The organism is Streptomyces sp. NPDC001153 (assembly GCF_053598315.1).
Genome location: NZ_JBSFJZ010000009.1, coordinates 112946 through 170616 on the forward strand (window position 1 = coordinate 112946; position 57671 = coordinate 170616).

Here is a 57671-nt window from a genome sequence, read left to right on the forward strand (position 1 = left end):
CGTCGACTTGGTGACGTTGTCGTTCGCGTCATACTCAGGCGCCGGTGTCGTGATGTACACGCCCGCCGCCTGGTCCTTGGGTACCGTGTTGATCAGCGGACGCCCGTAGGCGTCGTACGTCTGCGTGGTCTTCTTGCCCAGCGCGTCGGTCACGGAGGTGACCTGGCCGCGCTCGTCGTACACGTACGACGTGGACTTGTTCAGCGCGTCAGTGATCGTCGCCGGGTAGCCGGTCGGGCCGAAGTCGCTGTACGACGTCGGGTTGCCGTTGGCGTCCGTCGCCTTGGTCAGCTCACCGTAGGAGTCGTAGGCGTACGACGTGGTGTAGTCACCCGCCGTCGACGTCGCGACGCCGTCCGGGTCAGTGACCGAGGTCAGGTTGCCGAAGCTGTCGTAGCCGAACTGCCAGGTGCGGCCCTCCGGAGAGGTCTTGGTGTACAGGTCGGCCGCGTAGCCGTCCGACCGCGTCTGGTACGCGTAGGCCGAGCCGTTGGCCGGGTAGCTGGACGCGTTGCAGTAGTCGGTCGGGTTGAACGACGTCCACGACTTCGTGGTCTCCGCATCCCACTGTCGCAGCGGGTAGCCCGTCTTGGGGTCGTAGCAGTAGGCGGTCTTGGCGCCGTTGGCCTCCTCCAGGTAGGTGACGTTGTTGTCCGCGTCCCACGACATCTTGGTCGTCTCGGACTTGGCGTTGGTCGTCTGGACCGGGCGGGCGAAGTCGTCGGTGACGTACTGCGTGGTGTGGGACTCGGCGTCCGTGACGGTGGTGTCGGTGAACCTCGTGTTCGCGGTGTCGGCCGCGTACGCGAAGTCCGTGGTGTCGTTCAGGCGGTCGGTGATCGTCTTCGTCCACCAGTGGTACGCCGGGTTGTCGCCGCTCTGCGGGGCGTAGTACGCCAGCTGGGTGTCGTGACCGCGCGGGTCGGTGATCTTGACCAGCTTGACGTTCTTGTTGCCCTGGGTGGCGTCGTAGGTGAACTTGAAGACCTTGGGCTGGCTGGAGCCGTCACCGTCGGTGAACTGACCGAGCAGGCCCTTCGTGGTGTAGTAGAAGGAGATCTTGCGGCCCGAGATGTCCGTGATGGACTTCACGTGGTCGTAGATCTGGGAGTTGGTCAGGTTGCTGCCGGTGACCTTGGCGCCGGTGTCGTCGATGTAGTCGTACGACGCGTCGCCCTTCTTGTAGTAATCGACCGTCAGAGACTGCCTGCCGGCTGGGTCGGTGACGTAGGTGAGGAACTTGGTCGGCTTGTTGTTGGACTTGCGCTCCTCGTACGTGTACGTCTGCGTGTTGCCGTTCTTGTCGACCACCGAAGTCAGGTAGCCGTCGCAGCCGAAGAGGAAGCGGGTGCCGTCCGGGCGCAGCAGGGTCCAGGCGTCCGGGACCGGGTCCTTGTCCGGGGTGCAGTCCAGGTTCGCCTTCATCGTAAGCTGGTAGTGGACGCCCGCCGGGGCCTTCCACGTGCCGTCCGACTGCTTGGTGAAGACGTGCGTGGTGCCGTCACCGTCCGGGAGGCGGATCTCCGTCGGGTTGGGGTTCGGATGGAAGTCCAGTGGCGCTCCCAGCCGGATGGGGCCGGCCAGCTGCATTGACCATCCCGCACCGGAGACCGTGTCGGAGGTGTCGAGCGAGTTGTACGCGAACCGCGCGAACGTCGTCAGGCCGCGGCCCGGGTTGGAGAACGCGTTGTACGACCAGACGGTGTTGCCGGAGGCCAGGTTGTTCATCACCGTGGAGCCGGCGCCGGTGTTCTTGCCGGTGTAGGAGTAGAACTTCTCCAGGCCCAGGGTGTCGGAGGTCGGGTCCTCCACCGCCACGTACTGTTTCAGCGGCTGGATCGAGGTGTTCGTCGCCGACAGCCAGGAGCCGTCGGAGACCTTCTTGACGTCCCAGCCCAGCACGTAGTCCGTACGCTTGTTGCCCGAGTCGGAGTTGATCGGCGTGGCCACCTGGGCCTGGATCGTCGCCGACTGGCCCGGGTTCAGGGCCGGGATCGTGGTGGACAGCTGGTTGCCGCCCGTCGTGACGTCCGTGCCGTCCGGCAGCTTCCACGTGTACGACAGCACCCGCTCCCCCGACGCCCAGGCGCTGTTGGTCGTGTTGGTGACCGTGAAGTCCACCGTGTACGTGGAGTTCGGGGTCATGCGGGAGGGGGTCGTCGGCGCGTAGTACGTGTCGGACGTCGTCGAGTCGACGTAGATCACGCGCAGGAGCGGGCCGAGCTGCGGGTCGGACGCCTCCGAGGACTGGAACAGGGTGCGCTCCTGGGGCCCCGTCGACGACTCGTCCTTCAGTTTGACCAGCGCGCCGTGGTTGGAGGACGGGGTCGTGATCCAGCCCTGGGTCAGGCCGGTGGCGTCCCACCAGTGCCGGCCCACGTCGGAGACGGAGCCGACCGTGTCCGACACCGTGCCCGAGTAGTCGCCTCCGGCCGTCGTCCACGCGGTGGTGGACGTGGCGTTGTTCCAGGTGGCCTGGGTCTCGTTGAAGTCCTTCGTCAGGCCGTGCAGTTCGTAGATGGCACCGTTGGTGTCGGTCGTGGTCTCCGCGCCCCACATGAACAGGCGCGACTCCAGCACCGTCGCCGTGCTCGGGATTGAGCTGGTGTCGAACTTCAGACCGGCCCGGGCCTTGCCGTAGGTGGTGGAGTTGTTGCCGACCTCCAGCCAGTTCTGGCCCACCCCGTAGGAGGTGATGGCGTCCTCGTTGGTGGTCGGCTGTCCCGAAGCCAGGGTCGTGTCCGTGACCCCGGAGGTGCCCTGGATCAGGCGCATCGTGCGGCCCGCCTTCGGCACGCCCACGATCCGCGTCGGCGAGCCGAGCAGCTGACCGTTCTTCGTCCGCACGGCGATCTGGTAGTAGTACGACCGCCCGATCTCATCCGAGGACGAGTCCGGCGTCGGGGTCGCGGTGGTGTCCGTGTACGCGGTGGTCGACTTGTCGATCGGTGCCACCAGGGTCGCCGCGGACGGCGTGAACGCCTGCTGCGTCGAGCGGTACAGCTCGTACTGTGCGATGTCCAGCCCCGAGTCGCCGCTGCTGTTCTGGTACGCGGGCCAGGACAGCTCCGGACCCGTGGAGTGGATCACCGTCGGCGAGTTCAGCGTGGTGCCGACCGCCCCGTAGGTGACCGTCAGCCGCGGGATGGTCGAGGTCTCACCGCCGTAGTCGCCGTCGCCCGACTCGTAGCGCGGGCCGCCGGTCGGGGCGGTGGAGGACTCGTCCGTGGCCTTGAGGACGAAGCCGTTGTTGGCCGAGGTGCCGTCCAGCCACTGCTGCACGGTGTCGGTCACCGGGAACCTGTGCCACAGGTTGTAGTCGCCGGCCTTCTTCACGATCGCCGCCGGGTTCACCCAGCGCACCGCGTCCGCGATCACCGAGGTGGTCGTGGAGGCCGGTCCGTCGCCCAGGACGACCTTGCCGGCCGTGCCCTGCGCGAAGGTGATCTTGTTGCCGCCGTTCAGCGACGTCCACACACCGTTGGTACCCGACTGCTGGTTCACCGTGTACGTCGTGGACCCGCCGCTGCCCGTCACCGTGTACGGCGCGTTCGTCGCACGGTCCGAGGCCGCCACGTAGTGCACGTCGACCCGGTAGGAGTCGGTCTCCGGAAGACGCGGCTGCCAGGTGTAGGTGTCCCCGGCGACGGAGTCCTTGTTGTAGTGGTAGTCGCCGCCGATCGCGTACTGCGTCAGCGACGACGTGGACGCCGGCCAGCTGCCGGTCGCCGCCGTGGTACCCGTGTCGCCGTCGTCCACCTGGACAGTGGTGCCGGACTGCTCGCCCACCAGCGAGCTGGTGTTGGCCCAGGTCGCCGTCGACTCGTCCCACGCCCCCGTTGCCCGGTAGGCGCCGACGGTGACGTCATTGGCGTTGGTGGTGTGTGCCTGGTCGTAGTACATCTCCAGGCGCGCCGAGTCGATCTTCGTGCCCGACGGGATCTCGCTCAGCGGGAACTTGATCAGCGAGCGGGCGATACCGGTGTCCGTCTTGCCGACCGCCAGCTTCCAGCTGGTGTTGAAGTTCGTCGACGACTGGTCCGACAGGACCATGACATCCTGGGAGTCCGTGGGGCTCGGCGCGATCGTGATCGTCGGGTCGATCACCACCGGATACTGGCGGTCCTTGGCGGCCAGCCACTTCGCGTCCGGGGAGACCGTCACCTTCCAGGACTTGCCGGAACGGGTCAGCTTCTGGGTGACCTTGGTGCTGTACGTCTCACCGAAGACGGACTCGTCAGCCTTCTTCGCGTCCGTCATGAACGGCGCCGGGATCACCATCACCGGCGTGTGGGGCAACTCCCCGTACAGCGCGATCGAGCCGTCCTTGCGCGCCTTCGGCGTGAGCCCGGCCGTGTCCAGTGTGAAGGTGAACTTCAGCGGGCCGTCCGGACGCCTGGCAAGAGTGATGTTCTCCTTCACCCGGCCGCGCCCGACGCCGTAGGACAGCTCGGCCCCGTGCGCCTTGTCCTCGTAACGGACCGTCGAGCCCTTGGCTTTCGGCGTCAGATGCTTGCCCGCGCCTTCGAGGCCCAGGGTGACCGACCGGCCGTCCGGCGACTGGAAGCGCACCAGACGACGGGTATCGGAGCCGAACCAGCTCTGGCCGTCGTTCGTCGTGTTGGCGTAGGCGAAGCCGTTCGCCTGCGAGGCGCGCAGCGACGTGTCGATGGCCTTCCAGGACTGGGACTTCCCGTCCCGGTAGGAGGTCGGCTGCGCGGACAGCTCGGCCTGGACACGACCGTCGGACAGCTGCCAGAAACGCGCGGTCGGCGTCCGGCGTCTCGTCAGTTCCCGGACGCGCCAGGCTTTCGGCTGCTTCTTCCCCTTCGGAAGCTTCTGCCGGTCCGCCATCCCGAGTTCGTTGTGGGAGGGCGGCTTGTCCAGCTTCGGACTGTCATTGCCGTCGTCGCCCGAAAACCATCCCTTGAAGGTGTCGACAATTCCTTTGCCGTCACCACCGGATGCGGGCGCCGCATACGCGACTTGGGGCAGCGCGGCACTCGTGACCGCGGCTACCACCAGGCAGGACAACAGCCTGCCTGCTCTCGGCATCACCGAATCGTTTCCTTGTCTCTCGTGACCTAAACACGCCGCCGAAAATCCGTGCGACCTGCACAAATGGCAGGGCACGGAAAGCGGCGCCGTGGTTCTAGTCACCTCGAGCACCTGAAGTCAAGTGATGAGACATAGCAAGCAGTTGACGCCAAATCAGGTCAGACACGGAGCGCATAGAGCAGCTTGAATGTCCGATATTTCCCCCCGCTGGAAATCGTTGGCGGGAATCATGTATAACCACCCGGTTCCAAATGCGAGCACCCACACATCTTGATTTCGAGGGGGGACATTCATGGCTGATGAAACGGCAGCAGCCGAAAAGATGGAATCGCAGTCGAGGCCGGAAGAGCCGGACGCTTCGGGCGAGCCGAGCCAGACGGCGCGCCCCGACCGCCTCGGCCTCCTCATCGGCGGCACGTTGCTGGCGGCGTGCGGCGGACTCGTGCTGTACGGGATCCTCAACAGCCACACCGGCGGCGACGGCGCTTCACATCACCCGGTTCCCAGCGCGGCCGTCACCTACGAGGTGACCGGCACCGGCACCGCAGACCTCACCTACCAGGCACGCAGCACCTCCGGCAAGGCCGTCGTCGTCAAAGCGGCCGCGTTGCCGTGGCACAAGACGGTGGACGTCCCACTCGGCAAGGAACCGATCGTCAGCATCGTCCTCGGCGCACAGGGCGGTCAGGCCCGCTGCACCCTCGCCATCCGCGGCCATCACGTCCAAAGCGCCACCGCCACCGGCGCCTTCGGCCGCGCCACCTGCTCCGGCCCAGCCCCTGCCGCACAGGCCACCCAGAACTGAGCCGGCGCACCACACCGCTCGTCGTTGCGCACCGGCAGGCCGAAACATCTCCGGGCTCGCACTCCGCGCAGATCTCCTCGCACCACCGGCCCCGACCGTAGGACAGTCCCAACGCGGCACCCCCCTCCGTGCCGGCCGGCCGCTTTTCCTGCTGCCGGCCCAAACAGTTGAAAGGTTCCTTGACGCTCCGCCCGCTCCTGCCGGCCTCGCCCCGCTTCCGCGACACCGGACACCACTCCGAACCAAAGCGCCCGGCCCGTACCCGAAGACTCATGACCGTGACCGCCGTCGGCGGCGAACTCCTGCTCGTCTCCGGCTGCGGCAAGGAGAAGAGCAAGACCGGCGATGCCGAACAGGTGGCAACGGACGGGATCAGTGTCTCCGCCACGCCGAGCACGTCCGCAAGCCCTTCCGCCTCCCGTCGGTGAGTCGGCGCAGGATCTCCGCGTAACCATCGCTGAAGTGAAGGCACATCACTGGCACGAAGCAGACCACCGCGCCGGCCGGCAGACAGGCACACCGGCGCTCCTCCCATCGCCCACACGAGCGAACAGCTTCCTCCACCGTCCGTCGAGACCGTCTGCGGGGAGAGACTCGTCCAGCGCTTCCAGCCGGACCCCGGCCGCCACCCGCGCAGCCGCGATCCGCTGCCCGGCCCTGGAATGCGTCCTCCGCTGTCCGACCTGCCAGGGACCTCGACGGCCGTCAACCCCCTTACCTCCAAGAAGCACGATGTTGGGGCCATGAGCTGTGAGGCTCGCGCCAAACGAAGTGCGGTCACCTCGCGGGTCATGCGGTGTGCCCCCTCCGGCGATCCGTGCGCGGATCGCAGAGGGGGAACATCCACAGGGCCGCCTTGCCCAGCCTTGCCGGCCCTGCTCAAGACGTCGGCTGTGTCCTCGCTGTGGTGGCGGTCAGCTCGGTGCGCTCGGTCCTGTCCCGGCCCGGCTGGCGCAGCAGCAGGGCGATCGCCGCCGCCACCATCGAGACCCCGCCGGCCAGGGCGTAGGCGCCGTTGTAGCCCCAGGCGCCGACCACCATGGAGCCGAGGCCGCCCCCGAACAGGCCGCTGACCAGCTTGCCGCTGTAGACGAGCACTTCGCGGTACAAGCGGTTCGCCGCACCGGGATCGGCCGGCGTGTTCCGTGTCGTGGGATCAGCCGTCATGTCAGGCCATCTCCTCGCCGAGGGGGTGGGGATTGGGGACGATGCGCCGGACGCTGAGCCTGCCCGGCGCTCTGAGGAACAGCGCCACTGCGGCGCAGGCGAGCCCGGTGCAGCCCGCCAGGAGAAACGCGGCGTGCGGGTGCCGGGCGGCGTACCCCCCGTGCCGCAGCCGGCGGCGACCGGCAGGAGCCAGACGCCGGTGAGCAGTGCGTGGACGCTCGCGTGGTGGTTCTCACCGAACAGGTCCGCGGCCCGCGCGGTGACCAGCGCCCAGGCCGTGGCGCCCACGGCCCCGGTGGCCGCCGCACAGCCGAGGAGCAGCGCACCGCTGCCTGTGCGGGCCGCGATCAGCACGCCGAACTGTGCCGTGCCCAGCAGCAGACGGGCCGCGACCAGGGCGGTGCGCCGCCCCGAGCGGTCCGACAGCGCACCGGCCACGGCCGCCGTGGCGCCGCCCGCGACGGTCACCGGCCGCAGCAACTCGGGGGCGGGCGGGGCCCAGCTGTTGGGCGTAGCGCACCTGCAGGACGACGCCCAGCACGGTGACTCCGGCCGCGCCCAGCAGGCAGAGCCACATCAGCCACAACTCCGGTCTCCGGGCGGCCTGCCGGAGGGCGTGGTGGCGTACGGCGGGCGGGTTCTTCTCGCGTGCCCGGCGGGCGGCGGGATCGGCCGGCGCGGACAGCGGGTCGGGTCGCGGCGGCCACTAGTTCCGCGGCGGGTCCCGTAAGAGACGGCCGGCGCCGGCCACGGCCAGGGACCCTCCGGCGCCCGCGACCGCGAGCAGCACCCGCGGGTCCGCGTCCACGACCGGAGGGAGGAGAAACGGTACGGCCCCGAAGGCGAGCCCGCTCGCCACCACTCCCATGGGGTCGCCCCGCCGCTCCGACCACCACCTGCCCGGCAGCGTCAGACAGGTGGCGTGCACCAGTCCGGCAGGTCCTGCAGGGAGCCCCTCTTGTGCTGGCTGAGCGCGCCCTGGCCGCCGATCAGCAGCATCGGGGACTCCGCGCGGAAGGCGTTGGCGACCCCGGTGACGGCGTCGGTGGTGCCGGGCCCGGCGGTGACGACCGCGCAGCCCGGCTTGCCGGTGATGCGGGCGTAGCCGTCGGCGGCGTGCGCGGCGACCTGCTCGTGGCGGACGTCGACGACTTCTATGCCCTCGTCGACACAGCCGTCGTAGATGTCGATGATGTGGCCGCCGCACAACGTGTAGATGCGGTCGACCCCTTCGGCCTTCAGCGCCTTGGCAACGAGATGACCAGGGTGGTGTCCCGGGGGCGTACACACTTTTCGGTCATCGGAGTCCGGCCCATTTCGCTGGCCGGAGTCCGCGTAGGCCGCACCCCGACGGAGACGGCGCGACTGGTCCTGGACACCCTGGAAGGCCTGGACGCACTGGGGGCCAGGTGAGTCGGCCAGGCCTCGCGGGAGAGTCGGGTCCGTCGGAGGCGAGCGTGCCTGGAGATGGCGGCCGCGCCAGAGACGGCGGTGTGGCCCAGGGCTGTGAGCGGGCTCAGGTGGTCGGCGGCCGCGCCCGAGAGAGGCAAGGGAGCCCAAGACGGCCGGCGAGCCGAAGCTGCGGAGGGTCGGCAGAGCCGCCCCCGGCCCCAGGCGACCCCATTCCCTTCCCACCCATTCCCTTCTCACCCCATCGCCTCATCCTCAAGTTCGGCCCCCGCCCGAACCACCACCCCACCTCTTGCCCGCGCAGCTGCGCCCGCCCCGATCCCCCACTCCTCGCCTGAGGCACCCTGCCGCCCCGACCGTGCACCGAGAGCGGAGCCGACGTATGACACTCACCCTCACCCCGAACCCGCCGCCCCCGAACCCCGGCGCGCGCCAGGCCGGCCCGACCCCCGCGCTCCTGAAACCCGGCACGGCCTACGCCGACGCCTGGCGGCGCTGTCTCGCTGCTGCGCCCGAGGCCTTCCGGGAGGACCGTGTCCTCAATCTCTGGGGCGCGGCCTGGCGGCCCGACGGGCGGACGTTCCCGGCGACCACCCCGGTCGACGGCACCCCGATCGCCGGAGCCCCGCGGCTCTACGGCGCCGCAGCTCAGCGGGCCGTACGAGCGGTCCTCGACCAGCACCGCGCCTGGCGGCACATCCCGCTGCCCGAACGGCGGGCGCGGATCGTCGCCACGCTGGACGCGCTCACCGCACACCGTGAGCTGCTCGCACTGCTGCTCGTCTGGGAGATCGGCAAGCCCTGGCGGCTCGCCCTCGCGGATGTGGACCGGGCGATCGACGGCGTGCGCTGGTACGCCGACGGCATCGAGCCCATGCTCGCCGGCCGTACCCCGCTGGAGGGGCCGGTCTCCAACATCGCCAGCTGGAACCATCCGATGAGCGTGCTCGTGCACGCCGCCCTCGTGCAGGCCCTGGCGGGCAACGCCGTGATCGCCAAGGCCCCGGCCGACGGCGGTGTGGCATGCCTGACCCTGGCCATGGCGCTGGCCGCCCGCGAGGGGGTGCCGGTCACCCTGGTCGGCGGCAGCGGTCGCGAGCTGAACCGGGCGCTGGGGTGGGCACCCGAGATCGGCTGCGTGTCCTTCGTCGGCGGACGCGACACCGGAGCCGACGTCGTCATGGCGGTCGCCGGCCTAGGCACACAGCACATCCTGGAACAGGAGGGCCTGAACTGAACGCTTGGGGTATCTGGGACTTCTGCGGCTGGGAGCGGCTCACCGCCGTGATCCCCAGGCTCTTCGACCACGGAAAACAGCGCTGCACCGCTTACGCGCGCTTCGTCGTGCAGCGGTCCCTGTTCGGCGCGTTCCTGGCCGCCTACCTCCCCGCGGTCCGCTCCGTCCGAGTCGGCCACCCCCTGGCGGTCGCAGACCCGGCCGACCCGCTCCCCGAGCTGGACTTCGGCCCGCTGATCAACGCGGCCAAGGCCAGGGAACTCACCGACCAGGTGGCCGAGGCAGTCGACCGGGGCGCCGTACCGCTGTACCGGGGCTGGCCGGACGAGACACGCTTCCTGCCTGGCCAGGACACCTCCGCCTACGTCCACCCGATGACCCTCCTCAACCCTCCGCCGTCCTCCCCCCTGCACCACGCGGAGCCCTTCGGCCCCGTCGACACGATCGTCCTGGTCGACACCGAGGCCGAACTGCTGGCCGCCATGAACGCGTCCAACGGCGCGCTGGTCGCCACCCTCGCCACGGACGACCGGGCCACCTACGACCGTCTGGCCCCGCAGATCCGCGCCCTCAAGACGGGGCACGGTACCCCGCGCTCCCGGAGCGACCGGGACGAACTGTTCGGCGGTCTCGGCGCCTCCTGGCGGGGTGCGTTCGTCGGCGGCGATCTTCTGGTGCGGGCCGTCACCCGGGGCCCGGTGGGGGAGCGGCTGCCCGGGAACTTCCCGGAGTACCAGCTCATGCCGTGACCCTCACACGACGTACACGGAATCATGCAATCCGTACACCGTCGCCGACCCGGCGGCCCGACTCGGCCCGGGCCGCCCCCACGCGACGGATACGCAGGTGAAACGCACTCCGAAACCTTGGTATTGTTGTCCCTGTCGCCGCGGGGAACACCCCCCGCAAGGCGGCAGACACCTAGTCCGGGTGGCGGAATGGCAGACGCGCTAGCTTGAGGTGCTAGTGCCCTTTATCGGGCGTGGGGGTTCAAGTCCCCCCTCGGACACTCCTTTACTCCTTATAGCGATACGGAATCGAGGGCCTCGACCTAACGGTTGCGGTCCTCGTTGCGTTGTCGTAGGTGATCGTGATGCCCAGGGCGTCGTAGAGGGGCTCTTTCTTTTCGGCGTCGGCGGCTTGGATGCGTTGTGCGATGTCTCCGAGTCTGTCAGTGATCCCTCGGATCTGGTCTGCCGTGAGGGGCGGTTCCTTCTTCTGAGCGACGGTGGGCAGTGCGTCGAGCTTCTTCTGTGCCGCTTCCCTGTCACGTTGGGCGTCGTTGATCCACTGGGTGACGACGGCTGGGTCGGCTCCGGAGTCGAGTGCTGCCTGGTAGCGGGCGAGGCGCCGCTCGCATTCCTTGATCGCCTGGCGGGCTTGAGCCTGCTCGGGGGTCTGGGGCTGTGCCGCGCTTGCCGCGATGCTGGCCTGGCTGAGTGCGGTGATGGTGGCGGTGAGCCGGTCGGGGGTGAAGGCGCGGGCGATCCATGCGTCCAGTGCCCGGCAGATGATGTCTTCGCGCAGGTTGATGGTGCGCGGATGATCGAGCCCGGGGTAGAGGGCTGCTTCCTGTTCCTTGTACTCGCGTCGGTAGTAGACACGGTCGCGGATCGCAGAGGGCTGCATCTTGCGTCCACACAGAGTGCACCTCACCCGTCCTCGCAGGACGTAGGCTCGCTGACTGCTTCGGCGGTTGGGGCGTTCCTGCCGCTGGTAGACGCGGGCGCGTTGCCTGCGGGCCCGCTGGGCGGCCTCGAAGAGCGCCTTGGTGATGAGCGGGGTGTGTGCGGGTTCGTTGGACCAGATCCACTCGTCACTAGGGTTGTGGGTCATGGTGGTGCGGTGACCGAGGGTGACGTCATCGATGTCGAGGAGGCGTTCTTCCTTCCGCTGTTTGTTCCACACCTCGTGGCCGGTGTAGCGGGGATTGTGGAGGATCGCCCTGACCGCACCGGCCTGCCATGCCTTCTTCGTCCGGTGCGGGTTGCGGGCGGCGTCGTGGGTGGAGGGGCAGGGGATGCCGTCGTGGTTGAGGTGGAGGGCGATGGCCTCGTCGCTCATGCCGTCGACGTACAGGGTGAAGATGCGCAGGACGACGGGCGCGGTGGCGGGGTCGGGTTCGAGTTTGTGCAGTCGTTGTCCGGCGGCTGCCTTGGCGGGGTTGGGGTGAGTGCCGGCGTCGGTGATCCGGTAGCCGTAGGGCGGTCGCCCGCCTAGGTAGCGGCCCTGGAGCTTGGCCTGGGAGCTCATTGCGGTGCGTACCCGGATCTTGATGCGGTTGCGCTCGCCCTTGCTCATGCCGCCGAATACGGACATGACCAGGTCGTGTGCCTCGTTGTCTGGGTCGATCGGGCCGCCGACTTCAGGGACCCACAGCGGGATGCGGAAGTGGACGAAGACCGGGAAGGTGTTGCCGAACTGGTTACCGTAGAAGGTGCGCTGCGGCTCCCCGATCACGACCGCGTCGAACCCGCGGTGCGGGTCGCGGAGGGCTTGGAGGAGTTCGTTGGCGCGGGGGCGGCGTTGCCAGGGCAGGGACGGCTGTGGCCGATGTCGAAGTACTCGGTGACGATCTGGCCGTCGGCGGGTTCGATCAGGGCTCGGGCGCGGGTGAGCTGCCAGTTTCTGGAGGCCTCGGGGTCTTGGAGGTCCTCGGTGGAGCAGCGTCCGGCGAAGGCGAAACGGATCACGTGCGGTCAGACCCCCAGTGTGTGTGGCGTGGAGCGCGTTGCGGGTGTTATGTGACGGTCTGTCGTACCTCGACTGGGCGAGAAGGGCCAGCCGGGGCCCACTCCCGCCCGCCTAGGCGTCTTCGGCATCGGGGCGCTGCTGGGTCAGAACGACGATTGTGACGCGAAGAAGCTGCAGGAGGGCGGCGGCGACGGGCTCCGTCATCTCGGGTGGCTCGTCGGGGAGAGCCACGTGGGCCTTCTGGCGGTTGTCCGGACTTGAGTACGGCTCGGTCGGGGCCTGGGACATGCGCTGCTGGGCGCCGGGGCCAGATGGCTCGTCAGTGCTGACACATCCCATATAGAGATATTGCACGTCGGATTTGCCGTCCTGCGCCCGCCAATGACCGTCTGGGAGGCGGCTGGCTGTGGATTCCGTTGGTCCATTCTGGCTCGGACCGAACCCGGACTTCCCGGGCCTCGCGCCGTCGGTCCAGGCGGTACGTGCGTCGAACCGACTGTGACCTGCTCCGACAGTGCCCGTCATCGACCATGCCGCGGTCTTGGCCCGTGAACGGTCCGGATGCTGCAAAGGGGTTGGGGAAGCAGAACTGGAATCAGTTGATTGTGGGCCGCCTCGGTCGGTCTCGGTCAGGCGGTCAGCCCGCCTGCGGCAAGTCGATCACTCATGTCACCCGCCAGGCCCGAACCCGAGCCGTGCGCCCTGGCGAGCAGCGCTTCGAAGGCCCTGAGGCGGCGAAACGTCTCGGCGTACACCGCCTGCTTCTCCAGGGGGAGCTGGAGTACCTGCAGGCGCCGGATGTCGACCCGGGAGGAGCTGGAGGCGTGGGTGCCGGCCTGGCGTCCGTTGGCGGGAGCGCGTAGACAGCCGGCGAGGAAGTGGGCGTCCAGCTTCTCCGAGTCCACCCGCAGGGCGTAGAGCTGGGGGCCGAGGGCCATGGGGGGCCCTTCGTGCACCCACGCCTTGAACGCCCGGATCACTCCGGCGACCACGACGTCACCCTCCTCGGCGACGGCCTGCGCGGAGTCGGTGGAAAGGATTCCGCCGGGGCTGCCGTCGTGCAGGAGGTCGGCGATGGTGAGGAGCGGCACGGCTGCTCCGCCTGCCGGTTGCGTCGTCTCGGGAGGTTGCTGACCGGCGCGCAGTGTGAGGGCGCCGGCTTTGACCAGGTCTCCGACGGTCGCCGTGGTCGCGGACGTGCCGCTCTCCACGTCGAGTTCGGAGAGGTACTGCGCGTGATCGGCCAGATCGGTCAGCAGCATCCCGAACTCGTCCCACCTCGCGACCAGTTCCTTGGGGGAGGGTTCCGCCGTCGATGCCGTGTAGCGGCCCGGTGTGACATCCACCTCGTCGTCGAGGAGGTCGAGAAGGGGGACGCGTACGGCGCCCTCCGGCGGGTCCTGGCCGGGGCGGTCGAGGGTCGCCAGTGCGTCGAGGACGAACGAACCGAGGGCGTCCCAGTCGGGGCTGGGCTCGCGCGTTCCCGGTCGTGCGAAGTGCGTGGCGTCCACCAGGAGGGCGTCCTGGCTCGGAGAGGTGGCCGAAGGGTCGTCCGAAGCCGCCCGCAGGATCCACAACTGCAGCGACACACTGTGCGGTTGGGCGCTGCCGGGGGGCAGGGACACCACGGCCCGCAGTGCCCCGGTGCGCAGCAGCGAGCCGCGGATACGGCGGCCCGCCTTGCGTGACGCGACCGCGGGTGGAAGGACGACCACGGCGGCGCCGCCCGGCTTGAGGTGGGACAGGAGGTGCTGCACCCAGGCCAGCTCGGGCTCGGTCCGTGGGGGTAGCCCATGGGTCCAGCGCTGGTCGGTGGCGAGCTCCTCGTAGCCCCAGTCGCGTTCGTTGAACGGGGGGTTGCACAGCGCGATGTCGGCCCTGGCGCCCGCGAAGGGGTCGTCCCGCAGCGCGTCGCCGGTCGCTACCCGGGTGCGGATGTCACGGTCGTCCGCGACGAAGTCGAGCCGGGCGGACGCCAGCGCGGCCAGCGCCGGGTCGCGCTCGCAGGCGAGCAGTTCGAGCCCCGGGCCGTCGTACTCCTGCGCGACCGCGGCGGCCAGGTGCCCTGTGCCGCACGCCGGATCGAGGAAGGTCGGACCGTCGTCCCCCGCGCCGAGACGGACGGCGAGGGCGATCCGGGCCATCAGTGTGGCGAGGGGCGGCGGCGTGGTGCTGAGCTGCCGGACATGCGTTTCCAGCCACCGTTGCAGCAGGAACTCGAAGGTCTCGCGCGGTCCCTCCGCCCGCCCCAGCTTCGCCGCCTCCGCCACCAGGTCACGGGCCTGCGCGGAGAGTTCGTGATGAGCGATCCGCACCCTGGAGGAACGCATACGGCGGGCCGCCTCCGCCACGGCCAGACCCGACTCGTTCCGGCTGCCCAGTACCTCGAAACGCGGCCAGAGCAGCTCCCTGCCGCCGATCCGCTTGAGCTTGCCGTTCTCCCGGAGCCACTGCTCGACCTCGGCCAGCGAGAACTGCGGGCTGACGTCCGTGCCCCCGATCCGCGTGGGGAAGGAGTCGTGGCGGCGCCGCCAGTTGCTCACCGCGGCTCGCCCGACGCCGGCGATCCGGGCGATCTCGGCCAGGCTGACGGGTACGGCGTCGGGGGTACTCATGGATCAGTCTCCGAGGTACATGGCGGCTGGGCTGGTCGGCGTCCCAGCGGGCCGTGATGCTGAGAGGCTACTACGCTCATTGACTTTGTTCACAGAGTTCGCGTTCCACCTTTATGTGTGGGGAATGTGGAGGTCAAGGAAGATGCCGCGTCTCGCTCCGGGAATGGTGCTCTGTGACCGGTATCGGCTGGAGTCGGTTCTGGGCCGAGGCCTGATGGGACAGGTGTGGCAGGCCCGCGATCTGCCACTCGACCGGCCCGTCGCGGTGAAGACCGTCGCCACGGAGCTGCTGGCCGTGGCGAGCGGCCGGGACGCGGCCCTGGCCCGGTTCCGGAGGGAGACGAGGGCGGCCGCGCGTCTGGATCACGCCAACGTCGCCACCGTCTTCGACGCGTCGCTCACCGGCGACACCTGCTGCCTGGTGATGGAACTGATCGAGGGCACCACCCTCGAGTACCTCTTCGACGACCGGGAGGACGGCCGGTTCGACGTCTCCTCGGCGGTCGCCGTCGCCGCCCAGCTGTGTGCGGGACTGTCCGCGGTCCACGCGGCCGGTCTGGTCCACCGCGACCTGAAGGCGCAGAACGTCATGATCCGGCGGGACGGCATCGTGAAGATCCTGGACTTCGGACTCGTCAAGCTGCTCGGCGACACGGACCCACGGCTGACGACGACCGGGGAGGGTGTCGGCAATCTCCTGTGCGCCTCTCCGGAGCTCCTGTCCGGACGCGACCGGCTCGACGGCCGCAGCGATCTGTACGCCGTGGGCTGCCTGCTGCACCACATGCTGACGGGCGAGCCCCCGTTCCCCACCCGTCAGCCGGCGCTCCTCGCCTCCCACCACCTCGCCACGGCCCCGCCCCTCGTCGCCGACGCCGGGGTGGACGTGCCCGGCGGCCTCCAGGACCTGATCACGGCCCTGCTCGCCAAGCGGCCGGACGACCGCCCCGCATCGGCGGCCGAGGTCTACGCGGCTCTCGCACCCCACCTGCCCGACCCGCGTCCCGAGTTGGCGGCCCGGCGCACGGTGCCCGAAGACCCCCGCCGCCCGTTCCTGGTCCCGCAGGGCCCGCTGCCCCTGTGAGCAGCCCCCACCCGTCCGTCCTCGCGGGGCCGGGGACGTTGTAACGCGCACCTTTCCTGTCAAGCGAGGCGCAGGAGAACGGTGACCGGTGACAGAATGACCACGTCGGCCGGGTGCCGTGGCGTGCCCGGCCGCCGGGAGGCGGCGGGCGCAACAGCGCGGGGACTGGGGACGGGGCACGATGCGGCGAAGCCTTGGGCGGTACGAGCTCACGCATGAACTCGGCCGGGGCGGCATGGGAGTCGTCTGGGCGGCCCGCGACCGCGACCACCACCGGGAAGTGGCCGTCAAGGTGCTCGCGACCCAGGGTCGTGGTACCGAACTCAGCACGCTGGAGCGCCGTTTCCTGCGCGAGATCCGCCTGACCGGCCGCCTGCGCCACCCGGGTGTCCCCGCGGTCCACGATCACGGCACCCATGAGGGCGAGCTGTACCTGGTCATGGATCTCGTCCCGGGCCGCGCCATGGACGCCGTACTCAAGAACGACGGCCCGCTCGGCATCGGGCAGGCCGCGGACGTCGCCCGCCGCACGGCCGAGGTGCTGTCGTACGCCCACGGGCAGGGCGTCGTGCACCGCGACCTCAAACCGTCCAACCTGATGATCACTCCCGACGGGGCGATCAAGGTCCTGGATTTCGGAGTCGCCGCCGCTCTGGAGCCCGAGCCCGGCGAAACCCGCTTCACCGCCTCCAACGCCACCCCCGGGACGGTCGTCTACATGGCGCCCGAACAGGCGGTCGGCCAGACCGTGCCGGCCAGCGACCTCTACTCCCTGGGCTGTGTCCTGTACGAACTGCTCACCGGCGCCCCGCCCTTCACCGACGCCAGTCCCTTCATGCTGTACCACCGGCACGCCCACGAGCCCGTCCCGCCGCTCGCCGACCGCCGCCCCGACGTGCCGGACGGCCTGCGGACGCTGGTCGAGCGGCTGCTGGAGAAGAAGCCGGAGGACCGGCCCGCCTCCGCGGCGGAAGCGGCCGCCCTCCTCGCCGCCTGGGCGCCCCGGCCCGCTCCTGCCGCCGTGGACGCGCCCGCTCACCCTCGTCTGGCCGAGATCGAGGCCCTACGGCGTGCCGGCCGCCCCGCCCGCGCCCTGGACGAGTACCGGGAGCTGCTGGGCGTCGCCGGGCTCGACCGCGCTAGCGTGCTCACCGCGCGCGCCGGAGCCGCGCTGTGCGTGGGCGCGCTCGGGCGGAGCCGCGAGGCCCTGGACGAGCTGAAGTCGGTCCTCGCTGAACAGCGCAGCCTGCTCGGGCCGGGCCACCCCGCTGTCCTGGACACCCGCTACGAGATCGCGGTCCTGCTGATCCGCACGGGGGAGCGCCACGCGGCCGAGGAGCTGCTGCGGCGCCTGGCGGCCGAGGAGGACACGGTCCGGCCCGCTTCCGGCGCCGGGCGGTCGCGCAGCCGGGTGCTGCTGGAGCGGCTGCGCCGCATGGGCTGAGCGCCCCTGCCTCCGATAGTTTTGTAATCTCTGTTCACAGATGATTGCTCGTGTTAGCCTGCGGTCACGCCGTTCCGGAGGGGAGACAGGACACTGTCTACGGACGGCGGCAGGAGACACCGAGGGGAAGCAGCGCCCATGACGCCAGCAGCTCAGCGCGAGACCGAGCGGACGGGGACGGAGGCGCTCCCCGAGGAAGGCAACCTGGTGGAGGTGCGCGGCCAGTCCTGGGTCGTCGCCCGCGTCGAGCCGTCCCCGACCGCCCCCGAAAGGGGGGAGAACCGCCGCCCGGCCACCCTGGTCCACCTCCAGTCCGTGGCCGACGGCCGCTTCGGCGACACCCTCTCCGTGATCTGGGAGGTCGAGCCCGGCCGCCGCGTACTGCCCGCCGGCTCCCTCCCCGACGCCTCCACCGGCACCTACGACTCCCCGAACCGCCTCGCCGCGTTCCTCGACGCGGTGCGCTGGTCCGCCGTCGCCTCCGCCGACGCCAAGACCCTCCAGGCCCCCTTCCGCTCCGGCGTCGCCGTCGAGCCGTACCAACTGGAGCCGGTCTCCCGCGCCGTCGGCGCGCCCCGCGTCAACCTCCTCCTCGCCGACGACGTCGGCCTCGGCAAGACCATCGAGGCCGGCCTCGTCGTGCAGGAACTGCTGCTGCGCGGCCGGGCCCGCCGCACCATGGTCGTCTGCCCGGCCGGCCTCACCCTCAAGTGGCGCGACGAGATGGCCGAGAAGTTCGGCCTGGAGTTCACCATCGTCGACTCAGAGCACTGCGCGCGCCTGCGCCGCACCCACGGCACGGCGGCGAACCCCTTCCGCGTCCACCCGCTCACCATCGTCTCCCTGCCCTGGCTGCGCGGCCAGAAGGCGCAGCGCCTCCTCGACGAGGTCATCGGCGCCCCCGAGGAGAGCCCCGACGGCGAGCACAAGCGCTTCTTCGACCTGCTCGTCCTGGACGAGGCCCACCACGTGGCGCCCGCCGCGCCCAAGCAGGTGTACGCCGTCGACTCCCAGCAGACCAAGCTGATCCGGCGCCTCGTCCCGCACTTCGAGCACCGCCTCTTCCTCTCCGCCACCCCGCACAACGGCTACCCCGAGTCGTACACGGCGCTCCTCGAACTCCTCGACCCGCAGCGCTTCATCCGTGGGCCTCAGGGCCCGGACAAGGAAGCCCTGAAGGACGCCGTCGTACGACGTCTGAAGTCGACGGTCACCAACGCGGACGGCACGCCGCGCTTCCGCACCCGCAAGACCCTCGAACTCCCTGTCCACTACACGCCGCAGGAGCGCGAGATCCACGGGCTGCTCGGTGAGTTCGCCGAGCTGCGCCGCAAGAAGCTGACGCCGAAGGCCCGGGGCGGCCGTCGCGCCGCCGACCTGGTGACCCTGCTGCTGAAGAAGCGCCTGTTCTCGTCCCCGGCGGCCTTCCTCCACACCGTCCAGGTCTACCTGTCCCACCTGGAGGACACCGGTCCGGTGCGGGGACGCTCCGCGGCGGCCGAAGTCCCGGAGTGGCTGGAGGAGTTCGCCGACCTGGTCGCCGACCTGGACGACACCGGCCTGGTCGACGCCGAGGACGACGCGCTGACCCGCTCCACCTCGCTGACCCCGGCGGAGGACGGCCGGGAACTGGACCTGCTCCAGGAGATGGAGCGCTGGGCCCTCACGCACGAGGCGGCACCGGACTCCAAGGCGGAGACGCTGATCCGGGAGCTGAAGGCCGTCTGCCGACCCGACGGCAAGAAGTGGACCAACGAACGGGTCGTGGTCTTCACCGAGTACCGCGACACCCAGGAGTGGCTGTACGACCTCCTCCAGCAGGAGGAACTCACCGACGGCGGCCGGGTGGAGCGCCTGCACGGTGGCCTCTCCGCCGAGGAGCGCGAGCGCATCCGCCTCGGCTTCCAGACCGAGCCGTCCCGCGAGGAGGGCAAGGTCCGCATCCTCCTGGCCACCGACGCCGCCGGCGAGGGCATCGACCTCCAGAATCACTGCCACCGCCTCATCAACTACGACATCCCCTTCAACCCCAACAAGCTCGAACAGCGCATCGGCCGCATCGACCGCTGGGGCCAGCAGCACGACCCCGAGATCACCCACTTCATCGGCTCCGGCTGGCAGCAGGCCCAGGCCGGCTCCTACGAGGCCGACCTGGAGTTCCTCTCCCGCGTGGCCAAGAAGGTCGCGCGCATGGAGCACGACCTCGGCTCCGTCAACGCCGTCCTCGCCGACGCCGTACAGCGCCGGATGACCGGCGACACCGCACCTGTCGACATCGAGAACGCCAAGCCCAAGCCGATCAAGGGCCGCCGCACGGGCGGCGAGGTGGCGCCGGAGCAGAACGTCACGGCGCAGACGAAGCGGCTCGCCGACCAGTACGACGAGACGGTGACGGCGCTGGGTCTGACGCCGACGAACGTCAGGCGGGTCGTGGAGACGGCCCTCGCACTGGACAACCAGCCGCCGCTCCTTCCCTCCACGTTCCGAGCCGAGGACTTCGAGCCGGGCGACCTGTTCGACGTCCAGCCCCTGTCCGGCAGCTGGGAGCGGGCGACCCGGGGCCTCGCGCACAAGCTCCGCGAGGGCGAACAGCGCCCGCTCACGTTCTCCCCGGTGGTGGCCGCGCAGGCCAAGGACGACGTGGTCCTCGCCCACCTCAAGCACCCGCTGGTGGCCCTCTCCACGCGCCTGCTGACCGCGGCCGTCTGGAACGCCGATCTGATCGACCTCAACCGTGTCACCGCTGTCGTCTCCGATGACCCGGCCGTGACGACGACCCTGCTCTCGGCGTACGCGCGCTACGTCCTCGTCGGCACCGATGGCACCCGCCTGCACGAGGAAGTGCTGTACGCGGGCGGCTGGTTCGGTGACACGGGCCGCTTCCGGCGCTGGGAGTCGGTGGGTGAGCAGGGCAGGGTCCTGGCCCAGGCGCTCACCGAGGGCATCGAGGCGGCCCCGCACCTCCGCAAGGAGCTGACGGAGGCGTGGCCGAGGCTCCGCGACCCCCTCTACCGCTCCCTGGAGGCCCGGGCCGGCGAACTCGGCCGCCAGCTGGAGAGCAGGCTCGCCGACCGCCGGACGGAAGAGGAGCGCCGCATCACGGCCACCCTCGACCGCTTCGAGGCCACCTTGCGCGCCAAGCTCAAGGAGGAGGGAGACGGCGAGGGCGAGCAACTGGCCCTGCTCTCCACCCACGAGCTGACCGGCCACGAGCGCCGCCAGTTCGAGGACGACCGCCGCCGCTGGGACGATCGTCTCAAGGGCCTCCCCGCCGAGCGCGAGCGCGAACTCGCCGCCATCGCTGCCCGCTACCGCGAGCCCCGCTCCCACCTCTTCCCCGCCGCCGTCGTCTTCGTGATCCCCGCAAAGGAAGCCCGCCGATGAGCCCCCGCCGCACCATGAGCCGTGGAGCAGCCGCCGCCAAGGCCCAGGCCACTGACGGCCGCCGGCAGCACCAGGAGTGGCTGGACCTGACCGAGGTCTCGGGCCCCTTCCTGACCATGCCCGTCCTGCTGCGTGCCTGGCCCCAGCTGGACGCCCTGGAGAAGGAGGAGCGGCCGAGGCTGCGCGCCCGTCATGCCGACTGGCAGACGGACACGACGGCCGGCCGCGACGAGTGGGTGTCGTACGTCCTGGGCCGCCTGCTGGAGTGGGGCGACGCGCTGGCGTTCCGCCAGGGCGAGTCGGAGCACGACGGCCTGGACCGCCTCACCCTGCGGGTGGCGGAGCACAACACCGAGGTGCGTGCTGACTTCGCACTGGTCGAACCGGGCGCGGAGCTGGCGGCCGAGCCGGACGTGGAGTCGGCGGCGAAGCGGGTACGGCTGCTGGGCATGACGGTTCCGGCCGGTACGGCGCCCACGGCCCGCGTCGGCGGTGGCGGCGACTGGTCCGCGGCCCCGGCCGACCGCCTGGCCCGCCTCCTGCGCCACCACGGCGTACCGCTGGGCCTGGTCACCGACGGCCGCTGGTGGTGCCTGGTCTGGGCCCCGCTGGGCGGGGTCACGACGACGGCCGTCTTCGACGCGATCGGCTGGAACGAGGCGGCCGAGCGGAACGTCGTGCGTGCGTTCGTGTCGCTGCTGCGTCGGCGCCGGTTCTTCGAGTACGACGATGCCGAGACGCTGGTGGGCCTGCTGAAGGCGAGCCTGGCGGCGGGCGAGGATGTCACCGAGGCGCTGGGCATCCAGGTCCGGCAGGCGGTCGAGTTGCTGGTGGACGCCATAGGGCGGGCGGACGTTCGGGCGGTGGAGCACGGGGCGCCGGGTCTGCACGCGTCGGGTGTGAGCGCGGGGGAGGTCTACCGGGGCGCGGTGGCGGTGATGATGCGCGTCGTGTTCCTGCTGTTCGCGGAGGAACGGGGCCTGCTGCCGGCGGACAACGAGGTGTACGCGCGCTCGTACTCCGCCCGCTTCCTGCGCGACGAGCTGAAGGCGCGGGCGGACGACGAGGGCGAGACGTCGCTGGAGCACACGACGTCGGCCTGGCACCGCCTGATCGCCCTCTTCCACGCGGTGCACGGGGGAGTGGACCACCCCGGTTCGGGATTCCACCTCCCGGCATACGACGGCTCGATCTTCGACCCCGACAAGTACCCGTGGCTGGAGCGCACCACCCCGCTCCTCCCGATCGACGACCGCACGGTCCTGCACATGCTCCAGGCGGTGCAGGAGGTCCGCGTCGGCAAGGGCAAGGACCGCGAGGTCCGCACGCTCAGCTTCCGGGCACTGGACGTCGAGCAGATCGGTTACGTGTACGAGGGCCTGCTGTCCTTCGACGGGCGCAGGGCGACTGAGCACATGGTGGGGCTGATCGGCCCCGAGGGACTTGAGCATGAGGTGCCGCTGCGGGAGTTGGAGTCGCTGGCGGCGAAGTCGGGGGCGTCGGTGAAGGCGCTGGCGAAGGCGATCCACGAGAAGTGGAAGGACCCGAAGCCTCCGGCGACGGCCGGGCAGTTGGAGAAGAAGCTGGCTCCGCTGGGCGCGGAGGAGGCGGCTGAGGCGCGGCGCCGGCTGAACGCGGTGACGAAGGACACGGGGCTCACGGAGCGGTTGCTGCCGTTCGTCGGCATCCTCCGGGATGACCTGCGTGGCCTGCCGACGGTCATCCCGAACGGCGCGCTGTACGTGACGGAGTCCTCGCTGAGGAAGAACACCGGCACGCATTACACGCCTCGCTTCCTGGCGGAGGAGGTCGTGCTGCACGCGCTGGAGCCGCTGGTGTACGAGCCGGGCCCGCTCCAGACTGCGGACACGGGGGAGTGGCGCCTGAAGTCCTCCGAGCAGATCCTGGACCTGAAGGTCGCGGACATCGCGATGGGTTCGGCGGCGTTCCTCGTGGCGGCGTGCCGCTACCTGGCGGACCGCCTGATCGAGGCGTGGGAGTCCGAGGGCCGCGCGGATGCTCTGACCTACCGCGCCGGGCGGGCCGTGGACGCGGTGACCGCGGCGGACGCGGAGCAGGACCCGGTGGTGGTCGAGGCGCGGCGCCAGATCATCGAGCACTGCCTGTACGGGGTCGACATCAACCCCATGGCCGTGGAGATGGCCAAGCTGTCGCTGTGGCTGGTGTCGATGGACCCGGGGCGGCCGTTCACGTTCCTGGACGACCGGCTTGTGTGCGGGGATTCGCTGTTGGGTGTGCACAGCATGGAGCAGATCCAGTCGGTGCACATGAAGCCGGGGCAGCAGACCGACATTTTGGCGGAGCAGGCGCGGGAGTTGGTGGATCAGCTGACGCGTGAGCGGTTGGCAATTACTGCGATCAAGGGTGTCGACCTGCCGGCGCTGCAGAAGAAGCGGGAGCGGTTGGAGGCCGTCAACCGGCATTCGCGGCGACTGCGGCTGGTGGGCGACCTGATCGCGGGGGCTGCGCTGGCTACTTGTGCTTCGGGGCGGGTGCCTTGGTACGAGGAGGAGGGCGGGGAGCGGGTTCGGGATCTGTTTCCTCGGGCTGCGTGGATCGTGCGGCAGATCGTGGAGGAGGGGGTTGAGGACGACTCCGAGGTGGTGCGGGAGGCTCGGGCTACGGCGGAGGAGTGGTTGGCGGCGGAGCTGCCGGAGGAGAGGCTGGAACGGCGGCCAGTGCACTGGCCCTTGGTCTTTCCAGAGGTTTTTTCTCTTAAGCAGGGATTTGACGCGATTGTTGGAAATCCGCCATTTTTGGGTGGTCAAAAGCTCACGGGTGCAATGGGTGAAGCGTATCGTGAATATTTGGTAGATTTCATCGCTGCAGGGAAGCGAGGGAGTGCTGATCTCGTTGCTTACTTCGCCCTGCGGGCTCACGGGCTCCTCAACAGCGATGGGCAAACAGGTCTTATCGCCACCAATACGCTAGCTCAAGGTGATTCCCGTGAGGTTGGTCTGGAACAGCTTGAGCGTGACGGTGTCAAGATTCGACGAGCGGTCAAGAGCTCGCCTTGGCCGTCCAGCTCGGCAGCGCTTGAGTATTGCGCAGTGTGGACGAGTAGGCGGCAAACAGAAGTCGGTGCCGTCAGCCTGCTCGATGGAATCGTGGTGCCGAAGGGGATTTCGACGTCGTTGAATCCGAGTACGCGCGAGGAGTCATGGGCTGAGTCGCTGCATTGTAACGGTGCAATGTCTTTCATTGGCTCGTATGTACTCGGACTTGGGTTCACCTTGCCTAAGGAGGTGGCTAACGCCTGGATCGCCGAAGATGCACGTTATGCCGATGTGCTTTTTCCTTATCTCAATGGGAAGGAGTTGAACGCTGACCCCACGCATACGACCCGGCGATGGGTGATCACTTTCCGGGACTGGCCTGAGGGTAAGGCTAAACAGTATCCTCTCGCATACGAGCAGGTAGTGCGCGAAGTGCGGCCTGAGCGAGCGTCGAATAATCGTGACGCTCGACGCAACCGCTGGTGGCTTTTCGCGGAGTGGGCTCCGGGGTTGTATAAGGCCCTGGAGAGTTTGCAGCAGTGCATCGTGATCACGCGACACACGCACACCGTCATGCCCGTTCTTGTCTCCACCGACCAGGTCTTCTCTGACGCTCTGGCGGTAATTGCTGATGGCGACGGGGGCACTCTCGCTGTTCTGAGCAGTGGTCCCCACTACTGGTGGGCCGTGGAGCGCGGATCAACCCTAGAGACCCGGGTCCGGTACACGCCCACCGATGTCTTCGAGACCCTAGTCCGTCCTCCGGTGACTACCCGTCTGCGTGCTTGCGGTACCCGACTGGACGCGTATCGTCGCGAGCTCATGATCGCCCGCAATGCGGGACTTACCGATACTTACAATCTCGTCCACGATCCGAGCTGCCTGGATCCCGACATCGTCGAACTCCGCCGTATCCATGAGGAGATCGATCGGGCAACGGTAGAGGCCTACGGGTGGCATGACCTGTTGGATGAAACTGGGCAGACTCCTCCCGCCGACCCCACCCATGAGACTTTGCCGCTCGATCACGGCTTCCACGAAACCGATCAAGGCACTCGCTACACCATCGGTCTGCTGGCCCGAACCGAGATCATCGACCGCCTGCGTCAGTTGAACCACCAGGTATACGCGGACGAGGTCCACCTCCGGCTGCACAAGGGTGTGACCGACAAGAAGGCGAGGGAGAAGCATCCCGACCTTCCCCCGCCGTCTCCCGAAGCCATCCGGAAGCGCCAGGAGCAGTTGGCCGCGCGAGGTGGATCGGATTTCGGGGAGGGCGCTGAGGGCGCCCTGTTCTGAGCCGATGGCATGACAACGGGCTCGCTCCGTCACGTCAAGTGACGGCGGCGAGCCCGTTGTTTCGCCAAGAAGCTCCGCTGGGCGCTACTTCGCGGCGAGCGCCACGAATGCCGCCCACTCACCCCTGGCGATCCGCAATACCGGCCGGCTACTCGCTGCCTTGGAGTCCCGCACATACACCGCGTCCAGGCTGGCAGCTACCTCCACGCAGTCGCCGCCGTCCGATCCGCTGTAGCTGCTCTTGATCCAGCGCAGCCCATCCCCGTTCTCGGTCATCTGCTCCACGCTCATGTCTCTCCCACCATCCGTTCGATGAGTCGCGCAGACTCCTCGACGTTCAAGGCCTGCGATCGCAGCTTGCCATACCGCAAGGCGAAAGCACTGACCTCGGCGGTCGCCGAGACGACACACCCCACGCCCTGGGACTCGAAGTACCCGAGAAGCTTGTGCTCGTGTGACTCCACGACCACGAACGGGCCGTTCTTGCCCGGATGGAACCCCCGCCCGGCGGGCATCACCTGGATCTCCACGTTGCGCAATGCTCCGACCTCCAGCAGCCGTTGCCACTGCTCGCGCATGACCTCGGGACCGCCCACCGGATCGCGTAGTGCCTCTTCACCCACGATGAACGACAGCTCCGCGAGCGGCACTCGCGTCAGCAACTTCTGTCGGCTCAGCCGCGCTTCCGTATGCTGGTCGATGATCTCCTCGCTCAGCGGCGGACAGTGCCCGGCGAACACCGCCCGCGCATACCCCTCCGTCTGCAACAGCCCCGGCACGAGAAGCGGATCGTAGGAGAACCGACTCACCACCTCCGCCTCGATAACCGCGAAGTTGCGGAAGAACCGAGGCAACTTCGCGCGGTCCACCTCATCCTGGAGCACCTCCAGAACCCCACCCGCCTCCAGCACCCGATCCGCCGCCACCGTGAACGCGGCCTTCGCCGGCCGCCGCCCCTGCTCCACCGAGGCCACCTGCTCCAGCGAGTAACCGATGGCGTCCCCGAGCTGCTGCTGGTTCAACCCGGCCCGCTTCCGCAGATGCTGGAGGAGCACCCCGTACGCCGACCACACGCCAGGCAGATCCGGCGCCTCCTCCTTGGCCTTCAGCGCCCGCCCGCTCCGCCCGTCCCGTACCGCCTTCACGCGCCCACGCCCTTCCCTGCCGAAGCGCACCCCGCTGCAACATCCACCCACTCGGCCATGTTCAACGCGGGGCGCAGCAAAGGGGACACGAGCCGAACCCGTACAACGCCCGTACAAGACCCGTACAACCAAGCCGACCACCAGCCGCCCACCTCGTACGACGAGCTCGACGTACGGCCGTCGTACCTGGTCAGCGGACCACTCGCCCACACACCCTGTGACCGTGACACAGCATCAGCTCACCGACGAGACAGAGTCGCAGCCGTCCCGCACTCCCACTGGCACCCCCACGCCCACCCTCACGCCCACCCCCACCCATCACCTCACCCTGCGCTTCAGCAGCACGAGACGCGGAGCCCGCCTCGCCCGCCAACTCGCCGTGCAGCAGTTCACCGAGTGGACGGGCCTCCCGTATGACTCGGACCCCGCCCGAACCGTCGCCCTGGTCACCGCCGAACTCGCGGCCAACGCCGTCCGTCACGGCAGCCTCCCCGGCCGCGACTTCCGCCTCGCGCTGCTCCTCCTGCCCGACCGCTTCCGCGTCGAGGTGACCGACACCCGACCCGAGCGCCTGCCTCCACCGCCCGTGACGCCACAGGCCGCCGACGAGACGTCGAGCCGGGGACTGCTCCTCGTCCAGGCCTACGCGGACCGTTGGGGATGCGCGGTCCGCGACGCATACACGAAGACCGTCTGGGCGGAGGTGCAGCAACACACCACAGGCTCGTGACGCGCATTCCCTCGCGCGGAAACAGGCCCGGTGAAAGCCTCCGCCACGCCGACGAAGCAGACGGTCAGCGAGTGGCGTAGTGCTCCGTCAGCTTCTGGATCTCCCGGGTCCAGAGCAGTACGTCGTCGCCCGCCCGCTTGTACGGTTCGCGCCGGGCCAGCTTGAAGAAGCCGCCGGACGGCCAGCCGCTGTCCCTCAGCACCACGAGGGCCGGCAGCAGGGGCAGCGATCCGTCCGGGCTTTCCCGGACCGAGGCGTTCTCCAACAGGTATGGCATAGAGCCCTCGTGGGCGGGGACGCGATGACCGAGCCGTGCCAGTTCGTTGCTCAGATCGCCGTAGGGGATGGGCGCCGCGCCCGGGCGTGCCCGTGAGCGCAGGATCTCGATCACGGCCTTCAGAGCCTGCTCGTACTCCAGTGTGCCCTGCTGCACGTGCCCTCCCGACCTCGGATTCCGACGACTGCTGAACCCATGGCCACCGGTCGGGCGACCGGGGCGCTCATGCTCGAAGATGACGTTCAACCCTTGTGAACTCAGTGCATGGATCGCATACTGATCTCGATCAACCGTCGCCCGCCCGCCCTCTGGGCGGACGGACGCGCGTGGCCTGGGGGGAAATTCGTGAACGGCTCCGACGGCAGAACGTGGTCAGGCCAGGGCAGGCGAAGCTCGCCGTCGGGGTAGCGTCGGGCACGTCCGGGTCTTCGGGATGACGCGTGTAGGGACCCCGAGCGTCAGGAGACCTCGACTCCTGCCGGCCCAACGACGCGCTGACTTCATCACGCCCCCGACGATGACGAACCGGTGCCGTCACCGAGGCGGGCTTCACGTCGGCGCGAGGGAAGTGCGCCATGGTCCTGTCTGGGCCGGCACCTCGATCTCCCGTCATCCGAAGACCTCGGCCCCTGCCCGGCGATCGCCGCGCGCACCTCGACTACCCACAATTGCGAGAAGCCACTTCAGGAGCGGGCGATGGACAACGAGATTCAGCTGATCAGTGACGGTGATGGACTGGCGGTCATCGGCAACGCGACGGATGTCGAACGTTTCCTCGTCTTCGAAGGACTGTCGTCGAAGGACCTCGGACTGCAACGACTCAAGCCCGTCTTCGGTGCCGGGGCCGTAGTCGCGCAGGCGGGTTCCGAGATTGCCGCCGACTCGGGTCGCTGGGTGAAGCTGAGCAAGGAGTCCGCGCGGCTTGTCCACAAATACGGGCTGAGGGAAAGCTCCGAGACGGGTCTCAGGTCAGGTGTACTGAAGGGGAAGAACGGCCAGATCGGAGGATTCGTCGAATTCGTGAAGGGGCCCAGATCACTTCTGGCCAACCCGGCGCTTCTGGCTGGTGCCGCGGGGATCATGGCACAGCTTGCGATGCAACAGACCATGGGCGAGATCACCAACTATCTCGCCACGATCGACGAGAAGGTCGACGATGTTCTGCGCGCCCAGAAGGATGCTGCGCTGGCCCGCATGATCGGAGTGGGCTTCGTCATCGAGGAGACCATGATCATCCGAGAGAGGAAGAGGGGCAGGGTCGACCAGGTCATGTGGTCGAAGGTGCAGGGCGCGCCGACGACGATCGCAGAAACCCAGGCGTACGCATTGCGTCAACTCGACGCACTCGCAGAGAAGATGGAGCGTGAGACCGAGATCGGTGAGATCGGTGATCTCGCCACGACGGCCAAGCAAGCTGAGTCCACGGTTCGGGAGTGGCTCGCTGTTCTGGCTCGCTGCTTCCAACTGCAGGACGCGCTCGCCGTGCTCGAACTCGACCGGGTGCTGGACGCGTCTCCGGAGGAGCTGGACGGGCATCGCCTCGGACTGAAGGCTGCCCGGCAGCACCGGCTGGAACACATCTCGCGGAGCACCGAGCGACTGGTGGCCCGGATGAATGCGGCTGCCGGCATGGCCAACGCGAAGGTGCTGCTGAACCCGGCCAAGTCCCCGGCCGTAGTCCGGTCCAGCAACCATGTCGCGACCGGCGTCCATGACTTCCACGGGCGGCTCGGGATCGCGTCTGGTCGCCAGTCATCGGAGGCGAGACGATGGGTGGACGCGGCCACGGAGGCGAGGGACAAGGCGCTCGAGACAGGGGCAAAGGGCGTCGATGCCGCAATCAGCCTCGGCAACGAGACCCTCGACCGGGCCAACTCGGTAAGGGGCAAGCTCTCCAGCGGGATGGCCGAGCAAGCGCGCCGTTGGTTCGGGGACGAGAAGGAACGCGACGAGGAAGGCTGAGTGAGCGCCGCGGACCGTGTCGGTCTGCTGGTCGCCGTGGAGCGGACCGGCGGCGGATCGCTCTGGCGCGAGGAGGCGTCCTTGCTCCGGGGAGGCAGTGGATGCTGGAAGGTGTCTTCGTGCGTGATTCCGAGGGCGACAGGGGACTCGTCGACGTCTACTTGGGGCAGACCGGACTGCGGGTGGCCCTCCGGTGACTTTCGCGTGAGACATGAGGGGGCGCAGAGATGACGTGGGCCGTGACCGAAGAGGACAACCGAAAGGTACAGACCGCTGTCCTGGGCGGACCCCAGGGACATCGGCCCGTCTTCCTTCCCTTCGAAAGGGATGACGCCCAGCGTCTCCGGCAGCTCCATGGTGCCGATGCGTTCAGCTGCGGTGTCCTCCTGGGAGGTTGCGGCCAGGTGCTGACCCTGCGTGCCTGCGGTGACAGGAAATCCCACTTCGCCCACCGCCCGCCTGTGCGGTGCCGCCGCACCGCCGTGGGGGAGAACAGCGCGGACCACCTGTACATCGGAGAGGCACTCGTCCACTGGCTGCGCAGGCAGGGACAGCGGAACGTCTCGGTCGCGTACGTCCAGCAGGCCCATGCCCGCGGCGACTCGATCGAGATCCGATTCGGGCCGAAGGGGCGGCGCCGTCTTCTGCACGTACAGATGGTTCGCCGTTCCTTCTCCGAGTGGAAGGACGACACAAGGAGACTCGAGGGCGCGTCCGGCAGGTGCCCGGCGATTCGCACGTACGGGCCGGAGAGCGAACTCTCCCCCTACGAGGTACAGGCTGCCGGATACGCACTGCGCTTCCGGTGCGAGACGCGTGATGGCACACGTGAGGTGTCGATCGGTACGCAGTCGCCTGATCACCAGGTCGAGTGGACGATTCTCGAACGGTGTCGCCTCAGCGACCTGGGACTCGTGACGCCGTCGCTCGAAGCGGCTCCCGGTGGAGACGTTCTGCGTCTCAAGGTCGCGGAGCGAATCGAGGCGGCGGAGCCTCGGCCACGGCGACAGGGAACCGAAGGCGGCAAGGTGCCCGTACGCGAAGAGCAGCCGTCGGGCACTGTTCCCCCATCACACCAGGTGGCCGAGGCTGTACTCGAGGAACCCGTCGATCCCCGAGTGAAGGCGGCGCGGGCAGGGCTCCCGTCAGTCGTCGACGATCTCCTCCATCGCTTCACCACCGCCGGGTACAGCCTCATGCTGGTCGGCGCCTCAGTGCGCCACGCGTTGGTGGGGAGCGTCGGGCTGCGCGAATTCGATTTCGTCGCGGACTCCGACATACAGCAGGTGCGACAGATCATTCAGGGTTGGGAAGACGAGGTTCGGGGCCACAGAGCCGGCACGCCCGGTGTCGTAAGCCTGCGCAAGGAGGTGGGTGCCGACAGCTACACCATACGGATCAGTGCCTGTCCGACGCTGTCGCGTCATCGCGCCTCCCGATCGCGGCGAGAGGAACAGGAAAAGGCGTTGGAGGCATACCTGCGGCGCAGTGACTTCACGATCGACGCCATGGCCCTCGGGCTGTCGCGCGCGACTCTGGCTGACCCCTTCGGTGGTCTTCAGGACCTGGAGCAGCGCGTCCTGCGCACGCCGCGCACACCTACGGCGTCGATCACCGGTGATCCCCTGCTGATGCTTCGAGTGGTTCGCTGCGCTGCCCAACTCGGCTTCGAACCGGTGCCGGAGCTGAGGCGCGCGATGCACGCGATGGCGAAGCAGATCACCGAGGTCTCCGCCGACCACGTGCGAGATGAGCTGACCGGCACGATCCTCGCAGCGCGGCCCAGCACCGGACTGCGCCTCCTCGTCGACACGCGACTTGCCGAACACATCCTTCCCGAGCTGCCGGCCCTGCGGTTCGAAAGCGCCGAACATCACCATCACAAGGACATCTACGAGCACACACTGAAGGTCCTGGACCAGGCCATCGCCCTCGAAACGGGCGGGGCCGACCTGACACTGCGGTTGGCGGCGTTGCTGCACGACATCGGCACGCCACGCACGCGCCGGACCGGACGGGATGGTCGTGTCTCCTTCCACCACCACGAAGTAGTGGGCGGCAAGATGGCCCGCAAGCGTCTGCGTGCCCTGGCTTGTCCGAAGCAACTGATCGAGGATGTCGGCCGGTTGGTGGAGCTGCATCTGCGGTTCCATGGCTATGTCGACGAGAGGTGGACCGATCCGGCTGTGCGCCGCTATGTCCGCGACGCCGGCCCACTGCTCGACCGGCTGCACAAGCTCACCCGTGCCGACTGCACCACGCGAAACCAACGTAAGGCGCAAGCGCTCGCGCGCGCCTACGACTCCCTGGAAGAGCGCATCGAGCGCCTGGCGGCCGAGGATGAACGGGAGTCCGCCCGTCCGGACCTCAACGGCTACCAGATCATGGAGATTCTCGGCATCCGTCCTGGTGCCGAGCTCGGAAGGGCCTATGAATACATGCGGGACCTCCGCATCGAGAAGGGCCCCATGGAATTCGAGACGGCCAGGGACGCGCTGCTGGAATGGCGAGCTCGGCGGGCACGCTGACTCGAGCCCGCGTACCCGCCGTCCCGGATGCCTGTCCCCTCCCTAGTTCTCCAGTCGCACCGGCATCAGCAGCGAGAAAGCGCCCTCGTCCTCGGGCCGACGGATCGCGAGCGGTGCCGTGGGGGCGCCCAGTTCCAGGATCAGTTCGTCCCGGGCTCCGGCCGCGAGCGCGTCCAGCAGGAACTTGCGGTTGACGCCGACGTTGTCCTGGGCGTCGTCACCGTCCTCGCGGACGGTCACCGTGCCGTCGTCCGCCAACCTGAGCACACTGACGTCGTAGGTCTCGCCGTCCTGCTCGCGCACCTCGCTGCTGCGGACCGGACCGGACTTCAGCGCCTCCCGGAAGGCTGCCGTGTCCACGAAGGCACGGTGGCTCTCCGGCAGTTGGACCAAGCGGCGGTAGTCGGGGAAGTCGTGGGCGAGGCACTGGCCGGCCGCCTGACGGCCGCCGGACTCCAGGCTGACGCGGTCACCGTCCACAGTGAGCCGCGCCGGTTCCTCGCCCTGCAGCAGCGCCCGCATCGCGTCGGTGAGAGGCAGCGGTACGACGGCCTGTACGCGAGGGCCGTCATGCCCGGTGGCAGCGGCGTGCGCGACGGCCATCCGGTAGCGGTCGGTGGCCACCACGGTCAGGGTCTCGCCCTCGATGTCGAACAGGATGCCGCCGAGCATCGGCAGTTCCGGGTTCGTACTGGCCGCGAAACGCACCGCGTCCAACGCGGCGGCCAACTCCGGTGTGGAGAGGGAAAGCCGGGCGGTGGCGGTACGGAGTGAAGTCATCGGGTTCTCCCTGTGATCGAGTAGCGCTCGGAGCGTGAAAAACTCACCGCGGGCATCGGACAGTCCCCGTTCGAGTCGACGCAGGTGAGCCTCCAGGAGCCCCCGCACCAAATTCGTGTCCGTGCTGGACCAGCCGGCCAGTACCAGCCGGATCTCGGCCAACGGCATACCGGCCCGGCGCAGACGGGCCAGCACACGGGCCTCCTCCAGCTGCCCTGGGTCGTACCAGCGGTAGCCGCTGACCGGATCCACCCAGGCGGGGACCAGCACACCGGCACGGTCGTAGAACCGGAGCGCGCTCACGCTCAGTCCGCCGTCCCGGGCCATCTCCCCGATACTGCGCATCTCGTTCTCCACACCCGGAACTCTGAGCCCTCGACAAGGTCGAGGGTCAACCCCGCCCACGGGACGGATCTGTCACTCAAGCCGGGCAGTCGGCCGGCGTGACGGCCGTGCCCCATCGGATCATCATGTAGTGGGAGCCGCCGATCTCCGCCACGGCATAGCGGGAGTACGGCCAGGCACTTCCCGCACTCTGCCGTTCGCTCACGAGAGCCCGGCACGCGTCGCCGGCGGCCAGGGCCGCCCAGGAGTCGACCTGCTTCTCGTTCCACTGCACGTAGTCCGACCAGACGTACATCACCGAGTTGTCGGGGTCGAAGCCCACCTTGATCTGTCCGTTGCCGAGGACCCGGTCCGTGCCGAGTGTCTGACGCATCCCGTTGGTCCCCGCGATGATCTTCCTGGCGGCACCGTCGGCAACCCTGATCTCCGCGCTGTCGGTACTGGGGATCATCGCCTGACCGAGGCCGTTCTCGTCCGGCTGCCAGCCCTGCGAGCCCTCCGTGTCCTGCCCGGGGCCGTTGTCGGCGGCCGACTGGCACTGGGAGTTGGTGACGAAATCGTCCTGCCATGTCACCTGGGGGTCGTTGCCCTGCTCCTCCTTCACCATCACGTAGGTGCGGTACGGCAGGTCGGGGTGCAGGCGGAGCACGACGTCCCGCAGCGTCAGGCACATCGACCTGGCGATCTCCGTCTCCGCGTACATCGCCCCCTGTTCGTCGGAGGTCAGCCGGTACGAGAGGTAGACCTCTCGGCGGGACTCGTGGAACCGCACGGTCTCGGGAGTGAAGACGGCGCCGCCGCTCAGGTCCTGGGCCTCCACGCCCTCGTCGTGCAGGACCGCGCGCGCCACGTCGTGCTCGCCCGCGCTCTGTGGCTCCCGCGCCTGCGCCCAGCTCGCCGCACTCGCCGCGCCCTCGCCGGCGACCTGCTGTTTCGCCGCCGGGTCCCCCTTCGCGGTGCTCGCGGAGGGCTGCTGGGATCCCGCCGAGGCGAAGGGCGACGCCGAGGCCGCGGACGCGTGACGGCCGCCCCCGGCGTCACCGGGCAGCAGCGCCGCGGCTCCTCCGGCGAGTCCCCCGATGACGCCTGCCGCGAGGACGGCCGCACCGGCCAGTCGCCTCTTCGAACGGCCTCGGTCCGAGGGCAGCTGCCATGTGGGGTCCTCTGCGGGCGGCACCTCCCACAGGGCTGTGATCATGTCGTCGGCGGTCGCCGGCGCCGCGCCGGCAGTCGCCGTCTGGGTGGCCTGGCAGGCCAGCATCGCCGCGCACTCCTGGGCGGCCTCGGCCGCCGACGGACGGTCACCCGGTTCCTGGGCCAGCGCCTTTTCCACGGTCCGGCGCAGTGCCGCGCGGACACCGTCGAGGTCGGCCTCGCCCGACATCACGCGGAAGGCCACCACGTCAGGTGCGCCGACTCCGAAGGGCAGCCGTCCGGTGGCCGCGTAGGCCACGAGCGCTCCCCACGCGAACATGTCACCCGCCGGCCCCGCGCTGCCCTGACGGTACTGCTCGGGGCTGATCCAGCCGGGGGTGCCGGTCATGACGCCGGTCCGGGTCACACTGGTGCCGTCGGCGGCGTGCGCGATGCCGAAGTCCAGCACACGGGGACCGGCGGGCGTGAGGAGCACGTTCTGCGGTTTCATGTCACGGTGCACCACTCCCGCGGCGTGGATCGCGGCCAGCGCCTGCGCCGTGGCGGCCGCGAAGACGTACAGGCTGCCTTCGGCCAGCGGGCCGTGCGCGAGAACGTGCGCGTTCAGCGTCGGCCCCGGAACGTAGGCGGTGGCGAGCCACGGGGTCGGCGCGTCGGGATCGGCGGCGAGCAGCGGGACCAGGTGTGGGCCGGTGACCCGGGCGGACAGTTCCACCTCGCGCCGGAAACGGGCCCTGAACTCCGGCTCCTGGGCCTGCTCGGGATGAATCACCTTGACCGCCACGCGCGTTCCGTCGGAGGTGACTCCGGCGTGGACGGTGCCCATACCGCCCGCGCCGAGACGGCCGACGATGCGGTAGGGGCCTATGCGGGAGGGGTCGCCGGGACGGGCCGGCTGGACTCTTCCGCCGGAGCCGATTGCGCTCACGAGTACTTCCTTGGACTGGGGACGGCCCGGAAGGGGCCGACAGGTCCTGACGGTTGATCAGAGAGGAGCGGCTGTCGGGGAGCCGCTCGGGGCTTGCCGACCCGAACGGTCTCCCATGCGGTGTCAGCAGGCCCCTCACACCGCACACGACCGCCGTGGTGAACTCACCGGTACCGGACGGTCCAGAGCACGGCGGCGAAACCGGGCCGGCCCATGGCCCGACCCGGGTGCGCCGGAAGGGGAGGCGTCAACGGACGGCGTAGATCCTCGCCAGTTCCTTCAGTTCGTTGATCCACAAATCGGTGTCGTCGCCGGGACGGTGATACGGAGCGCGGCGGGCCAGCCGGAAGAATCCTCGCGAAGGCGCACGGGTCTCCTTCAGCACCACGAGAGCCGACAGCAGCGGAAGAGAGCCGTCCGGGCTCCCCTCGGCGGACGCGTCCTCCAGGAGGTAGGGCATCGGGCCCTCGTGGGGCGGCACAAGATGGCCGAGGCGCTCCAGCTCGATGCTCAGACGGCCGTACTCCACGGTTTCCGCTCCCCGGCGCGCCCGATCCCGCAAAAACCCGACCATGGCGTCCAACGCCTGCGCGTACTCGACACTGCCCTTCCGCATCGCGGTCCCCTCCCCGGCCGTCGACGTGTGCGACGCGAGCCTATGCGTCGTGCGGGCCCATGGACAGTCAGATCGGCGATCCCCGTAAAGTTTTCTTGTGAACTCAGTGCATGGATCGCATACTGATGGCCTCAGCGTCACGTGCTCTCCGCCGGATGACCAGTGACCCCGGCGTTCTGTTGTGAGGTTCCATGCTCGACCACCGTCTCGTGCAGACCGCCGTGATCGGCCACAAGAACTCCGACCACCCGGTCATCCTGCCGATGGACGCCTGGGAACTGGACCGGTGGCGCAAGGCGCATCCGAACTACAGCTACTGGTGCGGGCTGCAGCTCGGCGGCTGCGGCGGTGAGTTGAGCGACCGGCGTTACACGACCAAGGTCTGCCACTTCGCCCACCACCCGACCGCCCCGGTGTGCCGCCGGAGGAACAACGGTGAGTCGAGCGCCGACCACCTCTTCATCAAGCGCGGCGTCCAAAGCCTCCTCGGCAAGCGTCGGGTACGCGGGCAGGTCCACACCCGGGATCTCGGTACCGGCCCCGGCGACGCGGTGGACGTACATCTGCCCGACAGTCGACGGCGCTTGCGCTTCCAGCTCAGCACCGTGGACTACCGGGCGTGGCGCCGGGCCGACGACGAGCTCGCGGCGGACGCGGACGACATCGACTGGATCTTCGCGTCCGAGGGCGCGATCACCCAGCAGTTCCTCGGCCGTCACGGCTACTGCCTCCGAGTGCGCTGCGAGACGGTGGGCGGTGAGCGCCGCGTCCACATCGGCGCCGAGGCCCGCGACCGCACGGTGAGCTGGACCCCGCTGGAGGACTGCGTCCTGACGCCGGCCGGGCTCGTCACACCGGACACCGAACGGATACGCCTGAGTCACCCCCGTCCCCGGCCGACCGCGTTCCCGCTCCAGGGCGGGCTCGTCTTCGCCCTCGCGCCGGAGGCCGAGGTACCGGCCGGCTCCCCGTTTGCCGCGGAGCGACGGCACCTTCTCACCGCCGATGTGAAGCCCCTGGACAGCCCGATCGTCCGGGCACTGATCTCCCTCCCGGCGGACAGTCCGGTACCGCCCGCCGAGCACGTGTACCGGGTCACCGACGGAGCACGCCTCCTCGTCGCCGAGGCCGGCGGGGGCTGGGCGGTCGAGGCGAACCGGTACGTACGCCTGAACGCGCATGACGCCCAGCGCACGGGGCTGTGGACACCTCCGCCTCCCGCTGCCGCCGAGCAGGCGGCCACGCCCGAGGTACCCAAGTCCCGGCAGAGCAAGACCGAGCCGCCCACCGACCCGAAACACACCGAGCCCGTCCCCGCCGCGCGCTCCGCGCTCGGGGGCGAAGTCCCGAAGGGCGGGTCGCTCCTCAGCCACGCCGAAATGGTGACCGCCGTGCGTGACGCGCTCGCTCAGCACGCGCGGCTCCAGTCCACCACCACGTGGGGCACCTTGGCGCGTACCGTCAGTCCGGCTCTGCTGAAGTACTCGGACACCGGCAGACGCGATCTGCTGGTCGCGGTCGACAGCCCCCTGCGGGACCACGCCCCGGTCCTGTCCGCGCTCATCCGGGACGGGGGCGAGCCGCTGCCGTATCTGTTCCGGGTGCTGGCGGAACTCGGCGTCCGGAACGCGTCGGCATCCCACCGCATCAAGCGCTGGGCCGCCGTCGAGACCGAGCGTGCCTTCGCCGCGTACGGCGTCCCACCGCGTGCCATGCCGCCACGGCTCTCCCTCATGCCGGCTGAGCCCGTACTGCAACCGCCCGTTGCCGGAACCCAGGGCCGACGGGTGACAGCGCCGAAGCGCTCGTTCAGTGACATGGCGTCCGACGCCTTGATGCTGCGGCGCCTGCGTACCCTCACCGCCGAACTCGAGGGCATGCTGCCCAGTTTGGGGAATGGGCCCCGCAAGAGGGCTCGTAAGTCACTCGACATGGTCCAGGCCTGGATCGCCGCGTGCAACGGCGGCACCTCCCGGCGAGCACAACAGGCCAGGGTGAAGGTGCGCCACCTGGTCCCGATCGTCGAGGCAGAGCTGGCGACGGCGAAGCGCAGCGTCAGTGCGGCCAGACACAACCGGGAGATCCAGGAAGCCAAACGGCTCGCCGAGTCCGAGCGGAGTCGGCGCGAGGCCCGGGTGCCGCGAGGAAAGCAGACCTCCCCGCGCATCGTGACGGCGGTCGAGCAGGGGTCGGTTGCGCAGCTCAGGACACAACTGGCCCAGGTCGCGGCGCAAGGCGGCACGATCGAGGTCGGCCACCTGCGCATCGACCTCAAGGGCCACGGCGCCCGCCGCACGCTCGGCGAGATCGAGAGAGGGGCAGGCACTGACGCGCCGATGCTCTCCGCCGTCGTAGTCGGGAACGACGGCGGTCCCGTGCCCTTCTTCCGTGACATCCTGAAAGCCGGGGGCATGGCTGTCCCGCAGACCGACGAGGCACTGCTGAAGATCTGGCGCCGGGAGCAGGAACGCGCGCACGCCGCCCACGCGAAGCCGCCCCGTCCGCTGCCACCGCGGCTCGTGCCGAGGGCGTCCGATGCCGCGTCCACGAAGTGACCGTCAGTCCCTCCGCGCCAGATCCAGCGCCGCCACCCCCACGAACCAGTCCAGCACCTCGCATATCTCTTTACCGCGCTCCGCGAAGACACTCACAGGGAAGGACGGCCGCAGCTCCAACTTCGCCTCGGGCAGGTCGATGCCGTCGATCTTGTTCAGGCGGTTCAGCAACTCGCGGCGCTGTTCCGTGTCATCGAAGGGGGTGCGGGATTTCAGGTACTGGAACACCACCTCGACCGTGCCGCTCACGGGGTAGATCCCCACCGGCCAGAGAAGATGCGGGCTGCGGCTGGTCCCGGCGTCCAGCATCGGGAAGCAGCTGGTCTCCTCGTACCGGCCGTAGGTGACGTGGCCACCCTGGCGGCGCCAGAAGTCGAGGGACGCCATGACGCCGTCGTACGCGTCCGGCCAGTTCTCCCGCAACTGCCCGCGGAACCGCTCGGCCGTGGCGGGGTCTTCCCCCTCGGGCAGCGGGTCGTGCGCCGGCGGCTGTGTCACGTCCTTGCCCAGCAGGGTCGCCAGCTCGGCGGCGGACAGGCGCTGGGAGCGGTGTGCCCGGCCCCAGGAATCGAAGCGCACTCCCTCGTTCGCGAGGAGGTCCGGCGGCGGCGGCCGGTCGTCGCCGTCGGCCCAGCGGAAGGAAGGGGAGATCTTCCCTTCCGAGGTGAGCACCCGGTAGGCGCCGATCACCGCCGAGTTGGCGCCCAGGTAGGCGCCGACGGCCACCGGGTGGCTGCCGATCAGCTCGGCGACATCGCCGTACGTCGTCCACGTGCCGCTCGGCATCGCCACCAGCGCGGCCCGCAGCTCGGCCCAGCTTGCAGACTCCTCGCCGGCCGGCTTGATCCCGCCGATCGGACCGGGCCACAGCTCCACCGCGCGCTCGGCCAGGCGGTCGGCCCGCTCCAGGATCTCCGCCTTGCCCCAGCGCTGTGCGGAGGCGATCTCGAGGTTCATACGCAGGGCGCTCGAGTCGAGAATCTGCTGCTTGCGCTCGAAGGGGTGGTTGGAGAGCTTTGCGTTGTCACCGGTCAGCGTGAGGTTGCCGAGGGTGTGCACCAGCAGGTCGTGCAGCTCCTGTGGGGTCTGGTGCTGCTCCGTCTCGGCGGCGAGCAGATCGAACCACGCCGGAGCGGGGCGCTGGGGCAGCACGTGTTCCACGCTCAGGGAGGCCTTGGCGAAGTCCACCGGCTCCGAGGCACGGTAACTCTCCTCCAGGCGGCGCAGGATGTAGCTGCGCTGTGGCGGGCGGCCGCTCCAGTAGAACGGCTTGGTGCGGATCGCCTCGCGCAGCTCCTCGTCGCTCGGCCAGCGCCGGCGCCGTCCGGACAGGAACCGCCGTACCGCCTCGGCGGCCGGGCGGTCGGTCTCCAGCTCCTTCGGCGCCTCCATGAAGATCCGGTTGAGGCCGGTCGTCGACGTCTGGCAGATCAGACGGCGTACCAGATAGGACTCGACATAGCGCAGCGCCTGCGCCGCGTCCTCGGGCGTGGTCCGGCCGGCCGCGAGCAGGTCCAGCAGGTGCAGCGCGAGCGGGAAATGGGTCTGGCCACCCCAGGAAGCCAGGCGCTCCAGGACCGTACGCAGGGCCGGGGACTGCTCACGCGTGGGCTCGACGATGCGCAGAAACCTCCCGGCCCGTTCGGCCAGTTGCTCGATCTCGCGCTGCAGCGCGTCCTCGTCGCCGGCCAGCGGCTGGAGCCGTTTCTGCTGCTCGCGGTAGATCTCACTCTGCTTGGTCTTGTGGTGGCCGCGCACCACCAGGTCGAGCCAGACCAGCAGTTCGAGGTTCTTCGGGCCGAGGCTCTGCTGCATGGGCAGCCACAGCTCCTGGTAGATCCGCTCGCCTCGTCTGGGGAGCAGCATGAACACGTAGTTGCGCAGCAGGTCGCTCTGGCTGAGCCCGACGCCCGTGTTGTTGATCGACTCGAAGATACGGTAGACGTTGTCGCCGGGCTCGGCGGTGATCTCCACGATGGACAGGAGGTCCTTGAGGACCGTCTCGACGGTGGCGGCCCACCGCTCGTCGCCCGCCTCGTGACCCTCGGCCAGCGCGCCGCGGAAGAACCGGTAGGCGGCCCCAATGTTGTCGCCCCCGCCGGCGTCGGCCCGGGACCGGACACAGGCCGTGTACGCCTCACGGTCCGCCTGTGTGGGCAGCAACCGGTAGTGGTCCGCGCCCTCGTGGAACTCGTTGACCAGTATCTGCCGGTGCACCCGGTCCACGCCGCGCGCGTCACCCGTCTCCTTCAGATGATCGCGCAGGGCGGTGAAGGCCAGCATCAGCGTCGTCAGCCGCTGCTGTCCGTCCACCACCAGCCACCTCTGTACCCCGCCCGCCTGGATCTGACCCGGTGCGAGCACCACCGAACCGAGGAAGTGCGCGGCCACGGGCTCACCGGCCAGATGCTGCTCGACGAGTTCCCCGACGTCCTCCCACAGCCGCTGCAACTGCTCCCTGCCCCAGCTGTACGTGCGCTGGTACAGCGGTACCTGGAACTGCTTGTCCCCTTGGACGAGCTTGAGGAAGGTGATCTCCTGGGCGCGCATGCGCTTCCTTTCCTACGGGCATCCCTGCCGGGTGCACAGGCCCCGCCCGCACGCGCGGCGGTGCTTGACGGGCCACGGGGCGGCTGTCCGTTGAATCTATGCCTTGTCAGGCGTTGCTGTCCGCCGGTGCCAGACTCGAGCGGCTGGAGATGCGCGGCATCGTCTCGTTGGGGGAGCGGCGCAGCAGTTTGATGCTGCGGCCCTCCACCCACGCGTTCCACGCCTTGAGGTAGTAGAGCAGGTGTTCGCGCGAGTCGTCGCGACGCCGGTGTGCGTTGCCCAAGGCCAGGTTGAGCATGGTGTTGCGCAGCGTGAGGCGCGGGTCGCCCGGCTCCAGGCGCGCGCCTGTGACCACCCCCTCCTCCCAGGCGGACTGGTCGATGTCGGGCCGGGCCTCGGTGGTGACGTACCAGCCGATCGTCGCCGCCGTGACGGTGATACGGCACCCGCGGTTCAAGGCGAGGCCGTGGTGCAGGGCGTCGCGGATGCCGGGATGCCTGCCGAGCAGATCCAGGAGCTGGTCGTTGCTGGTCACCGACGATCCGCCGCTCCAGGAGGAGTTGGGGGCGTTACGGTACAGGTGCAGTCCGCGCAGGGCAGCCGCCAGATGGGTCGCGTTGGCCTCACCCGCGAGGGCGAGCGCGTCGCGACCGGTGCGCTTGCGGCCGGTGTCCATCACGGTGAACGCCGTGCGGGGCACTCCATGTGCGACGGTCAGAGGCACTGTGACACCCGCCTTGACGATGGCCGCCAGGCGGTGCTGGCCGTCGATGAGAACGTCGTCCTCGTCGAAGGCGATGCCCTGGTGCGTCAACTGCCATTCTCCGCGCTGGATCTGGCCGGCCAGCTGCTGCACCGTGTTCTTGCTCAGTGGCCGGTTGTTGGTGTTGCGGGTGAGCCACTGTGCCGCCAACTCGGGCGAGACGTCGACCACTTGCATCTGCATGACGCGATGACCTTTCTACGGGACCGGCGTCCAAGACCGCACGACTGACGCCACCGGCATCCTGCCGTGTTGGTGTGAACTCAGTCAATCACTTTCCCTGGAGAGGGTCGGGGCCTATGCTGACGTCGAAGCGGGACCCAAGTCGCAGTTTGATCACTCATCAGTGGTGATGTGTGTCCATGATTCCTCAAGGGCGTAATGGGGGCTGCTACGCTCCGCTCCTTGCGTGTGCTCAGTTCACACTCAAGTGTGCGCCGGGGGGTGTCGTAGGGTCAGCTTGGGGTGACCGGGCGGGGATGTTCTGAACGGGCCGCGAAAGGGCCCTCAGCAGCAGTGGGGTGGGGCGTGTGAGCCAGGATGAGAGCGGAATGAGCGACGGTTCGCGGCCGGTCGGTTCCGTCTACCAGTACGACGACGGCCTCTATGTGCGCGTGGACGACATCGCGCCGTACCGTCTGGCCGATCCCGATGGCAGCCACGGGCACCGGCCGGGCGACGACCTGGTGCGCTGCACTCTGCACGTGAGCAACGGCACCGGCCGCCCCGTGGACGTCGACGGCATCACTCTGCTGGTGCGCGGCGGGCCGTACGGCAAGACAGGGCGACAGGTGCGGGACCACCGCGGTGACGTGCTCGACGACCCGTTGGCAGGCACCCTGCGCACGGGACGCAGGGTCTCCGCGACGTGGGCCTACAGTATCCCGGCCGGTACCACGGACGACCTCGACATCGAGGTCCGTTTCCCACGCGCGCACGACCGGGAGAGCATCACCTTCACCACGGCCACGGTACCCCCCGCTGACCTGGTCGCCGACGCCGCCCGGGGAGGCGAGCAGCGGCGCGCCGGGCGGCCCGCGCTCGACGCCGTACCGGCGCAGCCGAACGGGGCCGGGCGCAGGGCCGGATCCCATGCCCCGGAGATCTCCGGCCACCAGCTCGACGCCGCACGCGTCCGGCAGATCTTCCGGTTCCTCGCCGAGGCGGAGGAGTCGAAGACCCGCCCCGTGCGCACGTTGGACGGTGCGGCCGGCACCGTGTGGTTCGACGAACTGCCGGACGACGACGGCGTCGCGGTGGTGATCGACGGCGTACTCGGCACCGACGATCCGGCCTGGCTGTCCGTCACCCGCCCCGAACGCGAGGACGCGCCGGCCCCCGAGCCGCTGCTGGCGCCCTGGGTGGACGAGACCCGCATCCGCGACTTCAAGCAGACCCTCGCCCCGTACCTGCGTCGGCGCATCGACCCCGAGTTTCCCGACTGGTCCCGGGGCATCCCGCTCGACAAGACCTACCACGAGCTGGACGAACACCCCCGGCGGGAGAAGATCGAGAAGCTGTACACCGCCTGGGAACAGGAATGGCTCGCCTGGGCGGAGCGCCGCCGCGCGATCGACCCCCTCGTGAGGCTGTACGACCGGCTGCACAAGATGCACGAGGACGCCGCCAACCTCGGTGAGGCCTACGAACTCGTCCTCGGGCTGGGGCGGCTCACCTGGCAGACGACCTCCGGACAGAGGGTGGAACGGCACCTTGTCACCCACCGGGCCAGCCTCCGGCTCGATCCGTCCACCGGCACGCTCACCGCCGCCCCCGACCCGACGGGGCCGGGCCTGGAACTCGAAGAAGGCATGCTCGAAGGGGCCCAGCACGTACCGGGCCCGGTGCGGGAGGAGATCGTCGAAGTACTGGAAGACGCCTCGGACCTGACGGATCCCGAACACCTCGGCACCGTGCATACGGCCCTGCGCAGCTGGGTCAACGCCGCCCACAGTGCGGGGAGTTACACACCGGCCGTGGAGCGCGCCAAGCCGCGCGGTCTCGACGTCCCGCACGTGGGACTCGCACCCGCGCTCGTCCTGCGCGAGCGCAGCCGCCGCTCGACCATGGACGCGCTCAAGGCCATCGCCCGGCAGATCGACGCGGGCACCGCGCCCACCGAACTGCTCAGTTACATCGCCGGCCGCGACGGCGCGCTCACCGCGGCCGACCTCGCGGCGGCGGAGGACGACGGCACGGCGAACGACACCGGCGAGATGTACTTCGCGCTGCCCGCCAACGAGGAGCAGCGCACGATCGCCGAACGCCTGCGCGCCAACCGGCTCGTCGTCGTGCGGGGCCCACCCGGCACCGGCAAGACGCACACCATCGCCAACCTGGTCACGGATCTGCTCGCCCAAGGCAAGCGGGTGCTCATCACCAGCCACACGCCGCGCGCCCTGCGCGTGCTGCGCGACAAGCTGCCGGAGTCCATCCGCGAACTGTGCGTGAGCCGCACCGAGGACGGTGCCGCCGCACAGCGTGAGCTGGAGGCGTCCGTACAGCGGATACTCAGCGAGTACGCCGGCTACGACGAGAAGGAATCCCGCAAGCAGATCAATGCGCTGCAGGCACGCCTCACCAAGGCCCGCACCGCCCAGCAGGTCATGTTGCGCGACCTCGCCGCGCTGCGCGACCAGGAAACACACCGCTTCCCGGCGGAGATCGGCGATTACACCGGCAGCCTGCAGGAGATCGCCGAGCGTCTCACCGCGGAGGCGGGGCGACACGGCTGGCTCGGCCCGGTCCCGCAGGAGCAGCCCACTCTGACCGCCGGCGAGGCACTGCGACTGCTGCACAGCACCCGCGCGTACACACCACACCACCAGGCCCTGGCGGCCGATGTGCCCGGCCCCTCCGAGCTGCCGGCCCCCGGTGACTTCGAGGTGGCCGTGCGTATCGTACGGTCCGCCGAGGACGCGCACGCCGCCGCCCGCCAGGACCCCCTGTGCGCCCAGTACGACACGGCCGTGCGGCGTCTGAGCGAGTCCGAACAGCGGCGGCTCTCGTCGGCCCTCGACGCGTTCTCCGCGGCCCGCGCCCGCGCCGCGTCCCTCTCCGCACCGGCCGGCGACTGGGCCGTAGCACTCCTGGAGCAGGTGACCGAGGGCCAGGACTGGCAGGCACGCAGCCGCCGAGCCGCCGTCACCGACACGCTTGCGGCCGTGGACGTCTCCCTCGCCACCCTGGGCACGGCCATGGTCAGCGGCCTGGAGCAGTACGACCCGGCCACGGCGCTGGCCCAGGCCACCGCACTGCACGACGGTCTGGGCCAGGGCCAGAAGCTGCGCGGGCCCCTCGGCATGCGCTCGAAGCTGGCGAAGGCGGTCGGCGCGTTCACGGAGACCGTACGGGTCGACGGACGAGCGCCCGAGGACATCGCGACGGCGACCGTCGTCCTGGCCCGCATCCGGCTGGAACTGCGCCTGGGACAGGTGGAGTCCGAGTGGGGGACCCCCGTCGCCGCATGGCACGGGCACGGTCCGCGCCTCGCGCGGCTGCGTCAGGACGCGGAGGTGCTCGACGCGCTGCTCGCCGTCGCCGCCGCCCGCACCGATGTCCTGACGTCCGCGGCCACCTCGCCTTCACTGACCGTCGCCACCTGGCACGACGCGTCCGTCGAGAACGCCGTACGCGCCTTGCTGCGCGCGGCGACGACCCTGCGCGCCGCCGAGCGATCCCGCCAGGTCATACGGGACACCGAGGAACTGCTGCGGGCCTGGAGCGACCGGCCCGGTGTCGCACCTGCCGTCGTGAGCGCATTCGAAGCCGTGCGCGAGAGGGACCCCGAGGGCTACCGCTCGTTCGGCGGCGAGATGGCCGAGGTCCGCGAGGCCGCCCGGCTGCGCGCCGAACAGGCCGCGGCGCTCGCCCGGGTCCAGGACACGTTCCCGGCGCTCGCCGAACGGATCACGGCGACGCACGAGGACGCCGCCTGGGACACCCGACTGCCCTCGCTCGCCGAGGCCTGGGCCTGGTCCGCCTGGCGCCACCGCATGGAGCGGCTCACCGACCCCGAGGCCGAACGCGCCCTGCGCAAGCGGCTGGCCGAGGCCGACGACGAGGCCCGCATCACGCTCGCGCGGCTGGCCGCGGCCCGCGCCTGGCACCGCTGCCTCGGTCTGCTCACCGGCGACCAGTCCCGGGCGCTCAGCGCCTACCAGCAGGCCGCCCGCCGCATCAAGGGCAAGTACCAGCACCGCTACCGGCGCGACGCACAGGCCGCCCTGCGCAAGGCACAGACGGCGGTGCCCGCCTGGATCATGCCCCTGCACCAAGTGGCCGAGACCGTCCCCATGGACCGTCCCGCCCTGTTCGACGTCGTCATCGTCGACGAGGCCAGCCAGTCCGGCCTGGAAGCCATGCTGCTCAGCTGGCTCGCCGACCGGATGGTCGTCGTCGGCGACAGCAAGCAGGTCAGCCCGTCCAACGTCGGCCTCAAGCAGGACGAGTACTTCCACCTCAGGGACCGGCTGCTCACCGCGCTGGAGCCGGACGTGCGAAGTCTGTTCGGCCCCGAGTCCAGCTTCTTCGACCTCACCGAAGCGCTCTCGGCGGGCCGCGGCACGCTCATGCTCAAGGAGCACTTCCGGTGCATGCCGGAGATCATCTCCTTCTCCAACGACCTCTGCTACAACGGTGACCTGCTGCCCCTGCGGCAGTACGGCGCCGACCGGCTGCCCCCGGTCCGCACGATGTACGTCGAGCACGGCGAAGCCCTCGGCGCCCACACCCGGCTGACCAACACCGCCGAGGCCGAGGCCCTCGTCGACGCGATCGTGCACTGCTGCGCCGACCCCGCCTACGACGGCAAGACCATGGGCGTCATCAGCCTCCGCGCCGGCAAGGGACACCTGACGGAGCTGGAGAACCTGCTGGCCGAGCGCCTCGACTACGAGCAGCGCGAGGAACGGCGCATCCGGGTCGGCGACGCCGAGGACTTCCAGGGCGACGAGCGGCACGTCATGTTCATCTCCTGCGTCAACTCGGCGACCACCGCGGCCGGAACGGTCCCGGGCGGCTTCAACGGCAAGACCTACGAGCAGCGGATCAACGTGGCCGCCTCCCGCGCCCAGGACCAGGCGTGGGTGTTCCACAGCGCGCGCGTGGAGCAGTTCCACGAGAACGACCTGCGCCGACGGTGGCTCGACCACCTCACCCGGCCCGCGGAGGAGGACACGGTCGCGGTCGCGGGCGAGGTCCTGCCCGACACCCGGCACGAAGCGTTCGACAGCCTGTTCCAGCAGAAGGTGTACCTGGAGCTGACCGCGCGGGGCTACCGGGTCCGTCCGGGATACCGGGTCGGCCGCCACACGATCGACCTGGTCGTGGAGGGCGGCACCCGCCGACTCGCCGTCGCCTGCGACGGTGACGCCTTCGCCGAGGGCGAGGACGCCTCCACCGGCGCCGCCCGGCAACGCGACCTGGAACGCGTCGACTGGACGTTCGTGCGCATCCGGGGAAGCCGGTTCCACCTCGACCGCGAGCAGGCACTGGCCCCGCTCTGGGCGGAGCTGGAGCGGCTGGGCATCGAACCGGTACGGGAGGAGGCCGAGGAGCCCGCTGAGGCCCTCGCCGTGACGGAGCCGGTCGACGAGGACGTGGCAGCCGGGCGCCGGCACGAAGCCCGCGAGGAGGCGGCGACCGGTTCCGCGGACGGTCCCGACGCGGTGCCCGCACCCCAGCCCGCGGTCCCGCGCGAGGCGCCGTGGGTTCCGGCCCCGCCGGTGGAACCCGAGGTGGCGCCGGCCCCGGTCCCGAGGGGCTCATCGCCGGTCCGGGAGATTCCGGCCGGGGCCTTCCAGCGGCTGGTCCGCGAGGCGCAGCGGCTGCAGGCGGCCCTCGACGCTCCCATCGAGACCCCCGCCGGGGCGGACGCGGCACAGCTCGTCTTCTTCAGGAAGACCCAGGCCGATCAGCGCGACCGGCGCGCCAAGCGGCTCACCTTCCTGCGCACGTTCATCGACACCGTCGGCGTCGGACGGGAACCGTTCGTTCCGGACGTCGTGATCCCGGGCGCGCTGCTCGTCCTGGAGTTCGACGGCCAGGTGGACAAGGACACCCTGTACACCGTCGCGGAACTGCCCACCGACGAGGCGGACGTCGTCCCTCCGTCCTCTCCCCTCGGGCATGCGCTGATGTGGCAGCCCGTCGGACGTGAGATCTCGTACGACGCCTCCCGGGGCAAACCGCGCACGGTCGTCGTGCGGGAGATCCGGGTCTGAGCACGTGGACGGCAGGGCCCTGGTACGCGGAGTGTACGGCTCGGGTGCCAGGGCCCTGCCGTCGACGCTTAGCCCGCCACCGGGTCCAGCATGCGGCTCCGTTCACCGCTCCAGGAGACCGCCAGCGCGTCACGCGCCCGCGTACAGGCCACGAACAGCAGGCAGTGCTCGGCCAGTAGATCCGCCTGGTGTTGTACGGCGTCCTCGTCGGCCGGCGTCACCTGCGGAGCGAAGGGAAGCACGTTCGACGTCACGCCCACGACGGCCACGCACCGGAACTCCAGCCCCTTCATCGCATGCATCGTCGCGACCCGCACGCCCGACACCCGCGGCCCCGGGTCGTCCTTGACCGCGACGGCCGGGACGCCCTCCCGGCGCAGCCGCGCGATGACCGCGTCGACCAGCGTGTTGAAACGGGCGCACACCGCCACATCGGACGGCTCGACCCCGTCCTGGTCCACCCAGACCCGGATCTGCTCCACCAGCGCGCGCAGTTCCTCGTCCTGGCTGGCGAGGCCACGGGTCACCGGAACGCGGCCGTGCAGTTCGGAGCGGTAACCCCGCAGCGAGTCCCGCCCGGCGTCCTCGTCGTCGTCCTCACCGAGCCGGCTTACCGACTGACCGTCCAGAAGCGACGCCGACCAGCGCAGGATCTCCTCCGTACTGCGGTAGTTGACACGAAGCCGGGAAGTGCGCCCGCGCACGTCGATGCCCAGCGAGCGCAGCGAGACCCGGGAGTCGTAGATGCGCTGGTGCGGATCGCCGACGAGGAACAGGTCGTCGGCCTGCTCGGCGACGCAGGCGCGCAGCACCCGCCACTGGGCCGGGTGCAGGTCCTGTGCCTCGTCCACCACGACGTGACGGTAGCGCGGCCCCTGCTCGGACAGGATCCCGGCGGCCTGGTCGCAGAGCATGGTGTACGTCGCCGAGTCGCGGGAGCTCAGGTCCGCGGTGAACCGTTCCATGACCCGCCACAGTCTCGCCCGTTGGACCCGCCCCACCTGAGTGCCGCGCCCCCTGCGCACACATCGCAGGTACTCCTCGGGCGTCCGCAGCCCCTGGGCCAGGACCACGCCCCGGAACTCCTGGGAGAGGAACCGCTCCGTCCAGGGCAGGTCCTCGCGTGCGGTGGCACGGGTCCATGCGCTCTTCTCGGCAGCCGCCGACAACGGCTTCGGTGCACTGCCCCGCGCCTCACGTATGACCCGGGCGGCCAGTGAGTCCACCGTCGTGACGTCGACCCGGTCGAGGAGATGGGCGTCGGCGTCCCCCAGCAACAGGGCCAGGTTGTCACGCAGGGTGGCCGCCATGGCATTGGTGAAGGTGGTGAGCAGGATCCGGTCGCCCTCGCGCCCGGTGCGCAGCAGGTGCCGTACGCGGTGCAGGGCGACGACGGTCTTGCCGGTGCCGGGTCCTCCCGTCACCTGCGCCGGACCGTTGAAGCCGGGGTGACAGGCGAACCGGCGCTGCGCGGGGTGCAGGAAGACGCGCCAGCGGGTGAAGTCCTCGGTGAGGATCCGCTCCAGCTCACCGGGGCCGGTGACTTCGACCATGCGGTCGGGCGTGTTGAGGATCGCCTGGCTGAGGGTGACGGCCGGCCGGTCCTGAGCCGTGCGTATCGTCTGTCCGCGCGGAGCGATCAGCTGCTCCCAGACGTCCTTCGCCGAGTAGTCGGCCGCCAGGTACTCCAGCACCTCGTACTGGTCGGCGGGCATCATGGGCGGCGCCATGACCGTCAGGTCGTCGGCCGTGACGCACACCCGCGCCAGCCGCAGCACCTGTTCGTCGATGCCCAGGTCGCGCAGCACGGTGTCGGAGTGCTCGGCGAACAGCCGGGCCGGGGTCTCGACCGCCTTCGTCTCGAAATACGTCTCCATCTGTTCGAGGGCCTCGACATTGCGCACCTCCAGTCCGCCGGTGGCGCCGTTGACCGAGTAGGCGCGCTTGCAGGCCCAGGTGATCGCCTCGTCGTGCGGAGCGACCCGCAGCAGTGTGTACAGCTCGCTTCCGTCGTCCGGGGCGAGGAGAACACCCCGGTAGAACCTGGTGACCCGGATCGTGCGGATCCGAGGGTCGCGTGCCCCTTCGAGCTTTTCCAGGTGCATGCCTTTGCTGGCGTGGAGCTGAGGCACGGTCAGGCTCCGGAACATCCGGATCGCGTCGTTCACCTCCTTCTGGACCGGTCTCTGCAGGGAGATCAGATCCGCGACGAAGTCGTCGGAGAGGGCGAGGCGGGGCATGGGCGTCCTCGGGTCGCGTGCGGGCGGCGGGCGTCCACCAGCCTAGATACTGATCGGGATGCCGGGCGACGGTACTCCGCATAAACGTTGTGTGAACTGAGTCAACGATCTATATTTCTGTTGCTGTCACACCATCGGCGTACGCTCATCCTCCAACGGACACGTCCGAAAGGACCCACGCATGCCGGCCCAGCCTGCCCAGGCCGCTGTCCCGCATCCGCTCGACGAAGTGCCTCAGACGTTCCGCGCCGGGGACTCCTACGCGGTCCGGGACGCTCTCGTGACCTACGTCCGCAGGGACCTGCTGGGCCCCTGGGACGGCGAGACGGAAACCCTGCCGAGCGCCTCCTCCGGGCCACGCGACCGCTACCTCGTCGGCATGCTCGGACCCCGCCCCCAGGCCGTCACCACGGACCGGATCGCCCGCGCGGCCGCCCAGAGCGCGGACGGCGATTCGGGCGACGAGCAGGAGGGCGACGACAGCGACCTCACGGACCGGCTGAGCCCGCAGGCGGCCGGGCACATCTGGGCGTCGTCGATGGGGCTCTCCTTCACCGTCCCGGCCTCCGTCGGCACACTCAGCGCCACCGTCCGCTGGGGGCGCTACACGCAGTCGGAGGAAGCGACCGACCGGGGGACGACCCGCCGGGTCTGGTCGCGTGAGCCCGTCGAGCGGCTCGTGGACATCGACGTCACCGGTGGCGCCGAGCGTGCCGTCGAACTCGACGGCGAGGCCGTGCTCCTCGACGTGCAGGTACGCCGGCACACCGGCCGCACGAACGCGGAGGACCTGCGCATAGTCGAGCTGGCCCTGGTTAACCGGCAGCCGGACAGCCGGGACGCCCGCGACGCCCACTGGCTCTTCCAGACCGAGATCGACGTCACCGCCTTCCCTGACGACCAGGCCGCCGTCTTCCTGCCCGTCGACGACCCCCTCGACGCGGCGAACCGCGGCAACGCACCCGAGGAAGCCGAGGAGCGACGGCTGCGCCTCCTCTACCGCGACAGCCTCAGCCACGCCAAGGGCCGCAACGTCGCGGTGCACGCCCACGTCCGTGACGGCGAACGCAACGCCCACCGCCTGACGACCGTCTGGCTCCCCGAGTACGACGTGCGGGCCACCACCGCACCGTCACTTGAGGAGCAGGACCTGCTCCAGGGACTGGAGTTGGGCATGGACGAACTGGCGGCGCTCGCCGTGCCCGGCCGCCGGAGCGAACTCAGCGCGGCTCTCGCGCCGCTGGCCGACGGGTACGGCGCATGGCTGGAACAGCAGCGCCGGGCCGCCCGCTCGCTCCCCGACGACCTGCGCGAGTCGGCCGAGGTCGCGATCGACCAGGCGCTCGAGGTCTGCGACCGCATCACGCTCGGCATCGACCGGCTCGTGGCCGACGACACGGCCCTGACGGCCTTCCGGTTCGCCAACAGAGCCATGGCCCTGCAGCGCCGCAACACCGCCATCGCCGCCGCCCGCGCCGGCCGCGAGAACGACCCGCTCTCCTACCAGGAGGCCCACGAGGAAATCCACGGCAGGGGCAAGGCCGCGGCCAGTTGGCGCCCGTTCCAGCTCGCCTTCGTCCTGCTGAACATCGCCTCCCTCACCCAGCCCGGGCACCCGCACCGCGGCACCGGCCGCAAGGCCCTGGTCGACCTGCTCTTCTTCCCGACCGGCGGTGGCAAGACCGAGGCGTATCTGGGCCTCGCCGCCTACACCTTCGCCCTGCGGCGCCTGCAGGGGACGATCGGCTCGGGAAACGAGGCCCGCAGCGGCGAGGCCGGCGTGGGCGTCCTCATGCGCTACACCCTGCGGCTGCTGACCGCCCAGCAGTTCCAGCGGGCCGCCGCCCTGGTGAGCGCGTGCGAGGTGCTGCGCCGTGAGGAGTTCGCAACGGACCGGCGCTGGGGCCCCACTCCGTTCCGCATCGGGCTGTGGGTGGGCACCTCGGTCTCCCCGAACTGGTTCGAGGAGGCGAAGGAGCAGATCGCCGAGGCCAAGGAGAACGCCAGCGACAAGCACGCCCGGGTCCTCCAGGTGCTCACCTGCCCCTGGTGCGGCAGCGGACTGACCGCCCGCTCCCACATGGAGTACGACGAAGGACGCCGCAGGATCCTGCTCTACTGTCCGCGTGGGGAGGGGGAGGACCGCTGCCCCTTCTCCCGCCGCGAAGCGCTCGGCGAGGGTATCCCGGTCCTCACCGTCGACGAGGAGATCTATCGCCTGGCGCCCTCCCTGCTGATCGCCACAGTCGACAAGTTCGCCCAGCTTCCGTGGAACGGCTACGCCGGCCTGCTGTTCGGCAGGGTCACCGAGCTGTGCCCCCGCCACGGCTACCGGCATGACGACCTGGACTCCAAGACCGGCTGCGGAGGCCGGCACAACGCCAGGGGCGACCTGCCCGGCGTCACGGCCCAGCCCGTCACCCGCCTGCGGCCCCCGGACCTGATCATCCAGGACGAGCTGCATCTGATCTCCGGTGCGCTCGGCACCACCGTGGGCCTCTTCGAAGCCGCCGTCGACCAGTTGTGCACATGGAGCTTCACCGACGCCCACGGACGGCGCCAGGAGACCGGCCCCAAGATCGTCGCCTCCACCGCGACCACCAAGCGGGCCGCCGACCAGGTGCGCGGGGTCTTCGCGCGCGACGTCGCCGTCTTCCCGCCCCAGGTGCTGGACGTCGGTGACACGTTCTTCTCGTGGCAGGTCGAGCTGAGCCGTCAGAATCCCGGCCGCCGCTACCTCGGCGTGTGCGCGCACGGGACGCGGCTCAAGGCGGCCGAGATCCGGGTCGCGGAGATCCTCCTGCTCGCGGGACAGCAGCTCTTCGACGACTACGGCAGGCCGGCCGATCCGTACATGACCCTCGTCGGCTACTTCAACGCCACCCGCGAACTCGCCGGAATGCGGCGGTACATGGACGACGACATCACCACCCGGGTGCGGGCCAACGGCAGCCGCAAGGGACAGGACACCCTGTCCGACCGCATCGTGAGCAGGGCGGGGATGCTCAGCATCCAGGAGCTGACCTCGCGCATCTCCTCGGCGGACATCGGAGCCGCCCTGAAGCGCCTGGAGATCGAGTTCGACCCCGAGCGTGACACCTCGCCGCGACGGCGCGGCTTCCTTCGCGAGTACGCGGCCGCCATGAACGAGAAGCGGGAGCCCCGCGCCTCCATGACGCCGACCGTGCGGCAGGCCGTCGACGTCGTCCTCGCCACCTCCATGCTGCAGGTCGGTGTCGACGTCTCCCGCTTCGGGTTGATGCTGGTCGTCGGCCAGCCCAAGAACACAGCGGAGTACATCCAGGCGTCCTCCCGCGTCGGCCGTGACGCCACGCGTCCGGGCCTGGTGGTGACTCTCTACAACTGGTCGCGACCCCGGGACCTCGCGCACTACGAGGACTTCGAGCACTATCACGCGACGTTCTACCGCCGCGTCGAAGCCCTCTCCGTCACCCCGTACACCCGCCGCGCACTCGACCGGGGTGTCGCCGCCACCTACGTCGCCGCCCTGCGACACGCGGCCTACGAAACCTCCCGCAACCTCGACGCCCACCATGTCGACCTCGACGGACCGCTCGCGCAGGACGTCGAACGGCGGTTCCTGGAACGTGCCGAACGGGCGGGGGACGACGGCGACCGGGCCCGCGAGTATCTGAGCGAACGCCTGGACCGGCTGAAGGACGAATGGCGCCGCAGACGGGACGAGAGCAGCGCGTCCCTCGGCTACCGCAAGGAGAAGCGCAAGACGACCGTCGTGAACGGACTGCTGCGACGGGCGGACGGATCCCGGTGGACCGAGCTGACCGTCGGCATGTCGATGCGCGAGACGGAGAACGAGATCAACCTGCTCCTGCCCGGCGGCGGGGCGTTCCTGGAAGAGTCCTCGGGAGGCGGCCCCGACTGGTCGTTCGGTGTCTCGGGGACCGACCCCGACCCCGACCCGGCGACCACCGTGGACAGCGACGAGTACGGGCCCTTGACGGCCGACACGGTCAGGAAGGCGCAGCGATGAGCACCCATGGCAGCAACCGCAGGGTCGGTGCCGTACGGCCCAGCCACCTCATGTTCACCGCTGGTGTCGGTGCCCTCGTCGACCTGCCCAACTTCTCCGTTCTCATCCGGGGAATCGACTCCTGGAGTCACACCGGCGTCACCGACTACGACATCGACGAGCCCCGGCTCCGCGCCGCCGTGAACCGCTCCCTCCAGCGCTACGGACGCGGGCAGGTCGAGCAGCTGCGCGCCGCTCCCTGGCTCGAAGGCGCCGACACGGACCCCAAGGGCTGGGCGGCCCAGGGCGTCGGCGTGCCCGTCACTCCCTTCCCGCAGTGGCTGCGCTGCACCGCGTGCAACGTGCTGGCCGCCATCGACTCCGGTGAGTTCGCCTTCGTCAACTCCAACCCACGGGCACCGCACGAGGCGAAGTTCGTCCACGACTGCAAGCGAGGCAAGCCCCTCGCCGTGGCCGCCCGTTTCACCCTGGTCTGCACGGCCGGCCACCTCGACGAGTTCCCGTACACGCCGTACGTCCACCACGGACAGTCCTGCGGCAAGACCCCGCGCCCGAAGCTGCGCATGAAGGACCACGGCGGCAACCAGGCCGCGAACGTCACCATCGAATGCGTCGCCTGCGGCCTGAAGCGCAACATCCGGGAGGCCATGGGCGAACGGGGTCGCCGCCACCTGCCCGCGTGTCGCGGACGGCACCCGCACCTCGGCAGCTACGAGCCGAACGGCTGCGAGCAGGAGCCGGTGCTGATGGTGGCAGGAGCTTCCAACCAGTGGTTCCCGCTGACTCTCAGCGCCCTGGCCCTGCCCAAGGCGCAGGGCGGAGACATCGACAAGCTGCTCGACGACCACTGGCCCGACCTCGAACTCCTCGAGGACCGCGTCCAGTTCGACTTCATGGCACGCATGCCGAAGTTCGCCTTCCTGAAGGAGTTCGACGGCGACGCAGTGGTCACGGCGATCACGGCCCGCAAGCAGGGGACGGCCGGGCCCGCTCCTTCCGCGCCCGACGTCCAGGCCGATCTCTTCGGGCCCGAATGGGACGCGCTCTCCGGCCCCGTTCCCACCCCGAGCGACGACTTCGCGCTGCGGCAGATCCCGGTGCCCGCCCGCCTGAGCGAGCTCTTCGCCGACATCAGGCAGGTCGAGCGGCTGCGCGAGGCACGGGCACTGATCGGCTTCACCCGGCTCGACGCACCCGACCCGGAATCCCCGGAGATCGCCACCCGCGTCGAACTGTCCCGGGGAGCCCGGAACTGGGTGCCGGCGAGTGAGGTGCGGGGCGAGGGCGTCTTCCTGCGTGTGCGGGACGGGCTGATGGCCGAGTGGGCCGCCCGTATGGAGAAGTCCCCGCAGATGGAGGCGCACAGAGAGGCGTACGCACGGTTCCGCGCCAACCGGAAGTCGGACCGCAAGACCAGCGATTTCGACCCCTACTACGGCTGGCCAGGCGCCCGATACCTCGCCCTGCACACCCTCTCCCACCTGCTGATCCGCACCATCGCCCTGGAATGCGGCTACAACTCGGCCTCACTCGCCGAGCGGATCTACGCCGGCGACGCGCAGAACCCGAGGACGGGCATCCTCATCTACACCGCGGTTCCGGACTCCGAGGGCACGCTGGGCGGTCTGGTCTCCCTCGCCGAAGAGCGGGAGTTCGACCGGATCGTGCGCCGGGCCCTGACCGACGCCGGTCACTGCTCGGGGGACCCGCTCTGCGCCGAGCGCCTGCCGCACGACCCGGCCGACTTCCTCCACGGAGCCGCTTGCCATGTCTGCCTCTTCGTGTCGGAAACCACGTGCGAACGCGGCAACCGGTTCCTCGACCGGCGGTTCCTCGTCCCGCTGGCCGGGGACCGGGACCCGGTGCTGACACCGGTCGGCCTGCTGCCGTGAGCCGGCCCGCGTTCGAGGCCGCCGCCGAGGCCGCCGTCGCGGCCCTCGGCCTCTCCCGCAGCAAGGACCTCGCCGGGCTGCTCGCCCAGGGCCGCTCCAGGGAACGGATACTCACCGAACTGGCGACACCGGGAGTCGGCGAGGCCGTCGCGCGGTTGTGTGACGCGATGGGGTCGGAGTCGGTGCCGCCCGCGGAGGCGGCGGCCTATGTGCGTGGCTATGTCGCCGCCCGGCGGCAGGCCCGGGACACGGTCCGCGTCCGCACGGTGTGGAGTGGCCCCTCGACACCGACCGTACCCATCCGCGCCACCGCCCAGGTACTGGTCGAGGTCATCAACGGGGCTCGGCACGAACTGCTGGCCATGACGTACGCGGCTCGTCCGTATCCGGCCCTGACCCGAGCCCTGACCGAAGCGGCGGACAGGGGAGTGCGGACGCATGTCGTCGTCGAGACCCTGGCCGGTGCCGGCGGGCTCCTCTCCGGGAAGGAGCCCGCCGACGCGTTCGCCTCCGTACCCGGACTGCGGCTGTGGTCCTGGGCCCGGGACCCAGCCCAGCAGGGGCGCCGTCGCCAGCACGCCAAGCTCGCCGTCGCCGACCGCCGCACACTCTTCCTCGGCAGCGCCAACCTCACCGAGTCCGCCGCCCAGCGCAACATCGAAGCGGGCGTGCTGGTGACCGGCGGCGAAGCACCGCGACGCGTGGCGGAGCACATCGTGGAGCTGCAACGCCTGGGGATTCTCCGGCCGTTCCATCCCTGAGCGGAACGATCCAGAGATCATTGAGCTTCTTCAGCCTTGCCGCTCCAGGGTCAGGATGGCCCTGGCGATTGATGTCATGCGGTTGGGACTGCACCGGGATCTGCGAAAGATCCGCCAGGACTTCAGGCGAGCGACGCCGCGCTCGACCGGTGCCCGCGCCGCGGCCAGGGCACGGTTCAGGGCCTTCTCGGTGAGGGTGAGTTCCTGCAGGGGTCTGCGTTTGATGCCTGTGGTCACCCAGGGGCGGCCGCCCTGGTAGGCGAGGTCGGCCAGGACGGGGACGCCCTGACGCTCGCAGATGCGGATGATCCGGTGGGTGCGGGCGGCGGTCAGGTCGTGGGTTCGGCCCGGCAACGCGGGTGAGATCCACAGCAGCCTGCCGTCCGGATCGGTGACCAGCTGCACGTTCACGCCGTGTCGGCGGTGCTGCTGCTGGCACTGGCCTGCCAGGCACTGGTCGACGGCAGCAGGGAAATCGTCCTGACCAACGACTTGATCGACCGCCTGGTCGGAGAGGCCTCTACCGGGCCGGCGGCGCCGCCCCACGTGGAGATGTGCGCGCGCCTGCACGCCGACAGTCTGTCCGCGCTGGAACGCGGGGACTTCACGCTCACCGTGACGCCGGCCCGCGCGGCGGGAACGCTCACGTCCCGCTTCACTGCCGTCGCCACCGGTACGGGACTCGCTGACATCTACTGCGAGGTCCCCGCGGGCGTCGAGAACGCTCTGACCGCCCAGCTCTCCTTCCCGCCCCTGTACCCGCACACAGAGAACGTCGCTCGCGTCCCCGCGTATCTCTCGTACGTGATCCCGTTGGGCGAGCACCGCAAGCCCAACGACACCACCTCCACGCTCATCGACATCAAGGACCTCGCGATCACGGCGACGCACACCCGCCTGTACCTGGTCAGCATCTCCCACCGCCGCGTGGTGGACCCGCAGGTCTTCCACGCCATGGCCCTGGACAAGCAACCACCGCCCCTGGCCCGCTTCC

General features: G+C 69.7%; 29 protein-coding genes, 1 tRNA gene and 5 pseudogenes (2 of these 35 running past the window's edge). 17 read left to right on the plus strand and 18 right to left on the minus strand.

Annotated elements, in window-relative coordinates:
* Positions 1–5055: the 5' portion of a golvesin C-terminal-like domain-containing protein gene (locus ACWDEN_RS12815; protein ID WP_450858788.1), read on the minus strand. Its footprint begins 3726 nt before the window's first position; only the first 5055 of its 8781 coding nucleotides appear in the window; it begins with the start codon at positions 5053–5055; its stop codon lies off the left edge, out of view.
* 325 nt (positions 5056–5380) lie between these two features.
* Here ACWDEN_RS12815 and ACWDEN_RS12820 point away from each other — a divergent pair, with 325 nt between their 5' ends.
* Together ACWDEN_RS12820 and ACWDEN_RS12825 are read left to right on the plus strand one after the other, a co-directional pair.
* Positions 5381–5863, plus strand: coding sequence for a hypothetical protein (locus ACWDEN_RS12820; protein ID WP_450858790.1), 483 nt, complete (start codon positions 5381–5383; stop codon positions 5861–5863).
* 272 nt (positions 5864–6135) lie between these two features.
* A complete protein-coding gene (locus ACWDEN_RS12825) occupies positions 6136–6291 on the plus strand; it encodes a hypothetical protein (protein ID WP_450858933.1) in 156 nt (51 codons plus the stop codon).
* Here ACWDEN_RS12825 and ACWDEN_RS12830 read toward each other — a convergent pair.
* The 3 genes and pseudogenes from ACWDEN_RS12830 to ACWDEN_RS12840 form a co-directional block, all read right to left on the minus strand.
* Positions 6236–6427: a transposase domain-containing protein gene (locus tag ACWDEN_RS12830; protein ID WP_450858792.1), complete on the minus strand. Its 192-nt coding sequence runs from the start codon at positions 6425–6427 to the stop codon at positions 6236–6238. The genes ACWDEN_RS12825 and ACWDEN_RS12830 overlap by 56 nt on opposite strands.
* A 315-nt stretch (positions 6428–6742) precedes the next feature.
* Positions 6743–6958 (minus strand): annotated as a pseudogene (locus ACWDEN_RS12835) (MFS transporter); the annotation flags it as partial.
* Positions 6959–7963: 1005 nt separating this feature from the next.
* Positions 7964–8320 (minus strand): annotated as a pseudogene (locus ACWDEN_RS12840) (thiamine pyrophosphate-binding protein); the annotation flags it as partial.
* Positions 8321–8822: 502 nt separating this feature from the next.
* Here ACWDEN_RS12840 and ACWDEN_RS12845 point away from each other — a divergent pair.
* Together ACWDEN_RS12845 and ACWDEN_RS12850 are read left to right on the plus strand one after the other, a co-directional pair.
* Positions 8823–10426, plus strand: a pseudogene (locus ACWDEN_RS12845) (aldehyde dehydrogenase family protein).
* Between the two features lie 175 nt (positions 10427–10601).
* Positions 10602–10686 (plus strand) — tRNA-Leu (locus tag ACWDEN_RS12850).
* A gap of 5 nt (positions 10687–10691) precedes the next feature.
* Here ACWDEN_RS12850 and ACWDEN_RS12855 read toward each other — a convergent pair.
* From ACWDEN_RS12855 to ACWDEN_RS12870, 4 genes are all read right to left on the minus strand, one after another.
* A complete protein-coding gene (locus ACWDEN_RS12855; protein ID WP_450858794.1) occupies positions 10692–12137 on the minus strand; it encodes a recombinase family protein in 1446 nt (481 codons plus the stop codon).
* On the minus strand, positions 12134–12370 hold the full coding sequence (locus tag ACWDEN_RS12860; RefSeq protein WP_450858796.1) for a hypothetical protein: 237 nt from the start codon (positions 12368–12370) through the stop codon (positions 12134–12136). The genes ACWDEN_RS12855 and ACWDEN_RS12860 overlap by 4 nt, the downstream gene beginning before the upstream one ends.
* Positions 12371–12482: 112 nt before the next feature.
* A complete protein-coding gene (locus tag ACWDEN_RS12865) occupies positions 12483–12659 on the minus strand; it encodes a hypothetical protein (RefSeq protein WP_450858798.1) in 177 nt (58 codons plus the stop codon).
* A 341-nt stretch (positions 12660–13000) separates the two neighbouring features.
* Complete coding sequence (locus ACWDEN_RS12870) at positions 13001–14986, minus strand: N-6 DNA methylase (protein ID WP_450858800.1); 1986 nt, start codon at positions 14984–14986, stop codon at positions 13001–13003.
* A 142-nt stretch (positions 14987–15128) separates the two neighbouring features.
* Here ACWDEN_RS12870 and ACWDEN_RS12875 point away from each other — a divergent pair, with 142 nt between their 5' ends.
* The 4 genes from ACWDEN_RS12875 (at position 15129) to ACWDEN_RS12890 (ending at position 25214) form a co-directional block, all read left to right on the plus strand.
* Positions 15129–16070 carry a serine/threonine-protein kinase gene (locus ACWDEN_RS12875; protein WP_450858802.1) on the plus strand — a complete coding sequence of 314 codons (942 nt, stop codon included), beginning with the start codon at positions 15129–15131 and terminating at the stop codon, positions 16068–16070.
* A gap of 181 nt (positions 16071–16251) precedes the next feature.
* A complete protein-coding gene (locus ACWDEN_RS12880; RefSeq protein ID WP_450858804.1) occupies positions 16252–17514 on the plus strand; it encodes a protein kinase domain-containing protein in 1263 nt (420 codons plus the stop codon).
* Between the two features lie 138 nt (positions 17515–17652).
* Positions 17653–20898, plus strand: coding sequence for a DISARM system SNF2-like helicase DrmD (gene drmD / locus ACWDEN_RS12885; RefSeq protein ID WP_450858806.1), 3246 nt, complete (start codon positions 17653–17655; stop codon positions 20896–20898).
* Complete coding sequence (locus ACWDEN_RS12890) at positions 20895–25214, plus strand: Eco57I restriction-modification methylase domain-containing protein (RefSeq protein WP_450858808.1); 4320 nt, start codon at positions 20895–20897, stop codon at positions 25212–25214. The genes drmD and ACWDEN_RS12890 overlap by 4 nt, the downstream gene beginning before the upstream one ends.
* An 84-nt stretch (positions 25215–25298) precedes the next feature.
* Here ACWDEN_RS12890 and ACWDEN_RS12895 read toward each other — a convergent pair whose 3' ends face one another.
* A complete protein-coding gene (locus ACWDEN_RS12895; protein ID WP_450858810.1) occupies positions 25299–25505 on the minus strand; it encodes a DUF397 domain-containing protein in 207 nt (68 codons plus the stop codon).
* Entirely contained in the window at positions 25502–26323 is an 822-nt protein-coding gene (locus ACWDEN_RS12900; RefSeq protein ID WP_450858923.1) for a helix-turn-helix domain-containing protein, read from the minus strand. The genes ACWDEN_RS12895 and ACWDEN_RS12900 overlap by 4 nt, the downstream gene beginning before the upstream one ends.
* A gap of 259 nt (positions 26324–26582) precedes the next feature.
* Here ACWDEN_RS12900 and ACWDEN_RS12905 point away from each other — a divergent pair, with 259 nt between their 5' ends.
* Positions 26583–27089 carry an ATP-binding protein gene (locus ACWDEN_RS12905; protein WP_450858812.1) on the plus strand — a complete coding sequence of 169 codons (507 nt, stop codon included), beginning with the start codon at positions 26583–26585 and terminating at the stop codon, positions 27087–27089.
* A 64-nt stretch (positions 27090–27153) separates the two neighbouring features.
* Here the strand turns inward: ACWDEN_RS12905 and ACWDEN_RS12910 are convergent, their stop codons facing one another.
* Positions 27154–27522: a hypothetical protein gene (locus ACWDEN_RS12910; RefSeq protein ID WP_450858814.1), complete on the minus strand. Its 369-nt coding sequence runs from the start codon at positions 27520–27522 to the stop codon at positions 27154–27156.
* Positions 27523–28062: 540 nt separating this feature from the next.
* On the opposite strand from ACWDEN_RS12910, the gene ACWDEN_RS12915 reads away from it, so the two are divergent.
* Together ACWDEN_RS12915 and ACWDEN_RS12920 are read left to right on the plus strand one after the other, a co-directional pair.
* A complete protein-coding gene (locus ACWDEN_RS12915) occupies positions 28063–29328 on the plus strand; it encodes a hypothetical protein (RefSeq protein ID WP_450858816.1) in 1266 nt (421 codons plus the stop codon).
* Positions 29329–29567: 239 nt separating this feature from the next.
* Positions 29568–31856 carry a CCA tRNA nucleotidyltransferase gene (locus tag ACWDEN_RS12920; protein WP_450858818.1) on the plus strand — a complete coding sequence of 763 codons (2289 nt, stop codon included), beginning with the start codon at positions 29568–29570 and terminating at the stop codon, positions 31854–31856.
* 42 nt (positions 31857–31898) lie between these two features.
* On the opposite strand, the gene ACWDEN_RS12925 is transcribed toward ACWDEN_RS12920, so the two are convergent.
* The 3 genes from ACWDEN_RS12925 to ACWDEN_RS12935 all read right to left on the minus strand — a co-directional run bounded on the left by ACWDEN_RS12925 (position 31899) and on the right by ACWDEN_RS12935 (position 35680).
* The gene (locus ACWDEN_RS12925; protein ID WP_450858820.1) at positions 31899–32981 is read right to left on the minus strand and encodes a DNA polymerase III subunit beta family protein; all 1083 of its coding nucleotides are present in this window, start codon (positions 32979–32981) and stop codon (positions 31899–31901) included.
* A gap of 76 nt (positions 32982–33057) precedes the next feature.
* Positions 33058–35064 (minus strand): serine/threonine-protein kinase, encoded by a 2007-nt coding sequence (locus ACWDEN_RS12930; RefSeq protein WP_450858822.1) that lies wholly within the window; start codon positions 35062–35064, stop codon positions 33058–33060.
* A gap of 247 nt (positions 35065–35311) precedes the next feature.
* Positions 35312–35680 (minus strand): hypothetical protein, encoded by a 369-nt coding sequence (locus ACWDEN_RS12935; RefSeq protein WP_450858824.1) that lies wholly within the window; start codon positions 35678–35680, stop codon positions 35312–35314.
* A 191-nt stretch (positions 35681–35871) separates the two neighbouring features.
* Between ACWDEN_RS12935 and ACWDEN_RS12940 the strand changes: the two genes are divergently transcribed.
* On the plus strand, positions 35872–38235 hold the full coding sequence (locus ACWDEN_RS12940) for a hypothetical protein (RefSeq protein ID WP_450858826.1): 2364 nt from the start codon (positions 35872–35874) through the stop codon (positions 38233–38235).
* Positions 38236–38238: 3 nt separating this feature from the next.
* On the opposite strand, the gene ACWDEN_RS12945 is transcribed toward ACWDEN_RS12940, so the two are convergent.
* Both ACWDEN_RS12945 and ACWDEN_RS12950 read right to left on the minus strand, forming a co-directional pair.
* Positions 38239–40785, minus strand: coding sequence for a GmrSD restriction endonuclease domain-containing protein (locus tag ACWDEN_RS12945; protein WP_450858828.1), 2547 nt, complete (start codon positions 40783–40785; stop codon positions 38239–38241).
* A gap of 106 nt (positions 40786–40891) precedes the next feature.
* Positions 40892–41731: a hypothetical protein gene (locus tag ACWDEN_RS12950; RefSeq protein ID WP_450858830.1), complete on the minus strand. Its 840-nt coding sequence runs from the start codon at positions 41729–41731 to the stop codon at positions 40892–40894.
* 368 nt (positions 41732–42099) lie between these two features.
* Between ACWDEN_RS12950 and ACWDEN_RS12955 the strand changes: the two genes are divergently transcribed.
* Positions 42100–47772 (plus strand): AAA domain-containing protein, encoded by a 5673-nt coding sequence (locus tag ACWDEN_RS12955; RefSeq protein ID WP_450858832.1) that lies wholly within the window; start codon positions 42100–42102, stop codon positions 47770–47772.
* A gap of 68 nt (positions 47773–47840) precedes the next feature.
* Here ACWDEN_RS12955 and ACWDEN_RS12960 read toward each other — a convergent pair whose 3' ends face one another.
* Positions 47841–50012 carry a UvrD-helicase domain-containing protein gene (locus ACWDEN_RS12960; RefSeq protein WP_450858834.1) on the minus strand — a complete coding sequence of 724 codons (2172 nt, stop codon included), beginning with the start codon at positions 50010–50012 and terminating at the stop codon, positions 47841–47843.
* A 181-nt stretch (positions 50013–50193) separates the two neighbouring features.
* Here ACWDEN_RS12960 and drmA point away from each other — a divergent pair, with 181 nt between their 5' ends.
* Genes drmA through drmC form a run of 3 tightly spaced genes read left to right on the plus strand, consistent with a single transcriptional unit; the run spans position 50194 to position 56677 of the window.
* Positions 50194–54024: a DISARM system helicase DrmA gene (gene drmA, locus ACWDEN_RS12965; RefSeq protein ID WP_450858836.1), complete on the plus strand. Its 3831-nt coding sequence runs from the start codon at positions 50194–50196 to the stop codon at positions 54022–54024.
* Positions 54021–55916 carry a DrmB family protein gene (drmB, locus tag ACWDEN_RS12970; RefSeq protein ID WP_450858838.1) on the plus strand — a complete coding sequence of 632 codons (1896 nt, stop codon included), beginning with the start codon at positions 54021–54023 and terminating at the stop codon, positions 55914–55916. Before drmA ends, drmB begins: the two co-directional genes overlap by 4 nt.
* The gene (drmC, locus tag ACWDEN_RS12975; protein ID WP_450858840.1) at positions 55913–56677 is read left to right on the plus strand and encodes a DISARM system phospholipase D-like protein DrmC; all 765 of its coding nucleotides are present in this window, start codon (positions 55913–55915) and stop codon (positions 56675–56677) included. Before drmB ends, drmC begins: the two co-directional genes overlap by 4 nt.
* A gap of 30 nt (positions 56678–56707) precedes the next feature.
* Here drmC and ACWDEN_RS12980 read toward each other — a convergent pair.
* Positions 56708–57106, minus strand: a pseudogene (locus ACWDEN_RS12980) (transposase family protein); the annotation flags it as partial.
* Here ACWDEN_RS12980 and ACWDEN_RS12985 point away from each other — a divergent pair.
* A pseudogene (locus tag ACWDEN_RS12985) lies at positions 57101–57671 on the plus strand (lantibiotic dehydratase); its annotated part runs 635 nt beyond the window's last position; the annotation flags it as partial. The pseudogenes ACWDEN_RS12980 and ACWDEN_RS12985 overlap by 6 nt on opposite strands.

Excerpts from the sequence above, each read along its gene's own strand:
- ACWDEN_RS12820 (WP_450858790.1), top strand. The coding sequence starts at position 5,381 with ATGGAATCGCAGTCGAGGCCGGAAGAGCCGGACGCTTCGGGCGAGCCG.
- ACWDEN_RS12825 (WP_450858933.1), top strand. The coding sequence starts at position 6,136 with ATGACCGTGACCGCCGTCGGCGGCGAACTCCTGCTCGTCTCCGGCTGC.
- ACWDEN_RS12865 (WP_450858798.1), bottom strand. The coding sequence starts at position 12,659 with ATGTCCCAGGCCCCGACCGAGCCGTACTCAAGTCCGGACAACCGCCAG.
- ACWDEN_RS12870 (WP_450858800.1), bottom strand. The coding sequence starts at position 14,986 with ATGAGTACCCCCGACGCCGTACCCGTCAGCCTGGCCGAGATCGCCCGG.
- ACWDEN_RS12875 (WP_450858802.1), top strand. The coding sequence starts at position 15,129 with ATGCCGCGTCTCGCTCCGGGAATGGTGCTCTGTGACCGGTATCGGCTG.
- ACWDEN_RS12880 (WP_450858804.1), top strand. The coding sequence starts at position 16,252 with ATGCGGCGAAGCCTTGGGCGGTACGAGCTCACGCATGAACTCGGCCGG.
- drmD (WP_450858806.1), top strand. The coding sequence starts at position 17,653 with ATGACGCCAGCAGCTCAGCGCGAGACCGAGCGGACGGGGACGGAGGCG.
- ACWDEN_RS12890 (WP_450858808.1), top strand. The coding sequence starts at position 20,895 with ATGAGCCCCCGCCGCACCATGAGCCGTGGAGCAGCCGCCGCCAAGGCC.
- ACWDEN_RS12895 (WP_450858810.1), bottom strand. The coding sequence starts at position 25,505 with ATGAGCGTGGAGCAGATGACCGAGAACGGGGATGGGCTGCGCTGGATC.
- ACWDEN_RS12915 (WP_450858816.1), top strand. The coding sequence starts at position 28,063 with ATGGACAACGAGATTCAGCTGATCAGTGACGGTGATGGACTGGCGGTC.
- ACWDEN_RS12925 (WP_450858820.1), bottom strand. The coding sequence starts at position 32,981 with ATGCGCAGTATCGGGGAGATGGCCCGGGACGGCGGACTGAGCGTGAGC.
- ACWDEN_RS12935 (WP_450858824.1), bottom strand. The coding sequence starts at position 35,680 with ATGCGGAAGGGCAGTGTCGAGTACGCGCAGGCGTTGGACGCCATGGTC.
- ACWDEN_RS12940 (WP_450858826.1), top strand. The coding sequence starts at position 35,872 with ATGCTCGACCACCGTCTCGTGCAGACCGCCGTGATCGGCCACAAGAAC.
- ACWDEN_RS12945 (WP_450858828.1), bottom strand. The coding sequence starts at position 40,785 with ATGCGCGCCCAGGAGATCACCTTCCTCAAGCTCGTCCAAGGGGACAAG.
- ACWDEN_RS12950 (WP_450858830.1), bottom strand. The coding sequence starts at position 41,731 with ATGCAGATGCAAGTGGTCGACGTCTCGCCCGAGTTGGCGGCACAGTGG.
- ACWDEN_RS12955 (WP_450858832.1), top strand. The coding sequence starts at position 42,100 with ATGAGCGACGGTTCGCGGCCGGTCGGTTCCGTCTACCAGTACGACGAC.
- ACWDEN_RS12960 (WP_450858834.1), bottom strand. The coding sequence starts at position 50,012 with ATGCCCCGCCTCGCCCTCTCCGACGACTTCGTCGCGGATCTGATCTCC.
- drmA (WP_450858836.1), top strand. The coding sequence starts at position 50,194 with ATGCCGGCCCAGCCTGCCCAGGCCGCTGTCCCGCATCCGCTCGACGAA.
- drmB (WP_450858838.1), top strand. The coding sequence starts at position 54,021 with ATGAGCACCCATGGCAGCAACCGCAGGGTCGGTGCCGTACGGCCCAGC.